Below are 55,047 nucleotides of genomic sequence, written 5' to 3' on the forward strand. Positions count from 1 at the left end.
GAGCAACTAGAAAATACCATCGTCTTCTGTGGCGATGCGGCAGATCAAGAACTGCTGACTGAAGAAAACATTGACCAAGTAGACGTGTTCATCGCGCTGACTAACGAAGATGAGACCAACATCATGTCAGCGATGTTGGCAAAACGCATGGGCGCAAAGAAAGTGATGGTGCTAATCCAACGCGGCGCTTATGTCGACCTTGTACAAGGCGGCGTGATTGATGTGGCAATCTCACCACAGCAAGCAACGATTTCTGCTCTACTAACGCACGTTCGCCGTGCTGACATCGTGAACGTTTCTTCACTGCGTCGTGGCGCAGCCGAAGCAATCGAAGCCGTTGCGCACGGTGACGAAACTACATCCAAAGTGGTGGGTCGCGCGATTGGCGATATCAAACTCCCACCAGGAACCACCATTGGTGCTATCGTTCGTGGCGAAGAAGTTCTTATCGCACATGATCGTACTGTCATCGAACAAGATGACCACGTCGTGATGTTCCTGGTCGACAAAAAGTACGTACCAGACGTCGAAGCGCTGTTCCAGCCGAGTCCATTCTTCCTCTAGGATTTTCCTATGGTCAACTTACGTCCCGTACTGTTTGTTATCGGGCTGGTTTTATCCAAACTAGCCCTTTTTATGTACGTGCCGACTTTGGTCGCGTTTTTCACCGGTACGGGCGGGTTCCTCGACTTCGCCCAGGCCGTAGTGATCACTCATCTCGCCGCTTTTATCTGTTTAACGATTGGTCGAACCGCCAAATTCAAACTCAGCGTGCGTGATATGTTTCTCATCACCAGTTTGGTATGGACTATCGCCAGTGCGTTTGCCGCCCTGCCATTTGTCTTTATCAACCATATCAGCTTTACCGACGCCTACTTCGAAACCATGTCAGGTATCACGACTACGGGTTCGACCGTACTTAGTGGCTTAGACAACATGGCGCCAAGCATCTTACTGTGGCGTTCTATCTTGCAATGGCTGGGTGGTATTGGCTTTATCGTGATGGCAGTAGCTATCCTACCGATGCTTAACGTTGGTGGTATGAAGCTATTCCAAACCGAATCCTCCGATTGGTCAGACAAAAGCAGCCCAAGAGCTAAGACTGTCGCGAAGAACATCGTATTGGTGTATTTGATGCTGACAGGCTTGTGTATCGTGGGATACTTGTTAACTGGCATGAACCTGTTTGAAGCAATCAACCACGCATTCACGACTCTATCCACCGGCGGTTACTCGACATCAGACGGTTCGATGAACCATTTCTCCAACGGTGCTCATTGGGTTGCGACCACCTTTATGTTCCTCGGTGGTTTGCCATTCCTACTGTTCGTAGCGGCATTACGTAAGCGCAGTATCGATGTCTTGATGAAAGACGCCCAAGTTCGCGGCTTTGCTTACCTATTTTTGTTCTCAAGCTTAGTGGTCGCCGCTTGGTTGGTACTTCGTGATGGCTACACCATTTTGGATGCACTGCGAGTTTCAATGTTCAATATTGTTTCAGTGGTCACCACGACGGGTTTTGGCCTGGAAGATTTCACAGCTTGGGGCGCATTGCCATCGACATTGTTTGCTTTCTTGATGATGGCAGGCGCATGTTCAGGCTCCACCTCAGGCGGGATTAAAATCTTCCGTTTTCAGATCGCGATGACACTACTCAACAAGCAAATCATGAAGCTTATTCACCCTTCAGGTGTTTTTGTTCAGCGCTACAATCAACGCCCTGTAAACGATGATATTGTTCGCTCTGTGGTGGCGTTTGGTTTGATGTTTTTCATCACCATCATCTTCATTGCTGGTTGTTTAAGTGCTCTCGGCCTTGATCCAGTCACCAGTATTTCGGGGTCGATTACCGCAGTTGCAAACGTGGGACCGGGGATGGGTGACATCATTGGACCAACGGGTAACTTTGCCCCACTGCCTGACACTGCAAAATGGTTATTAAGCTTTGGTATGTTAATGGGGCGTTTGGAAATTCTGACTATTCTTGTACTGTTCTTCCCTGCGTTTTGGCGCCGTTAAACAGACTCAAATAAAAGGTATAACAATGAAAACATGGATCACTCTGGCGACCCTACTCGCCTCTTCATCCGTTTACGCAGCTGAAGTCGTGAAGCTAGCAGATGGGCGCGAAGTAAAATTGAATGACGACTTCACATGGGAGTACGTCGTGAAGAAAGCAGCGTCTGAAAACACATTAGAAAAAGTTGAGGCGGTAGAGGCGGCTGCTGTTGTTGCATCAACAACAGCCGTAGAAGCAGTCACCACGCAAACCACTAAAGCACCTGAGATTGCAACAATTCCAGTCGTAAACAAAAAAGTGGGCACAACCATAGTCGTGAATGCGAAGAAGCCGACAATGCAGCTGTCCGACTCTGGTGTGGATGTGTTGATTGGTTCAGCGCGTTATGAAGACGGTGAACTGGTCCTACCGACCTCAGTAACCAATCAAAGCTCACAATCGGTGATTCAGGTTGAAGTGGAAGTACAGGTATTCGATATGTCTGGTAAACCGTTGGCGAAAGAAAGCGTCACAGTTTGGCAATCCATCAAACGTATGGCAGACACTTACCTACGTCCGCAACAAGCTGAGCAAGGTAAAGCAATCAAGCTGGCAGTACCGCAGTCGCAGCAATACCAGTTCTCGGCAGAAGTATTAGAAGTGAAGACCCGCTAATACAATAAAATATGCTTAGTCGAGTCTATTTCTATCAACTAGATAGGCTCGACAAAGTAGTAAATAGCGAAGAAATGGCATACACACCCCGCCAAAACAAAGCCGTGCCAAATTGCGTGATTAAATGGGATTCGTTTCGCTACGTAGAAAATCACCCCAATTGAATACACCAATCCACCCGCCGCTAATAGTGTCAAGCCACCAATATCTAAATTAATCGCCAACTGATAAATCACAATCAGCGACAACCACCCCATCACCAGATACGTCATCAAAGACAGCTTCTTGAATCGATATACAAATGCAACCTTCATGATGATACCAATCAGCGCAATGGTCCAAATCACAATCATCAGCCCAATCGCTAATGGAGTACGCAGACTCACCAATAAAAACGGCGTGTAGCTGCCTGCAATCAAAAGATAGATGGCGCAGTGATCGAAGGTTTTCAGCCAACGTTTAGCTTTGGGGTACGGAATGGCGTGGTAGAGCGTGGATGCCAGAAACAGGACAATCATACTAGAGCCGTATATTGCCATGCTGGTAATGGTCAACGTATCCGCTTGGTGGTCGATCGCCTTGATTAAAAGCAACACCAAACCAACGATGCCAAAAATCATCCCAATACCATGAGTGATCGAGTTGGCTAGCTCTTCGCCCTGACTGTATTGTGCTTTCTGTGGTGAGGACATGAACGCGCCTATACTAGAGTTTCGAATATTCACTCTAGTATGGCACATTAAGCTTACACGTGTAAGCTTAAATTATGACTCGTGGGCAGCAGTGGTTTGCTCAAGGTAACTCAGTACCAGCGGACCTACATCTTCTAATTGGGTGCTAACTGGAATGCTCAGTTCTCGTTTAAGTTTGCCGCTGCCTAGTAGGCTCGCCAACATGCCACTCGCCCCACTTCGTGTACGGTCAACTTCAAACCAAAGTTTAAGAGCCTGCTCGTCGCGATGAGCAACAAACTCTAATTCACGCCATACGCCATGATATGGTCCATCGGTTGGCACCATTTCAAACTCTTGCACGAATGGCAAATCAAAGCCTTTCACTTCTTCACACTCGACTTGGCGGATACGCAAACCTTGCGATTCAAAAGCAGACAAAATGGCATCCATAAGTGGGTCAGGTCTAACAGTAAGAATGTCTTTGTCGGTAGGGTCGAGCGCCATCGCAACGTCTAGGCCGGTCTCTAGCCAAACTTTGGCATCACCAATGGTCACAGGCGTATTCCAAGGCACATCGAGTTTAACCTCAAAAGTACGGTCTTCGCCGGGATGGATAGTAAATGCGTATGGGAGGTTCCACTTAGCAAGCACATGCGTTTGCGGTACCCGACGCATGCTGTGTCCTTCGCGAGCTCCGCGATCATCAGGCGCTTCTGCAATGTAACGGCAACAAAGCTTCAGATCGATGTTGTCGATCGCTTGTTCAGTCGCTCCGCCATACACGTGGATAGAAACATCAACGCTCTGACCGGGATACAGTACATCTTGGTTTAGGATCGAATCGACCTTAGCACTGCCGATCCCAAAACTCGCAAGTGTCTTCTTCAAAAATGACATATGCACCTCCTTCGTAGAGATCTCATACTACTACTGCTGATCATGGGATCAAAACAAATTTTCGTCTCGATTTCGCACAGAAAACCATAAAATCCATACAATTCAACTGCTCAACTATCGACCAATTATAGCAGGAGTGCTAACCTATACATGATATGCATGCATATCGTTATTCCTGATGCATTATTTGGATTGGCGAGAGCCAGAAGAGCCACCCTTCAAGCAGTTGAAGCTCAACTCATAATGAATCAGGCCATTACATCGGCAATGGATATGCCTGACAGTTAGGTATCTAAATGCGCCCAACAACAGTCAGGTTCGCACATACTAATCGTAGTGCAATGCGCCGTCGCAGTGGTTTCACTACTGCGCCAAAGGCAAAACAAGTTGCGCCAGCAATGACTCTGGTTGAGAAGACAGCGGTTATGCCAAGTGTTCCAAACAAAGTTATCAAAGCAGCTTAATTAAAAAGCGCGGCAATCACCGCGCTTTTTTCTTTGCTCCCCTACCTTTCCTATTTGGTGTTCGCCAAGCAATTTGATACCTTTAGTAGCAAATAACACCTATAAATTCTGTGGAGAAAGAAATGAAGTGTCATCGTATTGAAGAGTTGCTTGAGCTTCTAGAGCCTGAGTGGCATAAAGACCAAGAAATGAACCTGCTGCAGTTCATCCTAAAGCTAGCAAATGAAGCTGGCTATGAAGGCAAACTGGAAGATCTCACCGACGACGTGTTGATCTACCACCTAAAAATGCGCAACAGCGGCAAAGATGAAATGATCCCAGGTCTTAAGAAAGACCAAGAAGATGATTTCAAGACAGCAATCCTACGCGCACGCGGTATCATCAAGTAAACCGCTCACACCCAAGTATTGATAAGCGACTCATTTGAGTCGCTTTTTTTATAACTAAATCAAACAGTTTAAAAAGGTGGTTATAACTGTTCAGTCATTTATCAGGTTAACTGTACTGACTTTTGTTGTTAAACGTTGACTGCGTTAAAGAAACGGAATTGTTATTGATTGTATAATCGCCGTTCATCAGTATTTACTAAAATAATTATGTTCAGCCATGAATCATGGTATGGACGAAGCAGCAATGTCATCGAGCGACATCACTAGAAATGTCGCCGTACATTATAAAAAGCCTAAAGAAGGATGTGTGCATGAGTCAGGATAAGATTGATATCAAAGATGTGACTCCAAAAACCTTTAACCCGAAAACCCACAAAGGGAAAGGGGATCGTTTCAACCCAAGTAATCGAATCTATGTTCGAGAAAGTAAAGGCACCTTTCAGAAACTCCGTCGCTACGGCGGTTGGTTTTTATTGTTGCTGTTTGCATTGGTACCATGGATTCCTTACGGCGAGCGCCAAGCCATTTTGCTGGACATCGGTAACCAGCAGTTCAACTTTTTCGGCACAACGCTGTATCCACAAGACCTTACCCTACTCGCACTGCTGTTTGTAATAGCAGCGTTTGGGCTGTTCTTTATCACCACCTTCTTGGGGCGGGTTTGGTGTGGCTACTTGTGCCCGCAAACCGTGTGGACCTTCATCTATATTTGGTTTGAAGAGAAGCTCGAAGGCAGTGCAAATAAACGCCGAAAGCAGGACTCCAATAAGCTGACTGCAAATTTAGCCATGCGCAAAACCCTCAAACACATTGCGTGGTTTGCGATAGCTCTTGCGACAGGCTTTACCTTTGTTGGCTATTTCGTACCCATGAAGCAATTAGTCGTCGACTTTTTCACCTTTAATGCCAACTTTTGGCCCGTATTTTGGGTAATGTTTTTTGCTATTTGTACTTACGGTAACGCTGGCTGGATGCGCTCTATTATGTGTATTCACATGTGCCCTTATGCGCGTTTCCAATCGGCTATGTTCGATAAAGACACCTTCATCGTGGGTTACGACACCAAACGTGGTGAAAAACGTGGTCCTCGTTCACGCAAAGCCGATCCAAAGCAACTTGGTTTAGGTGACTGTATCGATTGTGATCTGTGTGTTCAGGTATGTCCGACTGGTATCGATATCCGGGATGGCTTGCAGTATGAGTGTATCAACTGTGGCGCGTGTATTGATGCATGTGACAACACCATGGAGCGCATGGGTTACGAGAAAGGTCTGATCAACTACACCACAGAGCATCGACTCTCAGGTAAGAGTACCAAGGTCATGCGTCCAAAGCTGCTTGGTTATGGAGCGGTACTGTTGGTTATGATTGGCTTATTCTTCTTACAAGTGGCATCGGTTGATCCAGCAGGCATGAGCGTGCTGCGTGACCGTAACCAATTGTTCCGCGTTAACAGCTCTGGCGAAGTAGAAAACACCTATACCTTAAAAGTGATCAACAAGACCCAACAAGTTCAAGAGTACGACTTGAACGTCGAAGGTTTGAGTGATGTCAGCTGGTATGGCAAACAAACCATTCAAGTTGAACCAGGAGAAGTATTAAACTTACCAATGAGCCTTGGCGCAGATCCTGACAAGCTAAACTCTGCGATCACAACAATTCAGTTTATACTCACCGATAAGAGCAACGAATTCACTATCGAAGTGGAAAGTCGATTTATCAAGAAGCTATAACTTCGATGATTAATGGAAAAAGGCTCAGCAATGAGCCTTTTTATTTATATGTCCCAAGGCACCTTCAACTTTGATGCCCTCACGCCAGACTTTATGTGGTACGCGTTAGAGAGCATCGGTATTCGAGCGGAATCTGGATTTCTCGCTCTCAACAGCTACGAAAACCGCGTTTACCAGTTCACCGATGAAGAACGCAAGCGCTATGTGGTGAAGTTCTACCGTCCAGAGCGCTGGAGCAATGAACAAATTCAAGAAGAACATGACTTCACCCTTGAATTGATCGACAACGAAATCCCAGTTGCTCCACCCGTGCGCATCAACGGACACACCCTACACCATTACCAAGGCTACGGCTTTGCTTTGTTTGAGAGTGTGGGAGGTCGTCAATATGAAGTCGACAACTTAGATCAGCTAGAAGGTGTGGGTCGTTTTTTAGGGCGCATCCACAAAGTAGGCAGCCGCCAAGCCTTCCAGCATCGCCCAACGATTGGCTTGCAAGAATATCTTTATCAGCCAAGAAAGGTTCTGCAAAACGCTAACATGATCCCAATGCATTTAGAGAACAGCTTCTTCAACGATTTAGACATGTTAATCAAATCGATTGAAAGCCACTGGCAGGATGGTTTCAATACCATTCGCCTACACGGAGATTGCCATCCGGGCAACATCTTATGGCGCGATGGTCCCATGTTTGTCGATTTGGATGACTCACGTAATGGTCCAGCAGTGCAAGACTTATGGATGCTACTCAATGGTGAGCGCCAAGATAAACTAATGCAGTTGGATATCGTCTTAGAAGCTTATCAGGAGTTTTGTGACTTTAACTCGGCAGAATTGAAACTAATCGAACCACTTCGCGGTCTACGAATGGTGCACTATATGGCATGGCTAGCAAAACGTTGGCATGACCCGGCATTTCCGCTCGCTTTTCCATGGTTCAATGAGCCAAAATACTGGGAAGGTCAGGTCCTTGCATTTAAAGAGCAGATTGCCAACTTAGAAGAAGCACCACTGTCTTTAATGCCTCAATGGTAAGTCAGGCCGAACAATTCAAAATGGAGATATTTAAATGAAAAAGCTGTTCGCACTGTTTTCTATGCTGATGCTAAGCCTGTCGGCACATGCAGCGCAATTCAAAGAAGGTGAACATTACAAAGTATTGGATCTAGAGGCATCGAAAAAGCCTGTAGTGACTGAGTTCTTCTCTTTCTACTGCCCACACTGTCATTCATTCGAGCCTATCATTCAGCAGCTGAAACAAAAGCTACCTGAAGGCGTAAAACTACAGAAGAACCACGTATCCTTCATGGGCGGAAACATGGGGCCTTCAATGAGCAAAGCATACGCGACCATGGTTGCTCTAAAAGTAGAAGATAAGATGGTGCCTGTGATGTTTAATCGTATCCACAACATGCGTAAGCCACCACGTGACGATGCTGAAATTCGTCAAATCTTCCTAGACGAAGGTGTGGACGCGAAAAAATTCGACGCAGCATTCAAAGGTTTCGCAGTCGATTCAATGGTTCGCCGTATGGACAAGCAATTTGAAAACAGCGGTCTAACAGGCGTTCCTGCAGTTATCGTTAACAATAAGTACCTAGTTCAAGCGCAAGGCATTAAGTCAATGGACGAGTACTTTGCACTAGTAAACTACTTGCTAACGCTTAAGTAATCTGTGCAAAAACAAGAAAGGGGAGCAATGTGCTCCCCTTCTTTATTTGTGTATTTTTATTTGTGTATTTCTTGCAGCAGTTGATCTTTCTCCTGCCAAACATCACCAAGCCATTGTTGGAATTGGCGTTTATACGGCTTGTCATTAAAATAATCGCCCAATACACGTTCGTCGACAGGAAGCACTTTCACACGCACGACAATCTTGGTCATACGCCCCATAAGAATATCTTTAAATGGCTTCTCCGTATTCTCTGGATATGCCAAGGTCACATCAATGATGTTCTCAAATTGCTCACCCATTGCCGCTAACGTATAAGCAATACCACCTGATTTTGGCTGCAACAAATATTGATAACCCGCTCGACTTTTACGCTGCTTCTCTTGTGTAAAACGCGTTCCTTCCACGTAATTCACTACTGTAGTTGGTGTATGTTTAAACTTGGCGCAAGAGCGGCGCGTCGTTTGCAAATCTTGTCCACGTTTATGTGGATTACGGAGCAGATATTCACGAGAATAGCGACGCATAAATGGCATATCTAATGCCCAACAAGCCATACCAATAAAAGGCACGTAAAGTAGCTGTTGTTTTAGGAAAAATTTAGGCATAGGGATGCGATCTTTAAATACGCAGCACAGTACAACAATATCAGTCCAACTAAGATGATTACTGATCAGTAGGTACCAACCATCTTTCTTTAAGTTTTCTCCGCCTTGAACATCCCATTCAACGCGATTAAACAAAGCAAGGATGCCTGCATTGACTGTAGCCCAAACCCACATCATTTTGTTTGCAGCTTCGGTACCCTTGGCTTTGAGCTTTGCTGTTGGAAGCAAAAGCTTAAAAATGGCAATGATACAAATAGCGATGGAACAAATCGCAGAATTTATAATCACAAAAGAAGCGTTAAAAATGAGTAACAAATATGCCAACATGGTAACCAATCAGTAACTAGTGTACGTGAACAATAAAACAGCGTGTAATTATACGAATCCGTTGCCACATTGGAATATTTGTAATAATGGTCAGATTTGTTTCACTGTAAAACCGGACCAACGCTCAACTAACATTCTTCATTCGACAAACAAGGAGAAAGCGAATGAATCCAAGGCTAACCTTACTGCCTTTGGCTCTTATCGTCAGTACAGCTCAGGCTCAACTTGCTGAAACAGCAGGTTTTAGCGGTGAAATTTCGCTCAATGCAGGCTTCGTTTCATCAGAATCTCATTTCAATACCGATAATAGCAGCACCATCAACTCTCTCGATCAAAGCGCTGAGAGTGATAGCTCCTTTATTGCTGCGCCATTAGGCAACATCGCTTATACATTTGGTAGCAAACTCAACCAGCAAGTATACGTTGGTACTACGCGTGCCGATATTGCAGTGGGTACTTTAGCGTTCCAGTTAGGATATCAGTACCAATTGCCATCAGGCACAATATTAGATGTCTCTTACCTTCCTACCGTTTTAAAAGGTGAAACGTGGCGCAACCCATATAAAACAGGCTCTGCAAGACAAACCACTGACGAAGGTGGCAACGCGTACCGCTTCCAAATCAAACGCTTCTTAGATGACAACTTTAACCTTGATTTGGCATACGCAGACAAAGATGTGGAAAAAGATGAAGTCACTGACCGCACTTTAGCCCGTGATGCGAAAGTATATTACGTAAAAGGCGATTATCGTATCCCGTTGAGTCGCACATCAATGCTACAACCTGCTTTAACCTACATTAATCAAGATGCCGTTGGTGATGCCGAGTCATTTGATTCATATGGTTTAGACTTAAGCTGGTTCCAATTTATGAACCGTCACCGCTTTGCCTTAACCGCTGGCTACACAATGAAAGACTACCAATCAGCAAGCAACACGTTTGGTAAAACACGTAGCGACGACACATTAAGTCTGTTTGCGGCATACGAATACGAAAATGTATTCGATTGGCAAAACTGGTCGTTCATTTCTCTGGCTGGCTACAGCAATACCGGTTCGAATATCACTTTCTACGATGAGAAAGAATATTTAGTTTCAGTTGGTATGAACTACAACTTCTAAGATCGATACTCGCAGTAAATGGGATCCATTTGCTGCGAGTATAAAATGGACTGATCGTCACAATAAAAACAATTCATTGCTCAAACAATAGCCAATCGAACGCTCTTGTGGATAATATGCGCCCTATTTATTATTTGCGAGAGCCATACATGCACATCGATCCTCAATACGCTTCCGAACAAAACTTAATGAGCGTTCTTTCCAAGAACTTTCCGGGTTTTATCGCTGTGCGAAAAGAGACAGGTGAACATGTCGCCCTCAACCAGCGCTACCGTGCTTTCTTCGAAGAAGACATTCTCGGCATCAGCTTAGACAACATGATCACAGATTGTGATAACGAAGACCTACGAGATCTGTTACTTCAATGCAAACGCAACGACCAAGCTTTGATCGACAGCAAAGCCCCGATGCGAGTGGATATTGAAACCTTTCAAAATCACCACTTTGAATCGATGCGCTACCTTACCGAAGTTAATGGTGAGCGTCATATCGTATTGATGGCATGGGATATAACAGCGCGTATCGAAGAACAAAACCAGCTAAAACAAAGCCTACATTACGATCACCTAACAGGTGCATTAAATAAAAAAGCGTTGATGTCAGCCATACAAAAGGGCTGTGACTGCTGCGTTGTGGCTTATCTTGATTTGGATAAATTCAAGCAAGTTAACGACACTTATGGTCATGCTATTGGAGATAAAGTACTGATCGACTTTGCCACCTTAATGATGCAAAAACTGGGAGAGAATGGCACGCTCTACCGAGTTGGTGGTGATGAGTTTGTCATCCTATTTGATTGCATGCCATTATCCAGTGCTCAAGACATCCTGTTGAATATTCGCCAATTTGTAGAAAATGATATCCATCTACATGGTATCTCATTCAGTTTTGGCTTGGTGGAGTGCCAAGAGAATCTTGAGCAATGTATCGAGCATGCAGACCAAGCACTCTACCAAGATAAACGCAACCGAAAGCAGGCTTAAATTTATACTGCCTGCGCCGTCAACTGTTTGAGTAATCTATCCATCGCTCGATACCCCAATGCTTCTGCAAGGTGAGTTCGTTCAATTTGTGGTGAACCTTCCAGATCAGCGATAGTACGCGCAACTTTGATGATGCGGTGATACGCGCGAATCGACAATCCCAAGCGGTGCAAAGCGTTCTCTAGAAACTCGGCATCGCTTTTTTGTAGCGGGCAAAACGCTTCAATTTCTCGACTGCCCAACAGTGCATTAACCTTACCGCTGCGATTGAGCATATCATTGCGTGCTTGATTTACTCGTTCCTTGACCGCCGCTGTTGGTTCCCCTCGATCGCCCCCTTCAGATAATGTGCCTTTCGGCAGAGCAGGAATTTCCAGCGACATGTCAAAACGATCTAGAAGCGGACCTGATAAACGTCCAAGGTAGCGCAAAATAGCTTGTGGATTCGTCCGTGCTTGATTTTCTTCATAATATCCTGTCGGACTGGGGTTTAATGCACCAACCAATTGGAATCGAGCAGGAAAGCGCGTTTTACCTTGTGCTCTAGAGATAATAATTTCTCCTGACTCTAAAGGCTCTCGCAAAGAATCGAGCACCTTACGGTCAAACTCCGGCATCTCATCTAAAAACAACAACCCATTATGGGCTAGAGATATCTCGCCCGGTCTTGGTACTGAGCCACCTCCAACTAAAGCAGCCATTGAGCTGGAATGGTGCGGAGCGCGGAACGGTCGCGTCTTCCAATTGTGTTCATTGATTTCACTTTGAGTCAGCGACGCCACAGAAGCGGTTTCCATGGCTTCTTCATCGCTCATCTCTGGCAATAAATCACATAGCCGTGATGCCAACATGGTTTTACCTGTACCTGGAGGACCAAGAAAAAGCTGACTGTAACTGGTATCACCCCAATTAAACAAACGCTCTTGAACAAATGTATATTGAGTGTCACCACACTCACTGAAAATCTTTGAGACTCTTATCTGAATAGCATTTTTGAGAGTTCGGTAGCGTATTGCTTTAAGACCGGTTCGTTTAAGAGTTTCTGGGGTCTCACCAATCCAAGCAAAGAATCCATCTGAAAAGCTCAACGCTGATGCATTTATCTCTAACACTTGCTGGTGAGCTTTTGTTAGTTCGTCTTCTCGCTTGAATTGAGCTTGATACTGCTCCCTTGTTTGAACAACGGGAGTTACCAACTTCTTTTGCTTCTGAGCAATAGCTTCTTGCCTGTGAGCTTCTCTGCGCTTCTGTATGTACAATTGTTCTTGCCTAATAGCTCTTAGAACTAAATCAAAAACTGAATTGCAACGCTGTGCGTTGTCTGTGTTTTTAGATCTGTTCTTCGTAGAAGAACTGTTAGTGCACAATTTTGAGGGTTTCTGCGTGCACAAAAATGACTTTAACGACTGGAAAGCAAGTTGCTTGATAAGCTCGAAATTGAACGAGTAGCGGTTGTTCTGGAACTTAGCACCCTTGATATCAATATCACCGTTTCTCAGCTCTCGCTTGGTCTGCTTGTTTGAGTCTGTTTTAGATAGCAAGCCTACTTGCACCAATAGCTTGGTCGCATTGGTAACAGTGTTTCGATGGATTCCCATTTCCGCAGCTATGCGTTGGGTAGACGGGTAAGCACATCCCTTTGATGGGTTGAAGAACTTAGCAATTCGAATTGCGACTTCAATAGCAGTGCGCTCTTGCTTTCCTACAGGAGCAATCTTAGATAGATGCTTAATTAGTTGATTGTGGTGGCGTACTTGAGGTTTTTCTTGAACTGCTTCGATCACTAATTAATCACTTAGTTCTTATGATAAGAACAATTTATTGCCATCCATAGCTCATCAGTGATTTAATCGACACGTTCAGTATCGATCACGCTGAGCAACTGGTGACAGGTGCTTTCTGTTACCAACCCACAAGAACGAGTTGCCGCTCTTTCTTGTGACAGGAAACCCGCCTCACTAGCGGGTTTTTTTGTATCTGCTGAAAATGAAATACATCAGCATCACGCGGGACTATCTACAGATTCAACTCAATGATCAATCAAGATCTACTCTTCTAATAACTGACTGATCAGTAATTGATCATTACAGTACAAACCGTGCTCAGTTCAGTCAGTAGTGACTTATTTTCTTTTTACTTCCTTACACTTACGTCATTAACAAAACAATCTAAACCGCAGACTTAAGAATTCCCGCTTTCAATATCTAAACTCTCATTTTGAGAAGTGCACTATTATCAGAATGTGCTTTAAATCGATCTGAGCGATCCCCTGAGACGCTTTTTAGAGAAATTTGAGTGTATATAGCTTTAGATACAAAAAAGCTCTCAGAGATCATTTGAGAGCTTTTCAGTAGCGCTATACATATCTGTAGTGCTGTGTGTTATTCAGCACATTGAGAATTGAGCAGTTAACTTCTCAGGTTCCGGCATTTAACGCCACCTAACACAACAACTTCATCAAGACTCTTACCAACTAGCTCTAGTGTGCTGTTATCCATGTAAGTAATGATAACCTTGGTTAAGGTCATACAGTCCGCTCCAAAGTTATAGAAAGAAGGTCCAAACCTACCGTTAAGAACCTGCTCTTTACTAAAAGGCCCTGTAAAGCGATAACCTTTAGAGTATTGCCCAGTGATAGTATCGCGCTGTCGCTCCCCCACACGGTCATAGTGATTCGTCCAGAAATCAAAATACTTAATCTGCTTATCAACCATATTGTATGCAGTTACCGATAGGTTCACGCCTCCCGCTGTATTCGGCGGAATTTGGAAATAGTTAGTTATGACGATAGGCTTTGATGAGTCATTGCGATGTTTTTCTACCTGAGGGTGAACGCAACCCGTTAGAGCGACCGCGCCAATCAAACCAATTAAGATACTTTTCATTTTATGTCCTTGTGAGCATTAAAAGGTCGAGCATCATAGGATTGAATCTCTTTGGTGTCGGGTTGTTTTGATTGTAGGTCTTTTCATTAGCCCTGTAGTCCACAGACCTAAGGTATTACAGGGCTGATTTTTTGCCTTTTAATAGGGTTTATAGATAGGATTATTAGTATAACTAGACAAATTCTTTCTAAAAACGCCCGAAACCAGTGATACCAAGGGCTCCGAGCGTTTTGCTAGTATAAGAGGTTACCGAATGTTTGTGAGAGAAAATTACGAAAATAATTAGTCATAAATACAGGAGTTCTGCCAATCACTTTTTCGGTCTTTTGGATGCTTTTCATAACATAAGAAACCCAGTCGGAAGAATACATAACCGTAGTATTAACCTTCCGTGCTGCACTCCTCTTGCTCACCTCACCAAGAGAGTTTTGTAATGCTAACGACAATGAGTGTTCCTGACCTTCTCTGATCCGGATTCCGCCATGTATATGTGGATTGAATGAGTTACTTGTTTTCTTCAACTCTAGAGAGAACCACAAATCCTCGGTGTCTATACCAGCTTTTCTCAAATGGCGCTTGAGATTCTTGGCTAGATAATCGATAGGATTACCTGAGTTGACTGCTGATTGATATGTATATGGCTCTATACGAACAGTGAAAGCCATCAGAGTCTCACCGTAATCTATCGTTTGAAGCCAGTAATCAACAGAAGCCTTTAGTTTCTGTTTAATGTCCATATAATGTTTTTGCTGATTACGCTCGTTTCCATCGAGCTAAAAATTACCGTCTCAATGAGGCGGTTTTTCTTTTTAAGAGCATAGAAAGTCACCTTTTACCGCAATGGGACTCAAAATATCGATATCGAAGCTATCGAGCTCTTTTCCAAAATCATTAAGCATCGATTCATCCACAGTCATGTTCAAAACACGCTTAACAACTTGGTGGTATACCTTTGCTTTTTGTTCTCTTCTTTCCTCCGCTACTAACTGACCGTAGCTAGAGCGCTCAATAAGTTGGTTGACAACCTGCCTTGTAGTAACTCTTTCAAAGCCCCATCGTCGTTCGGAAGCACCTACTTTATGTGCTCGTTGAACACCGATAGGTACTTGCTTAGACTTCAGTTTGTAGCCATGGAGTAAGAGAACTTTATTCAGGCGCCTCTGGATACCAAGAAGCTCGTTCTGGTAAATCATTTTGGATTGGAAAGAGTTGTGGTGGGTAAGATTTGTTAGAAACTCAAAGACATCTAGAGCGTCTACGTAATTGGCTCTTTTGAGGTCAAAGAGTGTAACGTTTACAACTTCCTTGGGAAGCCTTATAAACCGGTGGTATGCGTTGTTCAAAGTGCCCTCCTAGCTCTGAATGAACTAATCGCAATCTACCACTAAGCAAAACCTATAAAAAGCATCCTTAATATAAGATTTAGCCTAACTGTTTCATATACTTACATATATTCATGAAAGTTTTTTGTGTGCATATATCTACTAGTATAAGAGTTCATTTATCTTGGGGAACTCAAGAGCCAACAATATCATAATGTTAGTACTTCTTGAGGAACCCCCATAAAACCGTCTTCTGTGCAGTGCTCCTATAACCTAGCTTCAGCCTATACGCTTGTAGGAATGGTCTAAGCACCAAGCGTACCCTTTCAATTTTAATGCCCTCTGGTAGTTCTGTGCTCAGAACAGTCTGCCTTCCTAACTTTTCTATAAATTCAAGATATTCAATAGCTAGTGAGTCATACTCCTTGTCCAGAGTAGACTTCAGTTGTTCTAGGATAAGGTCAGGGATCTCAACGAACTTGGTCTTTTTCATTACAGGTTCAAAAAGTGATTTGAGTTAATAGTTTGGTGAAACTAGTGAATCTCAATTGTAGTATCAAGATGTAATAGCTCTAATAGCTCCGATAAATGGTTGCTATTAGTATAAGGTTTTCAAGGAAAGTTGAAGGTGAGACTGGCACTAATAGGGTCTATATAAACAGACTTATATAGGGGAAATGACAGATTGATCTTGTGAGCTGTATGATTCGAGTGCGGCAGGAGTTACTGCCGCCTTTAACATCACAATCAAAAGAGCTTAATGTTTGAATTTATATCGACTTGAGGGCAACTGAAGTCCACAGCTCTGACTATTTGGTCTACTTCTGAAAAGTAACTCTTGTCACGTAACAGTAGAACACTATCCGTGTTTAAGTCTTTTGCTTTTAGCAGCTTCTGCTTGTCCTCCAAAGACCCCATAATTAAGTGCATATTGGCTGAAATTTTACTTTCTCTTAAAGTAATATCTCTATTCGACTGCCCAACAACAACTAAGAATCGTCCGTACTCAATAATCGCTCGTGATGCGTGAAGGCTACCACCGACCAAATCAGACTGAACAAGAACGACGGCTTTAGCTAATGCAGCTTGAATTCTGTCACGCTCAACAAAGTTAGATCTACCAACAAAAGAGTTATAGTTGTATTCAGTAATTAATAAACCATTACTTTTTACGATCTCACTAGCAAGCTCTTTGTTTTGTGCTGGATACACCTTTTCTAGTCCATGTGCTAGAACAGCGATTGTTTCGCCCCCAGCTCTTAAACATGATTCATGAGCTATGGTATCAACGCCTTTCGCTAGCCCACTGGCTATAACCCACCCATTATCTGAGAACCATTGCGTTACTCTATCAGCGATTACAACTCCATGCTCGGTCGGCTCCCTAGTACCAATTACTGTGATGCATTCCTTTTTTAGAAGATGAATATTTCCAGAACAGAACAAGATCGGCGGTGCATCTGACACCGCCTTTAAAGATTGAGGATACTCAGGGTCCAATCTAGATATGATGAAATGCCCAAAAGAAGTTGAGATATCAATTTGCTCTCTAGCTTTGGAAAAAGCCTCTTCTATATCTTCTTTTGAAAAGACTCCACCAAAACGCCCTGACTCAAAACAGCTATCAATTGACTGTTTTGTAGTTTCCACTGAAATAGCTAGCTCATTTAAATACTTCTTGCCAACACCTTTTAGGTATCTATAGGCAAGCAATGATTCTGTATAAGCCGAGGTCATACTTCTTCCAAATTTTCAGTATAGTGACATTGAGGTGTCTTACTATATCCGAGACATGCCAGGAAGTAAGTCCCTTCTTTGCGATTCTTTTTTTTCACCACATCATTTCCACAGGAAGGACATTCTTTAACTTTAATGTTTTCAGAATAGGTGCATTTATTGGTTGTCTCAAAGAACCCTGTACACCCGTAAAAGTGAATCCCATCTTTTTTGTTCGGAGTAACTCTCATTAAACGTCCACATTTAGGACATACTTTTGCATCTTCCCTGATACTAACCGTTTTGGCTAAACATGCACCAAACGTTAATGAAGCTCCGGCAGTATCCAGAATGTCAAAAGCATGAGCAAAAGTTGCTCCCGTTGTAATTACATCATCTAACACCAAGACCGTAGCACCTTTTACCTTTTCTAGGTACTTTGGTTTAACCGTCATATGATCTTGCAATTCAGCAAGACGACGATCTTTACCACCAAGGGTTTTCAAGCTTTCAGCCCCAGCCGAGAATTCGAATAAATCAGGGATAAATTCAGACTTAGAGTTCGCTTCTCCTTTAATACGAGCAAGCATATTTTCAAGTCTAGGGTTTTTGCCTTTTTTCGCAGGAATAACTGTCACAAAGTCAAAATGACTCGCTTCATCTCCAAACACGAACGTAGGCAGTGTTTCGACAACTCTAGAAAGCAAATTTACATAGTACTGCGGGATTGTGTATGACTTTGACAGTTCTTTAGCGTAGATATCTTTAGATAGTTGATGATTTTCATGTAGCTGAGCTGTGAGCGTATTACTTTGACTAAAATAGCGCCCGAAAGAGATTAGCTTTATATCCTCTTTCTTAAGTGGAACAAGCTCTCCTTTTACGCTAAGCGGCAGAAAGTTAAGCTGTTTTTTCGGAAAATCAAAAGCTCTTTTCAATGCCGTTCTGTCAGCAATCAAAGAAATCTCATCATAATCATCGAGGAAGTCCACCAAATGCTCGGAGTTAAGTATCGCTGCCGGAATTTGAGCAATTGGATTTTTGTTCGCCCAAGAAGGTGCGATTGGCTTGATACCTGCGGTATACGCCGCTACAAAGTCAGTATCTTGATCACCCACATAGATAACTTTAGAGTGGCTAGTTAAGCCAAGCTTTTCTAAGGCAAGGTCAATACCTTTAGTTGATGGTTTAATACCACCAGCACCAACCTCATCGTAGCAAACAGTAACATCAAACATGTCTATATCATGATGTTTTAGCACTCTTTCTGTATACCAACGGGGAGAGTTAGTTACCAATGCTAGAGGAATGCCTTTTTCCTTAATTTTCTCCAACATCCATTTGACGGGCTTGTAGATCTTAGAATTGTGAATGTTCTCTTCTAAGCCTTGAATATCACGGGACGTTCTGTAATCAGCCAAGCTAGATGTTGCTACTAATGTGTCGTCCAAATCGAAAAAGATAGCGTCTAAACGCATAGTATTAAGCCTCTGAAATAATAATTTGTTTCAGAGGCTATATGAGCATCCTTTCTTAATCAATCATGATCATATTGATACTATTATTTAGGTCACAATATCGGAACGACTTTATTCCAGTGACGCTTAACCGTTGCTATACCCAACCCCAGCTTTTGAGCTACTTCACTCTGAGATAATCCTTCAGATTTACACTTCAATACGTTTGTCGTTGTTTCTTTTGCCGCTGGTCTACCAAGCTTCTTACCTTGAGCTTTGGCTCTGTTTAACCCCTCTTGCGTTCGTTCTCTAATGCGATTTCTTTCAAACTCAGCAAAAGCAGAAAACATCTGAAGCATCAACTTGCCTTCAGAGCTTCCCAGATCCGAAACAGGTAAGTCTAGTGAAACAACATTGACCCCTTTGCTTTTCAATAACTCTATAGTCTGCTGAACATCAATATTGTCTCGACCTAAACGATCAAGCTTTAGAACTACAAGCATATCCTTTGCCTCCAGCTTATGATCCACCAATGCTCGAAACTCTTTTCTTTCCATAGCGAGCACACTGCCAGATACCGTCTCAGAGATGACTCTGTTATCTTGCACTTCATATCCAGCATTACGTATAGCTAGGATTTGGTTTTCTGTTGTCTGCTCTATTGTAGAAACTCGACAGTAAGCAAAGATGCGTCCAGTAGTCATTGTTTATCTCATTACTAGTATCAAAAATGTAGTATCACAATACAGACGGTATCATTTATTGTCAATGCTAGTTTTATGATACCAATAGGGGTGTAGGTTATCTAGTATCATTTAACGAGTGTTTTTTGATACTAATTAAGTTTGCGAGTTGGGGGGAGGAACAATGAAAAAGCCAGCATGAGGCTGGCTTTGTTTATCTTTAGTGCTTGTTCTTGAAATCTTCTGCTGCTTGCACAAACTTATCCATGTAAGCAGGACTATTACAAGACTTATGTGCCGTAGGATCTGCAATACCGACTACGCAGTAGTGCTCAGAATCCATTAAACCTCTGGTGTAAATTAGCCATCGGTCACTAGTTCGGTAATATTGGCGAAGAGGGCGTCCTCCTCGTTCAAATTTCCATTCACGTTCAGTTCTAGCTGAACCGTCTTTCTTGAATGGAGTAAACAAATGCATGTGCCATAACTCTGCTTTAATTGCTGAGTCAGGCCTGTCCATTCGAGCATCACGACCAAGATACCAAGGTGTTGCGATTCTATCGAAGTACTTCAATAGATCAGCCTCTAGCTCATCTTTAGAAAAGCCCATCTGCTGAAGTTCTTGAAGTACTCTTGAGTGAAAGGTAATTTTCGCTGGCACACTAACTCTCCGCCTTAATGAATTTCTAAAGCGGTGTTAGTAGCTTGATGCATAGCAACAAAAAATTCTTCAGTTGGTTCGAAGTTAGTTTCGTTCCAAATATCATCAGACATACACTGTCTGGCCAGACCATTTAAATCATAAATAGCAGTACGTAAGCGAACGATACCCACTAGAACATCTCTAGTAGCCTCGATGACCTCTTTACCGTTAGGGTCTAGGGCGAACTGAACCTGACGTTCAGCATAGTGTTTTTTACCCATTTCCTCTAGACCACGAACCATCATTTCAAGACCATCCATCATACCAAGAGGAACATCAAATGCCTCTTCAGGATTTTCCATGTCAAGAATTTCAAAATATGCTTTTTGCAGGTTCGCAACCTGTTCATTAAGAACAAGTGAAACGGCTGCACTCTGTTCAAGTAACTCATTAAGTTTTTTACTATCGATCAGAGAACAACGAACCTCGCTTTCACATACTGCACCAAAGTCCGCAAGAAGTGTGTGTGTTGCTTGCGGTACAGAAGCAAAAGCTCCTGAAGACAGAGCAGACATTAATACACTCATAGCTAGCCCCTTCATAGGAAGACTCCGTTTGATAATTGTAGTAGTTATTGATGGCGACGCGTATTGTAAAGCTGAGTTTTAGCCAAAAACTCATCAAGTTACGGTCGCGGAATTATCCATTTCCGGAGTCAGATTACAACCATTTTTCGGTTAAATACAAATCAGAATCAAGCCCTAAACATCAGTTTTTTCTGTTAAATCCTCAACCAATGCTTCGACAACAAGTTTCTTATTCATACCCCTAAGTTGACCTCAAAAAAATATTTTTAAGCGCTATAGAGCCTCACTGGGCTCCAATTTGGGGTGTTTACTAAACAGGTTTACTAATAAATCTAAAAAATTTTTTAGTTTTCCCAACAATTCTCACACTTTTAATAGTAAGGGCGCGGATTTTAATCTATATCCCCCCTCTGTTGTCTAATAACTAATCAGAATAAGCAAGGGGATTTATAAATTATAATCTCTACCACATATATCGACCGATATATTATTTTCTATAGATCAAGCCTTTACCTTTTACGCAGTGTTTCTTTAACAATATAAGTAGCAGGTAAAAACTCTCTCATATCCCATGACGGTTTAACGACATAAGAGTTTTGTCTTTTATCAAACTTGAGCAAAACTTCACGGCTTTCATCTACTGTTATAGTCACTAACTTATTGATTGCATCAAACTGAATACTATCGATGCACTGTGACAGTTGAGAGTTTATCTTTGCTCTCAGAGGGACATTAGACTTATCGGCTGCATCTTTCCGCAAAGTAGCAAGCGTTATCCTTAGCTCTTTCCAGATATTGCTTGATGCTGGTCCAAGCTCTAACTGATCTACTTGCTTCTCTAATATAGAAGACTGTTTTTCAAGCTCCTTTAGCTGAGCCTCTCTTTGATCTAGCTTTGTTAGTAGAGCCTTACTGCCGGAACTAGAGTCAAGGTAATCAACTAGTCTTGCTATGGACTCTTCTACTGCAACTTTCTCTCTATATATAGAATCAAAACGCTCACGAGCTCGAGATAACTCTTCTTGATTGGGAGAACTATGTAACTTTAGATCTAGTGTCGCTGCTACGTTAAGTATTGCTGCTTCTACTACAACATATCGCATTGAAGCATATTGGCATTTTATCCCGTCGTAATGGGTTTTCTTCTTCGCCCGACTACAAACTAAATACTGCCCACCTTTGGAGCCTCTTCCTTTGTCGACATAGTTCATTGATGCACCGCAGTTCTTACACTTAACAAAACCAGTAAATAGATTATTGATAAGGCTCTTTCTGATACCACTAGTCTTGTTAGTTCTACTCGCTATTGCTAACTGTGCCTTTTTGAAAGTAGATACATCTATTGCTTGGGGATAGAAACCAAGTATAGGGTCTCCATCCTCAACACGCTTTCCGCCCTCATTTCTATGGGGTTGATACTCACCTAAGACCGTCCTAGCCCGTAATATCTTCTTTATATAGGTAGAGTGCCATCCTGTTTTAGATCTTCCCCAAGGCTCTAACCCCTCTTCGTTAAATCGCCTATGTATAGATGTGGCTCCCATACCATTGATAGTCATTTGGAAAATACGTTTGATAATGGCAACCCTCTCCGGAATCAATTCATAGCCATTACTCGTAAGCTTTATCCAGTGAGGGTTGTTGTACCGTGTAGGTTTGAGGTTTTCTCGGGCTAATCGGCGCTTTTCTTTGTGTGCCTCTCTAAGACGCTTAGATTTAGTCTCACTTTCTTCATGTGCCCTCATCATCAAAACCAGGGACATCATCAGGTCACCAATGTTATCTAATGACTCTACTGTAAATACCCTATTATCTTGTAGAGTCACAATATTAATTCCGAGTTCAAGAAGGTGCATGAATCTTTGTAACGCTATAGAAATTCTCTCTCGACTAAGCCTGTCCATTGATTCAACTAATAGATAAGAACCTTTAGGTATCTGACCTTGTTGAACCGCATTGATAAACTCACCTAACGCTCCTTCTTTTACATGGTTTCCGTGGTAAGCCGATAGTCCTAAGTCTCTGAGAGTAAAGTCTGCTAGTTCTAAGTTCTGCTCGTAGCAATATTTTTGAGCTGCTTCTGTTTGCCTTCTAAAGGAATCTCCTTTTGCCTGCTCTAAGGAGCTGAAACGAACGTAACTGTATGCTAATGGAGTAGTCACAAACTTTCCTCGTACTAAATTTTTTCAGCACTTTAGGAGCTCCATTCTGCGTATTCAAGGGTGGGGTTATTCCAGACACTCTAATAGTAGGTTGTGATTGCCAGCCGCAGCAATTTCTAAAGCGCGTTTACCTTGTTGTTGACCAATGATGTCTTGTAAATCACGACCGTGCGTTTTGGTCTCTTTTTTCTTCGGGGTTTGATATAAATTCAATTGATGCTGACCACAAAGCTCAGCACACACTTCCAGTAACGATTGGGCTGATTTATGCTGCTCTTTCCCCACTAATGCCGCTTGATCACCATTCGCATGAGGCACCACTAAACGACGCTGTTTTTTGTTCGCAGCCAACGCAGCAGGTAGCACGCCTTTTACAGGTCTCAGCCCTCCAGAAAGGGCTAATTCACCAACAAATTCGTAGTTTTTGAGCTTATCTGTCGCGATTTGTTCTGAAGCAGCCAAAATCCCTAATGCAATCGGCAGATCAAAGCGCCCACCTTCTTTGGGCAAGTCAGCAGGAGCCAAATTGACCGTAATTCGTTTTGCTGGGAACTGAAAGTTGGAATTAACGATCGCACTTCGGACACGATCTTTCGATTCTTTTACTGTGGTTTCCGGTAGACCCACCAGCGTAAACCCCGGCATCCCATTACTGATGTGGACTTCCACGCTTACCGACGGCGCTTGCACACCCACACTTGCTCGACTATGAATGATTGCCAGCCCCATAATTTCCTCAAATTTTTGTTCGTTATATAACCAGATGTTTTCTATATGGATATGTTATATAGCCTGTCCAGAATGGTACTTAATGTGAAAAAAGAATGACTTTTTGCTTGTCATGCAGCAGATTTGTGTGTTACCACTAGTGACGCAAACATTTTCGTAGAACATTACACACTACTTTTTAACGAAAAAAAGAACGACAGACAGATGAACTTATTCGCTCACAACAACTCACTGCTAGCCCTGATTATCGTGGTCATTATTGGCACCGCGCGGGGTATTGTGGGCGAAAGATAACCACAAATTACGAAAAACCCCCGCACTGAAAAGTCCGGGGGTTTTTTTACAACTACAAGTTGTCATCTGTCTAACCCTCAGACAGCTTAACGGGAAGAATGGGAGTGCACATGAAGTGCAAAACACATGGCGATAGCTACGAGCCACAACGTAGCAAAGGAGGTTTACGATGACCGGTGCAGAACTAGTCGTAGCCGCTTTAAGGCAACAAGGCATCGAAACGGTGTTTGGGTATCCGGGTGGAGCCATCATGCCGATCTACGATGCCTTGTATGACGGAGGTGTGGAACACATCTTATGTCGTCATGAACAAGGGGCAGCCATGGCCGCCATAGGGATGGCCCGCGCAACACAAGACGTTGCGGTTTGTATGGCAACTTCCGGACCAGGAGCCACCAACCTTGTTACTGGTCTTGCCGATGCCTTTCTCGATTCCGTTCCTCTAGTAGCCATCACAGGTCAGGTTGCTAGCTCTCATATCGGTACCGATGCATTCCAAGAAATGGATGTGATTGGTATGTCCCTAGCTTGTACCAAACACAGCTACCTAGTGACCGACATTGAAGACCTTGCTCCAACACTTTCCGAAGCGTTCGAAGTTGCAAAAACAGGTCGCCCAGGTCCAGTGATTGTCGATATCGCCAAAGACGTTCAGCTTGCCCAAGCACCCATAGAACTTCTGCCTCCTTTTGTTCCACCAGCCCCTCCATTAGCAAGTGACGCCGATATCCAGCGCGCACAAGAAGTACTTGCCGCTTCAACTCGCCCAGTTTTATACGTCGGCGGCGGTGTACAGATTGCCAAAGCGACAGATGCAGTACGCGAGTTTCTACGGTTAAACCCAATGCCAGCGGTCAGCACGCTGAAAGGTTTGGGCACCATTGAACGTCATGACCCACACTATTTAGGTATGCTGGGTATGCACGGCACTAAAGCTGCGAACCTAGTAGTTCAAGAATCTGACCTTTTGATTGTGGTTGGGGCCCGTTTTGATGATCGTGTGACGGGCAAACTCGATACCTTTGCGCCGCATGCCAAAGTGATTCATATCGATATCGATGCAGCCGAAATTCACAAGCTTCGCCATGCTAATGCACCACTTCGCGGTGAAATCAGCAAGATTCTTCCTCAACTAGAACTGGCTCAAGATATCTCCCCTTGGGTGCATCACAGCGAAAGTCTGCGTAGCGGATTCAAATGGCGTTACGACCACCCAGGCGAGTTGATCTACGCACCGCTACTACTCAAACAACTGTCTGACATGATGCCGGATAGCTCAATTGTGTCGACCGACGTCGGTCAGCACCAGATGTGGGCAGCACAACATATCCAACCACGCGATCCACAAAACTTCATCACTTCGGCCGGTCTTGGCACCATGGGTTTTGGTCTGCCAGCCGCAATGGGTGCCGCGGTCGCACGTCCTGATGATCAGTCTATCCTTATTACAGGTGACGGTTCATTTATGATGAACGTGCAGGAGTTGGGCACGCTAAAGCGTCGTCAGATTCCAGTGAAGATAGTCCTTCTTAACAACCAACGTCTTGGCATGGTTCGCCAATGGCAGTCGCTATTCTTCGACGGTCGTCATAGCGAAACCATTCTTGATGACAACCCAGATTTCGTGATGCTTGCAAAAGCCTTCGATATCCCGGGCAAGACCATCACCAAGAAAGAAGAAGTCGAACCGGCTCTCAAAGAGATGCTAGAAAGTAAGACTTCTTACATGCTTCACGTTTTAATCGATGAGGAAGAAAACGTGTGGCCACTTGTACCGCCAGGTGCATCAAATAGTGACATGTTGGAAAACACTTAAGAGGCAATCACATGGACAGATATTTACTCGACATCAAAGCCGACGACAAACCGGTACTGTTAGAGCGCGTTCTTCGTGTGATTCGTCACCGAGGCTTTGTGATCAAACAAGTCGCAGCTACCCAAAACCATGAAAGCAAAGTAGCCAGCGTAGAGATCATCGTCGACAGCGATCGACCTATCTCGTTCTTGGTCAATCAAATTGAGAAGTTGTGGGATATTCGTACCGTAGAAGTACTTAAGATCCGCAACGATGAACTCCCAAATCACAACTTACAACAACACGTAAGTGCATAAGGAAGGCAATAAATGGCAACGAAAACTGCAGATTACATTTGGTTTAATGGTGAGATGCTCCCGTGGGCTGAAGCGAACGTTCACGTTCTTACTCACGCAATGCATTACGGCACCTCTGTTTTTGAAGGCGTACGCTGTTACAACACGCCAAAAGGACCAATTGTCTTCCGTCACCGTGAACATGCGCAACGTCTAAAAGATTCAGCCAAGATTTACCGCTTCCCAATTCCATACTCTGTGGAAGAAATTATGGAAGCAACACGTGAAACCCTTCGCCAGAACAAACTCGACAGTGCTTACATTCGTCCATTGGGCTTTGTGGGCAATGTTGGCTTGGGTGTTTGCCCGCCTGTTGGCACTGAAATGGATCTGATCATTGCGGCTTTCCCTTGGGGGTCTTACCTAGGTGAAGAAGCGTTAGAGAAAGGTGTTGATGCGATGATTTCAAGCTGGAACCGTGCAGCACCAAATACTATCCCTACCGCAGCGAAAGCAGGTGGTAACTACCTATCTTCACTGCTCGTTGGCGGTGAAGCTCGTCGTCACGGTTATGATGAAGGCATCGCTCTCAGCGTAGATGGTTACTTATCGGAAGGCGCAGGTGAAAACATCTTTGTTATCAAAGATGGCGTCATCACAACACCACCAGCAACCAGCGCTATTCTGCCAGGCATCACTCGCGATTCAATCATGACCATTGCGCGTGATAAAGGCTATGAAGTTCGTGAAGCAAACATTGCTCGTGAAGCCCTTTACCTTGCTGACGAAGTCTTCATGACAGGCACAGCCGCTGAAGTCGTGCCTGTTGCAACCATCGACAAAATTGAAGTAGGCAGCGGTAAGCGCGGTCCTATCACCAAAGAACTACAAGCGGCCTATTTCGGCCTATTTAACGGCACCACGGAAGATAAGTGGGGCTGGTTAGACTATGTGTACCCAGAACAGAAGTAAGAAGGATTAGGAAATGCCAAAATATAGATCAGCAACCACCACACATGGTCGTAACATGGCGGGAGCACGTGCATTGTGGCGTGCCACTGGCGTCAAAGAAGAAGACTTCGGTAAACCAATCATCGCAGTAGTAAACTCATTTACTCAGTTTGTTCCGGGTCACGTACACCTGAAAGATATGGGTCAGCTTGTAGCACGCGAAATCGAAAAAGCTGGCGGTATCGCAAAAGAATTCAACACCATCGCCGTTGATGATGGTATCGCAATGGGTCACGGTGGCATGCTGTACTCATTGCCTTCACGCGAACTGATCGCAGACTCCGTTGAGTACATGGTAAACGCACACTGTGCCGATGCTATGGTGTGTATCTCTAACTGTGACAAAATCACTCCGGGAATGTTGATGGCATCAATGCGTCTCAACATTCCTGTTATCTTTGTTTCTGGTGGTCCAATGGAAGCGGGTAAAACCAAGCTTTCCGATCAGATCATCAAGCTAGACCTTGTTGATGCAATGATCCAGGGCGCAGATCCAAAAGTTTCTGATGAGCAAAGCGAACAGATCGAGCGCAGTGCATGCCCAACGTGTGGATCGTGTTCAGGCATGTTTACCGCAAACTCGATGAACTGTTTAACTGAAGCACTCGGTCTTTCTCAGCCGGGCAACGGTTCTATGTTGGCGACTCACGCAGACCGTGAACAGCTATTCCTTAACGCGGGTCGACGCATTGTTGAACTGACTCGTCGTTACTACGAGCAAGATGACGAATCCGCATTGCCACGCAACATCGCAACCTTTGATGCCTTTGAAAATGCTATGGCACTGGACATCGCTATGGGTGGCTCAACTAATACGATTTTGCACTTATTGGCAGCAGCGCAAGAAGGCGAAGTCGATTTTGATATGGAAGATATCGATCGCCTGTCTCGCCAAGTACCGCACCTGTGTAAAGTCGCACCGTCCACTCAGAAATATCACATGGAAGACGTGCACCGCGCTGGTGGTGTAATGGCTATCCTTGGTGAGCTTGACCGTGCCGGTCTACTGCACAATGATGTGCGCACCGTACTTGGTCTTTCCATGAAAGAGCAGCTCGCAAAATACGACATCATCCAAACTGAAGACGAAGAAGTACTCAAGTTCTACCGCGCAGGTCCTGCAGGTATTCGCACTACACAAGCATTCTCACAAGATTGTCGCTGGGATCGACTTGATGATGACCGCGCTGAAGGTTGTATTCGTGCCCAAGACAATGCTTTCAGCCAAGAAGGTGGTCTAGCTGTTCTATCTGGCAATATCGCACTTGATGGCTGTATCGTTAAGACCGCTGGCGTTGATGAAAGCATTCTTAAGTTCACTGGTCCTGCCGTGGTTTTCGAGAGCCAAGAAGACGCCGTTGAAGGCATCTTAGGCGGAAAAGTTAAAGCGGGCGACGTGGTTATTATCCGCTACGAAGGTCCTAAAGGTGGTCCGGGCATGCAAGAAATGCTGTACCCAACCACTTACTTGAAATCGATGGGACTCGGTAAAGAGTGTGCACTTCTGACTGACGGTCGCTTCTCTGGAGGCACATCAGGTCTGTCTATTGGTCACGCCTCTCCTGAAGCGGCAAATGGCGGTGCGATTGGTCTGGTAAAAGAAGGCGATATGATCGCAATTGATATTCCAAATCGTTCAATTTCACTCCAAGTATCTGAACAAGAGCTTGCTGAGCGACGTGCAAAACAAGACGAACTAGGCTGGAAACCTGTTGACCGCCAACGTGAAGTTTCATTTGCACTTAAAGCTTACGCAAGTATGGCGACCAGTGCTGACAAAGGTGCAGTACGAGACAAATCTAAGCTCGAGGGCTAGCTTTATGAGTCAACCCTTTCCCTTAAAACAGGAAAAACAATCTGGTGCAGATTATCTGCGCCAGATCTTGCGAGCTCCTGTGTATGAAGTTGCAACAGTCACCCCATTGCAAGAAATGCCTCGCCTTGCTGCACGCATTGGTAACAATGTGCAAATCAAGCGCGAAGATCGCCAGCCCGTGCACTCGTTCAAACTGCGCGGTGCTTACAACATGGTGGCAAGCCTGTCTGAAGCACAGAAAGCCGCTGGTGTCATTGCTGCATCCGCAGGTAATCACGCCCAAGGCATGGCGCTTTCGGGTACAAAGCTAGGCATAAAAACCACCATCGTGATGCCAAAAACCACACCAGATATCAAAGTCGATGCGGTACGCGGGTTTGGTGGCAACGTGGTGCTGCATGGCAGTAATTTTGATGAAGCAAAAGCGGAAGCTGAGCGCCTATCCGAGTTAAACGGTTATACCTTTGTCCCACCATTCGATCATCCACTGGTGATTGCAGGTCAAGGTACTATCGGCATGGAAATGCTGCAGCAAAATGGTCACCTGGATTACATTTTCGTACCTGTTGGTGGTGGCGGTTTAGCCGCAGGCGTAGCGGTGCTTGTGAAGCAGTTGATGCCAGAAATCAAAGTAATTGCGGTCGAGCCAGAAGACTCTTCATGCTTAAAAGCAGCTTTGGATGCTGGTGAGCCAGTCGTACTAGACCAAGTCAGTATGTTTGCCGATGGCGTCGCAGTAAAGCGCATTGGTGAAGAGACGTTTCGTCTGTGCCAAAAGTACATTGATGGGCATATCGCAGTCTCCAGTGATGAAATCTGCGCTGCTGTGAAAGACATCTTTGAAGATACTCGTGCTATCGCAGAACCTTCCGGCGCACTTGCTCTAGCGGGCTTAAAGAAGTTTGCTGAGCAAAACAAACTCGAAGGCAAAAATCTAGGCACCGTACTGTCAGGCGCCAACACCAACTTCCATGGTTTGCGTTATGTTTCTGAACGCTGCGAGCTTGGTGAGAAACGAGAAGGTCTGCTTGCGGTCACCATTCCTGAGCGTCAAGGTGCCTTCTTTGAGTTCTGTAACCTCATTGGCGGTCGTGCCGTAACGGAGTTTAACTATCGTTACAACGATGACGCACTGGCGAATATCTTTGTCGGTGTGCGTTTGCAAGGCGGTCAGGAAGAACTAGAAAACATCATCCATGACTTGCGTGATGGTGGTTACCCTGTGGTTGACCTCTCTGATGATGAAATGGCGAAACTGCACGTACGCTATATGATTGGTGGTAAACCATCTAAGCCACTCAAAGAACGCCTCTACAGCTTTGAGTTTCCAGAATATCCGGGAGCGCTACTGAAATTCTTGAGTACACTCGGTACCCATTGGAATATCAGCTTGTTCAACTACCGTAACCACGGCGCTGACTACGGACGCGTTTTATGTGGTTTCGAGTTAGATGAAAGCGATTTAGCTCAGTTTTCTGCGCATTTGCGCGAACTTGGCTATCAATGCAAAGACGAAACAGATAACCCGTCTTACAAGTTTTTCTTGTCTTAGACCCGCCAAAGCCACTTTCCTTGAAAGTGGCTTTTTGTTAATACTGCAGCCAATCCTGATGCAGTTTATTTGGTGTACCTAAGTAATCCACCATCCATTGAATCAACTTGTGATTGTCATCTTTACGCCACACCAAACAACATTGGCTCAACGGTTTATCATCCTCCAGGACTTTTTCCACCAGCACACCATCGTGGATCAGTGGCATGGCAATATGGCGCGGCATGTAACCGACTCCTACTCCATTCTTTAGACATTCGATCGCGCTATACCAATTAGGTAACAGCAGACGACGCTGTTTCGGATAATGACCAGTATGACGTTTTGGCAGCACGTTCGAGGTGTCATCGAGACAGATCGCCGGAAATTGACTCACAAACTCTTCTGTCAGGACTTGCTGGCGAACACAAGGGTGCGCAGGTGACATAACAAATGCCCAATCCAATACCCCCATGTCTTTTACTTCAAAATCACCCCCAACTGGAATCGCTGACGTTGCACCGACGACAATATCAGCACGCCCTTGGGCAATCGCTTCCCATGAGCCGTTAAACACTTCCATGTTGATTTGCAGCTCAGCAAATTCAAACTCACGATAAAAATCTTCAACCAAAGGCTTAAGCTTATCGAGTTTAACCACGTTATCCAGTGTGAGCTTCAATGTTGACTGCCAACCATGTGCCGCGCGGCGAGTTTGCGCTTTCACTTCAGCCATTTGTCGTAGCATTAAACGCGCTTCTTCAATGAACAACTCTCCAGCTGGTGTCAGTTCCACTTTTCTCGGTAATCGACGGAACAACACTACATCGAGATCTTGCTCTACTTGACGAACACCGTAGCTGATCGCAGAAGGGACTTTATGCAGCACTTCAGCAGCCGCAGTAAAACTGCCCAATCGAGCAACGGTATCGAGCATTTCCAGTGAAGACTTGGAGAACATGATTTCGACCTTTCAAAATTTTTGATTGATAACCAATAATTTTAGCGTTTTATTTTCTTAAAATCGAAAAATAGAATGGCGAGGTAAATAAATCAGGGTTGGCGCCAACTGATATTGACTAAAAAATGATTAAATAATTTGATTGGTTGAATCATGAAAATATCAAAACTACAACTCGTTTACCTTGCAGCCTTGTCTATGCTTGGCTTTATTGCGACCGATATGTACCTACCTGCGTTCAAAGCGATGGAAATCGACTTTGCAACAGGTCCAGAACAAATCGCACTTTCACTGACCGTATTTCTTGTTGGTATGGCTTTTGGTCAATTGATGTGGGGCTTGGCTTCAGACAAATTTGGACACCGTAATACACTGGCAGCTGGTTTAGTGCTGTTTACTGTTGCGTCCTTCGGTCTCGCATTCAGTGAGCAAGTGTGGCAACTATTAGCATTGCGCTTTGTTCAAGCAATTGGTGTCTGTGCCCCAGCTGTTATTTGGCAAGCGATGGTGATCAAACGTCACTCTAGCAGTAGCCAACAGATTTTTGCGACCATCATGCCGCTGGTGGCTCTGTCTCCAGCATTAGCACCTCAGTTAGGTGTACTGCTCGCAGATAGTTTTGGCTGGCATAGCATTTTTGTAGCGTTGACACTGATGGGCGTACTGCTTGTCGTTGCGACAATGGCGCAAAAAAATGAAAAGGCAGAAACAAAACAAACCAGCATGTCGTCTGACATCAAAGCACTTCTAGGATCTAAAACTTACCTAGGCAACGTGTTTATGTTTGCGACGGCATCTGCAGCTTTCTTCGCTTACCTAACAGGTATGCCAGAAATCATGTCTCAACTCGGCTACGAAGCAAAAGACATCGGTTTGAGCTTTATCCCACAAACCATTGCTTTCATGGTGGGTGGTTACCTAGGTAAAGTTGGTGTTCGCAAATTTGGTGATGAAAAAATTCTGCGTCAGTTGATCGGTTTATTCAGTGTTGCCGCGTTGCTTATCTTCGTAGCTTCGCAGTGGGAATTGACCTCCATCTGGCCAATCCTAGCGCCTTTCTGCCTGATTGCGGTAGCGAATGGTGCGCTGTACCCAATCGTAGTAAACCGTGCATTGGCAAGTGCGAAGCAAAGCCCTGCAACCGCAGCTGGTTTGCAAAACAGCCTGCAAATTACCGTGAGCAGCCTATCAAGCGCGCTAGTAGCAGCGATGGCAAGCCAAGCTCAGATGGTAACGGGTGTTGCAATCATCATCTGTATGGGTGGTCTGTGGATGGGTTACATCTTGTCTAACCGTGAATTGTCTAAACACTTCACAACTCCAGACAATGCTCGCGTAGTGAGTGAAGACGAGCTTTAGATTCAATTCAAAGTTATCTTAAAACAAAGAGCCGCTGCTGAGCGGCTCTTTTATTCTGTATTAGTAACAATAAGCAACGAACTTACATGCTCTTCAGTCCCCACTTTTCAGCGGTTTGCTCAAAGAAGCCTTGGGTTTTCTTCAACTCAACCCAATGATTGATGTAATTAATCCATACTTGATCATCTTGAGGTAGCAGCATCGCAATAGGGGTAGGCTTACGAGGCTCCTTCACCGGCACTATCGCCAGTTGCTTAAACTTGGTCACCAACGTTGCCGCTTCTACATTGGATGTTACCGATACATCAGCGCGGCGAGCTAATAATTCTTGGAAATCACGCGCAGGCGCTTCAATCACAATATGTTGTGCAGATGGAAAGAAATCTTTGACCATCTTTTCTTGCACTGTCCCCAGCGTAGCCGCCACTTTTACATCAGGTTTGTCAAAGTCAGCCCAATCAGAGAACTTCGCTAAGTCTTTCTTTTGTACAACAGGAACAAACGCAAGGTAGAAATACGGTTGGCTATAACCCGCAACTTTCGCTCGTGACATATTCAATGATGCACTACCCGTAATATCGTATTTGTTGGCAGTAATGCCATTGACTAGCGTTTTCCAATCGGTCGCGACGTATTCCACCTTAACACCAAGATCTTTAGCAAGCTCAGAGGTGACGTCGATATCAAAACCACGATAGCTATTGGTCGCTGGATCTTTCATCGTCATCGGATTCCAATCCCCTGTCGTCCCGACACGCAACACACCTTTATCTAAGATCTCTTGTAGACGACTTTCTGCATGAGCGACTTGAGTTATCGCAAGCAAACACATTCCTAGCGCAAGCAAAGTTTTTTTCATTTTCTATTCCCTTAAAAGAATGACGGTAGGAGATATTCCCTTTAATTATTAACCATTAGTACGGCTTCATTGATAACATAGCAGCAACAAAGGAAGTTTTTTAGTCAGTTCAGGGAGTAAATGTGAACTATCGACATCTATGCTTAGTTTCGCTGCTGTTTCTCACCGGTTGTTCCGATTACCAATGGGGCTGGTATGTGCTTGACCCATCAACCGAGCAAGGGCTAACAAACATCAAGTTTTTGGTCGCCGGTTTTAATGACACGATCCAAGTGTCACTACTCAGCATGCTGTTTGCAATGACCATCGGATTGATTATTGCTCTTCCCGCCCTTTCTGACTCTCCGGTGCTCAAGTGGATCAACCGCGTTTATGTGGAAGTGATCCGCTCTATTCCCGTTTTGGTATTGTTGCTGTGGGTGTATTACGGAATGCCAACGTTACTCGATGTATCCTTAAACCACTTTTGGGCAGGTGTCATTGCGCTAACTATCGCAGAAAGTGCCTTTATGGCGGAAGTATTTAGAGGGGGAATCCAAGCCATCAGTCGCGGACAACACGAGGCAGCGGAGTCATTAGGGTTAAACTACTGGCAAAAAATGCGCTTAGTGATCCTTCCACAAGCATTTCGCCAAATCTTACCGCCGCTGGGGAATCAATTTGTTTATATCCTTAAGATGAGTTCGTTAGTCAGCGTAATCGGTCTAAGCGACCTAACAAGGCGTGCTAATGAATTGGTCGTGAATGAGTACTTACCATTAGAGATCTATACATTTCTCGTCTTAGAGTACTTGGTACTGATTCTTTTGGTCTCTCAAGCGGTTCGCTGGCTAGAAAAACGCATAGCGATTCCGAGTCACTAAACTCTCCCTTTCACAACACTAGATACAACAAAGCCGCTCAGATGAGCGGCTTTGGTTTATTTCGGTTAAAGAAAGCAGCTGAGGCTTACTTTTGTTTTACCGGGCGTTGCCAACCGGTAATTTTGCGCTCTTTCGCGCGAGTAATCACAAGCTCACCTTCTGCAACGTCTTTGGTTAATGTCGTACCAGCACCAATCGTTGCACCATCAGCAATCGTCACTGGCGCAACAAGCTGGCTATCTGAGCCAACGAAGACGTCGTTACCAATGATGGTCTTAAACTTGTTCGCACCATCGTAGTTACAAGTGATGGTACCTGCACCGATGTTAGTACGTTGACCGATCTCAGCATCACCTAGGTAAGTCAGATGGTTCGCTTTAGAGCCTTCGCCGATACGTGCGTTTTTCACTTCTACGAAGTTACCTACGTGAGAATCGTTACGCATTTCTGCGCCAGGGCGTAGGCGTGTGAATGGACCAACTGTACATTCTTCACCAACTGTTGCACCTTCAATCACACTGTAAGGACGAACCACCGTGTTATCATCGATTTCACAGTCTTTCAGTACGCAACCAGCACCGATTACGACGTTATCACCCAGTGATACTTTACCTTCGATGATCACGTTTGCATCGATTTCACAATCCATACCGCATTGCAGTTCACCGCGTAGGTCGAAACGTGCTGGATCACGCAGCATTACGCCTTGCTCTAATAGCTTCTGTGCTTGCATTGATTGGAATGCACGCTCAAGACGAGCCAGTTGAGCACGGTCGTTAACGCCTTCTACTTCAATCGCGTTTACTGGGTGCACCGCCTCAACCGCGCGACCTTCATCGTGCGCTGCCGCGATAACGTCTGTTAAGTAGTATTCGCCTTGTGCGTTTTCATTATTTAGACCAGCAAGCCAGCGTTTCAGGTCACCACCTGTCGCCACCAGCACACCAGTATTACATTCTTTGATGAGCTTCTGCTCTTCTGTTGCGTCTTTTTGCTCGACGATCGCCACTACTGGACCATTTTTACGAATGATACGACCGTAACCCATTGGGTTATCTAGCATCACTGTTAGTAGTGCAATACCGCCTGTTGGTTGTGCATCTAATAGGTTTTCAATCGTTTCTGCTGAAATCAGTGGAACATCACCGTAAAGCACCAGTACTTTTTCATCGTCTTCAAACTTCGGAGACGCTTGATCAACCGCGTGACCTGTACCTAGTTGCTCCGCTTGCAGTACCCAATTAACCGGCTCTTTTGCTAGCGTTTGTTGCATTTGATCACCACCGTGACCATATACTAGGTGGATGTTTTGTGCACCAAGACCTGTACATGTATCGATAACATGTTTTGCCATCGGCTTCCCTGCCAAAGTGTGTAGCACTTTAGGCATGTTCGAATACATACGGGTACCTTTACCCGCAGCAAGAATCACAGCACTGAATTTCATTAATAACCTATTGACGTTCTATTTTAATTGGGCGTTATTTTAAACAGCTTGAAAGGAATAGTTAATGGTGGGATGTAAATTTCCAACTAAAATTAATCAAAAAGGCGACCAATTGGCCGCCTTTTTTCATGCAACGTTGCTAATTGAGCTTAGCGACGCTTTTTGGTCAGCTCGATAACTCGTAGCTGAGCAATGGCTTTAGCCAGTTCACTGGCCGCTTGTGCGAAGTCCATGTCACCATGCTGATTCTGGATTTGCTCCTCAGCGCGGCGCTTGGCTTCTTCTGCCTTCGCTGCGTCTAGATCTTCACCACGAATCGCAGTATCAGCCAGTACTGTAGCAGTACCAGGCTGAACTTCGACCATACCACCAGAGACATAAATGAACTCTTCGTGGCCGTGCTGTTTCACAATACGCACCATACCAGGCTTAATAGCGGACAGCAGCGGAGTGTGACCGTGGAAAATACCCAGTTCACCTTCGCTACCGGTCACCTGAAACGTTTCTACACGACCAGAGAAAATACGTTTCTCAGCGCTTACTACGTCTAGGTGAAAGGTTATTGGTGCCATATCGCCTCCTAGTTAGCCTTATAGCTTCTTCGCATTCTCGATAGCATCGTCAATCGTACCGCAGTACATGAACGCTTGCTCTGGAATGTCATCGTATTCACCAGCTAGTAGACCTTTGAAGCCACGTAGTGTCTCTTTAAGAGGTACGTAAACGCCTGGGTCACCTGTAAATACTTCCGCTACGTGGTAAGGCTGAGTTAGGAAACGCTCAATCTTACGTGCACGAGATACAACTTGCTTATCTTCTTCAGATAGCTCGTCCATACCTAGAATCGCGATGATATCTTTCAGCTCTTTGTAGCGCTGAAGTGTCTGCTGAACGCCACGAGCTGTGTCGTAGTGCTCTTGACCAACTACTAGTGGGTCTAGCTGACGAGAAGTCGAATCTAGTGGGTCGATCGCAGGGTATAGACCCATAGCTGCGATGTTACGGTTAAGTACAACCGTTGCATCCAAGTGCGCGAACGTTGTTGCTGGAGACGGGTCAGTCAAGTCATCCGCAGGTACGTATACCGCCTGTACAGACGTGATAGAACCTTGCTTAGTTGACGTGATACGCTCCTGAAGCACACCCATCTCTTCTGCAAGAGTTGGCTGGTAACCTACCGCAGAAGGCATACGACCTAGAAGTGCTGATACCTCAGTACCTGCAAGCGTGTAACGGTAGATGTTATCAACGAACAGAAGTACGTCACGACCTTCGTCACGGAAACGTTCTGCCATTGTTAGACCAGTCAGTGCAACACGTAGACGGTTGCCTGGTGGCTCGTTCATCTGACCGTAAACCATCGCTACTTTAGATTCTTCAGGATTCTCAACGTTTACAACGCCCGCTTCCTGCATCTCGAAGTAGAAATCGTTACCTTCACGAGTACGTTCACCAACACCAGCAAATACTGATAGACCTGAGTGTTGAAGTGCGATGTTGTTGATAAGCTCCATCATGTTAACGGTCTTACCTACACCTGCACCACCGAATAGACCGATTTTACCACCCTTAGCGAATGGACAAACCAAGTCGATTACTTTAACACCAGTTTCTAGAAGTGCTGTTTCGTTTGATTGCTCTTCGTAGCTTGGTGCTTCACGGTGAATAGAGTAAACCTCTTCTGCACCGATCTCACCACGCTCATCAATCGCGTCACCTAGGACGTTCATGATACGACCTAGAGTTTTAGTACCTACTGGTACTGAAATTGGAGCGCCAGTGTTAACCACTTCAACGCCACGACGTAAACCATCAGAGCTACCCATTACGATACAACGAACTACGCCACCGCCTAGCTGTTGTTGAACCTCAAGAACTAGACGCTCTTTAGATTCTGTAACGTTTAGAGCGTCATATACACTTGGTACTTCGCTCTGTGGGAACTCTACGTCGACTACCGCACCGATGATCTGTACGATCTTACCTGTAGCCATCGTTAATCCTCTAAACTATTTCGTTTTACCTAAGCTTAAACCGCAGATGCACCACCAACGATTTCCGATAGTTCTTGTGTGATCGCAGCCTGACGGGCTTTGTTGTACACAAGTTCTAAATCTTCAATCAAGTTGGTTGCGTTATCCGTTGCAGCCTTCATCGCAATCATTCGAGCCGCTTGCTCACAAGCAAGGTTCTCAACCACACCTTGGTATACCTGAGACTCTACGTAACGCACTAGAAGTGTGTCTAATAGAGGTTTTGGCTCAGGCTCATAGATGTAGTCCCATGAGTGCTCACGCTGCATCTCTTCGCTGTCCGATTTAGGCAAAGGTAGCAATTGATCGATCGTTGGTTGCTGAATCATAGTGTTCACAAACTTGTTAAACACCACATATAGACGATCCAGTTCACCTTCATCGTATTTCTTAAGCATTACGCCAACAGAACCGATTAGGTCTTCTAGGCTTGGGCTATCCCCCAGACCAGAAACCTGTGCCGCAACTTTTGCGCCACCATGTTTAAAGAAAGCTGTTGCTTTTGAACCAATTACAGCCAGTTCAACTTCAGCCCCTTTCTCTTTCCATGATTGCATGTCTGTAACGGCTTTCTTGAACACGTTAATGTTCAAACCACCACACAGACCACGGTCTGTCGAAACGATGATGTAACCAACACGTTTAGCTTCACGCTCTTCTAGGTACGGATGACGGTACTCTAGGTTTGCGTTAGCCACATGACCGATCACTTTACGCATTGTTTCAGCGTATGGACGAGAAGCTTCCATTGCGTCTTGAGAACGACGCATTTTTGAAGCTGCTACCATTTCCATCGCTTTCGTAATTTTCTGAGTGCTTTTAACACTACCGATTTTATTACGTATCTCTTTTGCGCCGGCCATCGTTACTCTCCGTTAGTTGGTGGCAGAAACTGCCACCGACCTAATTACCAAGTTTGGGTTGCTACGAAGTCGTCAGTCAGTTTCTTCAACTGAGCTTCAACTTCATCGTTGTATGCACCCGTCTTGTCGATCTCAGCTGCGAATTCAGCGTATTGACCGCGAGCGTACGATAGTAGAGCCGCTTCGAAATCTAGCAGTTTGCTTAGTTCAACATCTGCTAAATAGCCGCGCTCTGCCGCGAAGATTACTAGTGCTTGGTCAAATACAGACATTGGAGCGTACTGCTTTTGCTTCATTAGTTCTGTAACTTTTTGACCGTGGTCTAGCTGTTTCTTCGTCGCTTCATCAAGGTCAGACGAGAACTGCGCGAATGCCGCTAGTTCACGGTACTGAGCTAGTGCAGTACGGATACCGCCTGATAGCTTCTTGATGATTTTCGTCTGAGCTGAACCACCTACACGAGATACTGAGATACCTGGGTCAACCGCTGGACGTACACCTGCGTTGAATAGCTCAGTTTGTAGGAAGATCTGACCATCGGTAATCGAGATTACGTTAGTCGGTACGAATGCTGAAACGTCACCTGCTTGAGTTTCAATGATAGGAAGAGCAGTTAGAGAACCAGTCTTACCTTTCACTTCACCGTTAGTGAAACGCTCTACGTACTCTTCGTTTACACGAGCTGCACGCTCTAGTAGACGCGAGTGTAGGTAGAATACATCACCTGGGAATGCCTCACGGCCTGGTGGACGTTTTAGTAGTAGAGAGATCTGACGGTAAGCTACCGCTTGCTTAGATAGATCATCGTAAACAATCAGTGCGTCTTCACCGCGATCGCGGAAGTATTCACCCATCGCACAACCTGCGTATGGCGCTAGATATTGTAGCGCTGCAGATTCAGAAGCAGATGCAACAACAACGATAGTGTTAGCTAGCGCGCCGTGCTCTTCTAGTTTGCGAACTACGTTAGCGATAGTCGATGCTTTCTGACCGATTGCTACGTAGATTGAGAAAATACCAGAGTCTTTCTGGTTGATAATCGCGTCGATCGCCATTGCTGTTTTACCAGTCTGACGGTCACCGATTACAAGCTCACGCTGACCACGACCGATTGGGATCATTGAGTCAACTGATTTGTAACCAGTTTGCACAGGTTGGTCTACCGATTTACGGTCGATTACACCTGGTGCGATTACTTCTACAGGCGAAGTCAATTTAGCTTCGATTGGACCTTTACCATCGATAGGCTCACCTAGTGTGTTCACTACGCGACCTAGAAGTTCTGGACCAACTGGCACTTCAAGAATGCGACCAGTACCTGTAACTTTCATGCCTTCCTTAAGGTCAGCATATGGGCCCATTACTACCGCACCAACCGAGTCACGCTCAAGGTTAAGTGCTAGTGCATAACGGCCACCCGGTAATTCAATCATTTCACCTTGCATCACGTCCGCTAGGCCGTGGATGCGGATGATACCATCGCTTACCGATACGATAGTACCCTCGTTGCGAGCTTCACTAACAACTTCGAAAGATTCGATACGTTGTTTGATCAGATCGCTAATTTCCGTGGAATTAAGTTGCATGCTCCAATCCCCATTAAGACTGCAATGCATCGCTCAGGCGGTTCAAACGACCACGCGCTGAGTCATCGATGACTAGGTCTCCGGCTCGAATAATAACCCCACCAAGTAGGGTCTCATCTACACTGCAATTCAGCTTCACTTTGCGTTCAAGACGCACTTCAAGTTTGCTGCCAATGTTTGCAAGTTGTTCATCAGAAAGTTCGCTTGCTGAAATTACTTCAACATCGATTTCTTTCTCATGCTCTTTCTTCAATAGGAAGAATTGCTCACAAACATCAGGAAGGGCCGTCAGACGACCATTCTCAGCCATTACCTTAATCAGGTTTTGACCGTGCGCATCAACTTGTTCGCCACAAACTGCAACAAAGATTTCTGCCATTTTGTCAGCAGAAACTGAACCCGTTAGAAGTTCATTCATTTGTTCGTTTTTGGCAACTTCAGCAGCAAAAGATAGCATTTGACCCCATTGGTCTAGCTGATCTTTGTCTACAGCAAAGTCGAAGGCTGCTTTAGCATAGGGGCGTGCGATTGTAGTCAAATCAGACATATGCGCCCCCAGACTTAAAGTTTTGCAGTAATGTTGTCGAGAATATCTTTCTGAGCGTCTTTATCGATAGTACGCTCAAGGATTTTCTCAGCACCAGCTACAGCCAGAGTAGCAACTTGTTTGCGCAGCTCATCGCGTGCACGATTACGTTCAGCTTCAAGTTCTGCTTCCGCTTGCGCTAGGATTTTCTGGCGTTCTGCCTGAGCTTCCTCGCGAGCTTCATCAATAATTTGAGACTTACGCTTGTTCGCTTGGTCGATGATCTCAGTTGCTGTGCGCTTCGCTTCTTTCATCTGATCAGAAGCGTTGGCTTGTGCTAGATCCAAGTCTTTTGCAGCACGTTCCGCTGCTTGAAGACCATCAGCAATTTTCTTCTGACGCTCTTCGATCGCTTGCATCAATGGTGGCCATACATACTTCATGCAGAACCACACAAATAGTGCGAACGAGATTGCTTGACCTAGCAGAGTTGCGTTTATGTTCACAACAGCTACCCCTCTATTTGGACTTAGTGTTAATCAGTGACAAGCCTGAGCTCGTCCCGAGTTAAAGGTGATTAACCTAGTTGACCAACGAATGGGTTTGCGAATGTGAATAGTAGCGCGATTACGATACCGATCATTGGAACCGCATCAAGTAGACCTGCGATGATGAACATCTTAACTTGTAGCATAGGAGCCATTTCTGGTTGACGTGCTGCACCTTCTAGGAATTTACCACCTAGTAGTGCGAAACCAATCGCTGTACCAAGAGAAGCAAGACCGACGATAATACCTACGGCGATTGCAGAAAAGCTCAGTAAAGTTTCCATTACTATCTCCAATTTATAGTTGTTGGCTTAGTGCCCAAATAAAAAGCTTAAAAAATTAATGATCAGAGTCTTCGTGTGCCATTGACAGGTAAACAATTGTCAACATCATGAATACGAAGGCTTGAATCGTAATAACCAAGATATGGAAGATTGCCCACGGTAGTGAACCCATCCATTGCAAGTACCATGGTAGCATTGCCGCACAAAGAATGAATACAACCTCACCCGCGAACATGTTACCGAATAGACGCATACCAAGTGATAGAGGCTTCGCTAGTAGCGATACCACTTCAATCAGTAGGTTAAACGGAATCATCAGTGGGTGATTGAATGGATGTAGTGCAAGTTCTTTTGCGAATCCACCTAGACCTTTCACTTTGATGCTGTAGTAGATCATCAATGCGAAAACGCCTAGAGCCATAGCCATGGTGATATTCACATCAGCAGACGGTACAACCTTAAGATAAGGGATACCTAGCCAATGCTCTGCTGGGTACGGTAAGAAGTCGATAGGAACTAAGTCCATCACGTTCATCAAAAATACCCAACAAAAGATAGTCAGTGCTAAAGGCGCGATCAGTGGGTTGCGTCCATGGAACGTGTCTTTGACGTTTTCCGCGACAAATTCAACGATCATTTCTACAGCACACTGAAGCTTACCTGGTACACCCGCTGTTGTTCTCTTCGCTACTTTGTAAAAAATTCCGAGGAAGATTAAACCAGTAAACCAAGAAAAAAACAGGCTATCGATATGTACGTTCCAGAAACTTGTCTCCTCCGCTACTAGACCTAACTTGTAAAGAGATAGGTTAGTAAGGTGGTGGGCAATGTAACCGGACGATGTTAGCGCTTCACCTGGCGCAGCCATAACTCATCCTATTTTTTGTTGTTAATGAATAGCACTGGTGCACAGATATTAATACCTAGTACCAGCAAATAGGTTAGTTTGAGGGGAACAAGTTCCACCTGCATATACATGTAGGCTACGTAGAACAACACAACCGTGATGAGGATTTTCAGAACTTCGCCTGTATAGAAAGAAGCCGCGATACGCTTGGCAGCGCGAGCCCCACTAAACATAAAAGCACATAACGCAAAGACAGCATTGGCAACAACAAAAATGCCCCCACCAACCAGCGCTGAAATTCCCCATTCAGGATTCACGGCTATCGCCATTCCTGCAGCCACAAAAATAACCGCGCCAGACTGGATCATTAACAATTGCTTTGCGAGCTCTCGTCCTGGTCTAGCTAACGCAGCTACCATGTATTCGTACCTCTAGTAATATCCACTTTGCACTAAACTCTCTGTGCAGGGAAATTGGCGAAAATTATACGGTGAGAACAATTGAATGCAATTATATTGCATCAAAAACTTACAGTTTTGTTTACAATCCGACAACTTTCACACAAAATTCGATTATTTTGATTAATTGACCTAAATCAATTATCTCATCTAGGCCTCTAGCTTGGCAATCAGTTGATCCAATTTGTGAGGCTCATCAAGACTTATCGTCACTTTCGCTTTGCCGTTTGCAGAACGGACCAAAGAAACCTTAGCATCAAGCAGTTGACTCAATTTATGCGACATTTGCTCTGCTTCGATATCTTCTTGTTGAGCTTTTTGCTCATTCTGTGGGGCTAAGCACTTTTTTACTAACTGTTCGGTTTGGCGAACAGTCATTTGCTTCTTAGCTACTTGTTGCGCCACTTCGACCTGCTGTTCGCCTTCTAACGCTAACAGAGCTCGAGCATGACCCATTTCCAATTTTTTATCTGCAACCAGACCTTTTACATCAATTTCCAACTGATTTAGACGTAATAGGTTACTCACGGTCGTTCTTGATTTTCCGATCACATCGGCCACTTGCTGATGTGTCAGCGTGAATTCATCTTGTAGACGTTCAAGCGCTTGCGCTTCTTCAATCACGTTCAAATCTTCGCGCTGAATGTTTTCAATCAACGCCATCGCTATCGCAGCACGGTCTTCGACCTTTTTCACCAAACAAGGTACACGTTTTAGACCGGCTTGCTTTGCCGCACGCCAACGACGCTCACCAGCGATGATTTCAAACTGACCGCTTGCCACTTGGCGAACCACGATTGGCTGAATAATGCCTTGCGATTGAATCGAAGCGGCTAGTTCTTCTAGCGCTTCTGGAGCCATATCTTTACGCGGTTGGTAAACACCCGGCTGCAATTGACCAATAGCCAAATCAGTCAACTCGCCATCAGCCGACAACGCTTGGCTTTGCGATGCAATGTGCTGTTTTTCACGAGCTAACGAACTGGTCGACAACAACGCATCCAGTCCTTTTCCTAGACCACGCTTAGACATAGGAGGAATTCCTTAGGTTAGAGTTAAACTGGGATTTCTTCGCGGCGGAGCATTTCGCCCGCTAAAGCAAGATACGCTTTGGCGCCAGCTGAGTACTTGTCATAGTACATAGCTGGTTTACCGTGGCTCGGCGCTTCGGCCAAACGCACATTACGTGGGATCACAGTACGGTAAACTTTACTACCAAAGTGTTTTTTAAGTTGATCGGATACTTCATTAGATAGGCGGTTACGTGGGTCGTACATGGTACGCAGTAAACCTTCAATTTTGAGGTTCTCATTAACCACGGCCGCTAACTTGCTGATTGTATCCATAAGAGCAGTTAAACCTTCTAACGCAAAGTATTCACATTGCATCGGCACCAGCACAGAGTCGGCTGCGGCCATTGCGTTGATTGTAAGAAGGTTTAGAGAAGGAGGACAATCAATAAAGATGAAATCATAGTTATCGCGAACTGGCGCAAGGGCGTTTTTGAGACGAACCTCACGCGCGAACACTTCCATCAATTTGATTTCTGCAGCAGTCACGTCACCGTTCGCTGCAATCAGATCGTATTTCCCAGTGGTTTGTGTGCAAACCACTTGATCAAACGGGGTATCTTCAACCAGAAGATCATACGCCGTCGCGTCAACCATGTACTTGTCGACACCACTAGCCATAGTAGCATTGCCTTGAGGGTCGAGATCGATCACCAAAACTTTGCGCTTTGTTGCCGCCATCGAAGCTGCTAAGTTAATGCACGTTGTTGTTTTGCCGACCCCACCTTTCTGGTTGGCGATTGCTACAATTTTACCCACGATTACCTCGCTAATTTTCCTTGCGCGATAAGATTACTAGATGACGATCACCTTCCAACTCAGGAACAGCTAAAGATATGATCTCCGTCACACTACACCATTCAGGAAGCTGATCTATTTCATCTTTAGGGTGTTGTCCTTTCAATGCAAGAAACACCCCTGAATCTTGTTTAGGCAAATGATGACACCATTCCACCATGTCCGTCATTGAAGCAAAAGCTCGACTCAAAACGCCATCAAATTTTTCTTCTGGCTGGAATTCTTCAACGCGACTTTGAATTGGTGTCACATTTTTCAACCCAAGTGCGTGCACAACTTGCTTGAGAAAACGAATGCGCTTACCAAGGCTATCGAGCAAGAAGAACGTCTTTTCAGGGTTCATGATTGCGAGTGGAATGCCAGGTAAACCAGGTCCTGTGCCAACATCGATAAAGCGCTCACCCGGTAAGTGAGTGCTAACGATGATGCTATCAAGGATATGTTTCACTAACATCTCAAGCGGATCACGGACCGACGTCAAGTTGTAAGCTTTGTTCCACTTGTCGAGCAATTCGACGTAACCGACTAACTGCTCGCGTTGCTTTTCAGACACTTCTAAATAGGTTTGTGCGATCAGCTCGTCTAATCTGGTACGTAAAGCGCTCATTATTCTTCCTCACCTTTCTTCAGCAAACCGTGCTTCTTCAGGTGAACAAGCAAAATAGAAATCGCCGCAGGGGTAATGCCCGAGATGCGAGATGCAATACCAATGCTTTCTGGTTTCGCTTCTGTCAGCTTTGCAACGACTTCATTGGAAAGACCTTTCACGTCTTTGTAGTCCAAATCAGCTGGCAACTTAGTGTGCTCATGGCGCAGTGATTTTTCGATCTCTTCTTGTTGACGCTTGATGTAACCATCGTACTTAACCTGAATTTCAACTTGCTCAGCAGCTTGTTGATCTTCCAGTGCCGGAGCAAAAGCTTCGAGCTCGGTCAATTGTGAGTATGAGATCTCTGGGCGACGAAGAAGATCCTCACCACTTGCTTCACGCGCCATTGGCGTTTTCAGCAGCTTGTTTAATTCATCGATACCAATTGAATTTGGATTCATCCAGGTCGACTTTAGGCGTTGGCGCTCAGTTTCCATGTTGTCGATTTTTTCGTTGAAACGCGCCCAACGAACATCATCAATCAAACCAAGTTCACGTGCTTTTTCTGTCAAACGCAAATCGGCGTTATCTTCACGTAGCAACAAACGGTATTCCGCTCGAGACGTGAACATTCGGTACGGTTCTTTGGTACCCATGGTCGACAGATCGTCAATTAGAACACCCATGTAAGCTTGGTCACGACGAGGGCTCCAGCCTTCTTTGCCTTGACTGTGCAAACTTGCATTAAGACCAGCCATTAAACCCTGTGCAGCGGCTTCTTCATAACCTGTTGTACCGTTGATTTGCCCCGCGAAGAACAAACCATTGATGAATTTGGTTTCGTACGTTTGCTTCAAATCACGAGGGTCGAAGAAATCGTATTCAATCGCATAACCAGGACGAACAATGTGTGCGTTTTCAAACCCTTTCATTGAGCGAACGATTTGAACTTGAACGTCAAACGGCAAACTGGTGGAAATACCATTAGGGTATAACTCGTGCGTCGTTAATCCTTCTGGCTCAATAAAGATTTGGTGACTGTTTTTATCCGCAAAGCGCATCACTTTGTCTTCGATAGACGGACAGTAGCGCGGACCGATACCTTCGATCACACCAGCGTACATTGGGCTACGATCAAGGTTATTACGGATCACTTCATGAGTTTGCTCATTGGTGTGAGTGATAAAACATGGGATCTGACGTGGATGGTGCTCTCGTTTCCCCATAAATGAAAATACAGGCGTCGGGTTGTCACCATGCTGCGCTTCTAGCACTGAGAAATCAACGCTTCGAGCATCAATACGCGGTGGCGTACCTGTTTTTAATCGATCAACTCGGAATGGTAGTTCACGCAATCGATCCGCCAATGCTATCGATGGTGGATCACCAGCACGACCACCGGATGAACTTTCCATACCAATGTGGATCTTACCACCAAGGAAAGTACCAACCGTTAATACCACAGCTTTCGCGTGGAATTTCAGCCCCATTTGTGTCACAACGCCAACCACACGATCTTGCTCCACAATCAGATCGTCGACCGATTGCTGGAACAGAGTTAGATTTGGCGCATTTTCTAATGCGTTGCGTACGTATGCTTTGTATAGAGCACGGTCTGCTTGAGCTCGTGTAGCTCGAACCGCTGGACCTTTGGAAGCATTTAGCGTTCGGAATTGAATACCTGCATGGTCAATGGCTTCAGCCATCAGACCGCCCATAGCATCCACTTCTTTTACTAAGTGACCTTTACCGATACCACCAATCGCCGGATTACAAGACATCTGGCCTAATGTATCGATGTTATGGGTAAGGAGAAGGGTTTTTTGTCCTGTGCGTGCAGATGCGAGCGCGGCTTCCGTTCCTGCGTGTCCGCCACCAACAACAATGACGTCAAAGTTTTCGTGATAAAGCATGAACTGACCTCAGGTATTCAAAGGATTTAATGGACAGATAAAAAAGAGCGGTATTTTACCTTTTTTATCTATGAGAGAGAATCGTTTTCTCGCTTTTCACATTTTAGACCTTAAGACTATATATATAAGATCTATATATATGATCTTTTATTGGATCTATTATTAGGATCGCAGGTTTCTGTGGATAACTGGAAAATGATCAACAAGATCATGGATCTTCTTTGGATCAAATCTTGTGATCATGATTTGATCTGATCGAGGATTTCCTGAGATCAAAATCGATGGTTATGCACAGGGCTAAAAAAAGATCTAAGTTGTTATTTGGATAACTAAAGGAAAGTCACTGGATCTTACCTTACTTATCCACAGATGTTTTGGGTATTTTTTGAGCGGTTGAACGGTGTTGGCTGATAGGAGTTATTCACAAAGAGGAAAAACAGAGCCGTAATTCGGCTCTGTGAAAGGGGGATTAAGCAGAAAAACGTGCGAGGTTCTCGTTTAACCAAGCTTCTGCTGCGTCTTCAGGTACATCATGGTTAAGCACGTCTATTTTCAAGCAATCTGCTAAAGGTGTTGCACCAATATCTTCTAGTAGGTCATATGCATGCTGACCTGCTGCACAGAATGTATCGTAGCTTGAATCACCAATTGCGATGACGGCGAACTTCACATCCGCCATTTTTGGTGGCGTATTTTGCAGTGCGTTGATGAAAGGTTGGATATTGTCTGGATATTCACCTGCACCGTGAGTTGAAGTGATAACTAACCAAGTGCCTCGATTCTCGATCGACGACAACTCTGGTTGATTGTGGATCGTTGTTTCCAATCCGTTCTCATTGAGTAGATCACTTAGGTGATCACCAACGTATTCCGCACCACCGAGAGTACTGCCTGTAATAATGTGGATCATGTGTCTTCCTTTATAAGTCATACCAACGACAAGTTGCAGTTGTTCGTCAGTACAAAAAGAAACGCGGTGTTAAGCTTATGCCTGACACCGCGCGTTTTACTATTTACCGATACAGAATGAGGAGAAGATTCGTCCAAGGAGGTCATCGGAACTGAACTCTCCGGTAATCTCGTTCAAGTGTTGCTGAGTGATACGCAATTCTTCTGCCAAAATCTCGCCAGCCATGAAGCCTTCAAGCTGTTCTTGACCTATTTGTAGGTGCTGAGCTGCACGTTCTAATGCATCGAGATGGCGACGACGAGCCATAAAGCCGCCTTCCGTATTGCCTGAGAAGCCCATACATTCTTTTAAATGGGTGCGTAAAGCATCCACACCTGCGCCTGTTTTTGCCGAAAGACGAATTAACGTTGGATCATTCACATGGCAGATCCCCATTTCTTCACCGGTTTGATCCGCTTTGTTACGGATCACCGTCATTCCAATATTGTTTGGTAGGCGATCAACGAAATCCGGCCATATGTCTTTTGGATCCGTGGCGTCAGTCGTGGTGCCATCTACCATGAAGAGCACACGGTCCGCTTGGGCTATTTCGTCCCATGCTCGCTCGATACCGATTTTCTCAACCTCATCTGAAGCATCACGCAGACCGGCAGTATCAATAATGTGTAGAGGCATACCATCAATGTGAATGTGTTCACGCAGTACATCACGTGTTGTACCGGCAATATCAGTCACAATTGCAGACTCTTTGCCTGACAGAGCATTCAGAAGGCTAGATTTACCCGCATTAGGACGACCTGCAATCACGACTTTCATACCTTCACGCATGATGGCGCCTTGGTTTGCTTCTTTACGCACTGCATCTAGGTTATCGATGATGGCTTGAAGATCGGCTGATACTTTTCCATCGGCAAGAAAGTCTATTTCTTCTTCAGGGAAATCGATCGCTGCTTCAACGTAAATTCGTAGGTGAATCAACGACTCCACCAGCGTTTGAATACGTTGTGAGAACTGACCCTGCAGCGATTGCAATGCTGATTTTGCCGCTTCTTCTGAGCTTGCATCGATCAAGTCTGCGATCGCTTCAGCTTGCGTTAAGTCCATCTTATCATTCAAGAATGCACGTTCTGAGAATTCGCCAGGACGGGCTGCACGAACACCATCAATGCCCAGAATACGTTTAATTAGCATGTCCATTACAACAGGACCGCCGTGACCTTGAAGTTCTAGAACGTCTTCGCCAGTGAACGAATGTGGGTTAGGGAAGTACAGTGCAATGCCTTGGTCTAGCACGGTGCCATCTTCCGCTTGGAATGGCAGATACTCTGCGTAGCGAGGCTTTAGCGTTTTACCTGTGACTTCTAGTGCCACTTGATTGGCCTTAGGGCCTGAAACACGAATAATGCCGACACCACCACGACCGGGTGCGGTAGCCTGAGCGACAATCGTATCTGTAGTCATAATCTTGCCTTTTGAGCTGGGCTATAGGGTTTTACAGACCTAGGGAGCCAGAACCAATTAGTTAGCTGAATTGTAATCAGCCAAAAACAAAAAGGCGACCTTTTGGCCGCCTTTCTTATGCTTTTCTATAAAGGTTTACTTAGTGTGTAAGCCTTTTTTCTCCAGCGCTTTGTAAATCAAAGTCTGCTGGATCAGCGTAACGATGTTCGACACCAACCAGTATAGAACTAGACCTGATGGGAAGAACAAGAAGAAGAAGGTAAACATAACCGGCATAAAGGTCATGATCTTCTGCTGCATTGGATCCGTTACTGTTGTTGGGCTCATCTTCTGGATTAGGAACATTGACGCACCCATCAGTAGCGGCAGGATGTAGTAAGGGTCCTGTGCTGAAAGGTCGTGAATCCAACCAAAGAATGGTGAGTGACGTAGCTCAACCGATTCCATTAGTGCCCAGTATAGAGCGATGAAGATAGGCATCTGTAGGATAAGAGGTAGACAGCCGCCCAGAGGGTTCACTTTCTCTTTCTTATACAGTTCCATCATCTCTTGGCTCATGCGCTGACGGTCATCACCGATGCGCTCACGCATAGCTTGCAGCTTAGGCTGTAGCATACGCATTTTCGCCATAGACGTGTATTGCGCTTTCGTTAGTGGGTACATTGCACCACGAACGATGAAGGTCAAACAGATGATTGCTACACCCCAGTTACCCACGAAGCTTTGGATGAAAGCAAGCAGTGAGTGAAGTGGTTTAGCGATGAACCATAGCCAGCCGTAGTCCACTACTAGGTCTAGGTTTGGTGCTACTGCAGCCATTTCTTTTTGCAGTTTAGGACCAACCCAAAGCGTTGCTTCAAACTTCGCTTGATCACCCGTCGCGATAGTTTTGTTTGGCATACGTACGCCGATATCACCTAGATTACCAATCACGCGAGTGTACAGGTTAGTACCTGGTTCGTTACGTGGGATCCAAGCTGCAGCGAAGTAGTGTTGGATCATTGCTGCCCAACCTTGACCATCTGCTAGGTTGAGAGACAAGTTGCGATCCTGCATGTCTTCAAAGCTGTATTTTTTGTAACGAACGTCTTCTGTTGAGTAAGCACCGCCACGGTAAGTTGGCATTGTGATGCTACCACCAGCGTCCATTAGGTTTTGACGCAAGTGAGCGTACATACCAAATGTTGCGTTGTTACCAGAGTTGTTCACTACATCGTATTCCACGTTCAGCGCGTAGCTGCCACGTTTCAGTACGTACGTTTTAATGTATTCGATACCGTTTGCAGTGAACGTCATTGGAACGCGTAGTTCGTCTTGACCGTCAGCCAGTTTGAAGCTGTCTGCACTTACGTTGTAGTGAGGACGGTTAGTGCTGCTTAGGTCGATACCTTGAGGACCCACTAGACCGCTTTGCGCGATGAACTGGTGACCTTTAGTGTCTTTTAGCAGAACGAATGGATCTGATGAATCAAGTTCAGCAGAGTATTTGTTAAGGTCGGCATGTACCACATCGCCACCAACGGTGTCGATCGACAGAGTTAAAACATCAGTCGTTACTGTGATAGTTTTTGCAGAAGCTTGCTGTTGACCTGGAACTGGGTCTAGCTCATCAGCAAAAGATGGTGCAGGTAGAGTACTGCTTGATTGAGCCTGTTCAACTGCTTGAGGTGCTGGGTTCTTTGCTACTTGCCACTGTTGAAACAGCAAGAAAGAAACCAGTGCCAGAGCAATGAGCAGGATATTACGTTGAGAATCCATCGTTAGTTATCTCTGTCTTGTTTTTGGACTGGTGGAACGGGGTCATACCCCCCTTCATTCAAAGGGTGGCATTTTAATAGACGTTTGCCTGATAACCAACATCCTTTTACAAAACCGTGAGCTCTCAAAGCTTCTAGCGCGTAAGTGGAACAAGTTGGTGTGAACCGGCAGCGAGGACCAATCAGAGGGCTGATAAACCAGCGATAAAGATTAACGAGCCCAATGGCTATCCACGTGAAGGGCGAGACAGGCGATGCCATAGCTTATCAAACAACTTAAATAATTCCTCATTGCTTAAATCTTGCGCGCTTTTCTTCGCGATCACAACAAAATCTTTATTTGGAAGCTGATGTTGATTGTTACGAAAGCTTTCACGAGCCAAACGTTTAAAACGGTTACGACCGACAGCAGTTTTGATTTGCTTTTTCGGAACAGCTAAACCTAATCGTGGGTGAGAAAGTTTGTTATTGCGAGCAATGATGGTGAAATGAGGCGAGCCAGCTCGATGAGCTTGCTGGAAGACGTTTTGATAATGCTCGGGAGTTAACAAGCGTAACTCCCGATTAAACGCGTACGTGTTCAAAATAAACTAGCGATTATTTTGATAGGCGCGCACGGCCTTTTGCACGACGTGCGTTGATAACTTTACGACCGTTCTTAGTTGCCATGCGTGCACGGAAGCCGTGAGTACGCTTGCGCTTTAGAACTGTAGGTTGAAAAGTGCGTTTCATGATAATTACCTTTACTGATCAGTAGTTTTAGGTTCTTGTTAAACCCGGCGTGGGCATTTTGCTTTCTTTATATAAAGAAGCTCTTTATTAAAGAAGAACAACCGACGCCTCTCAACAAAGAGGCGGAATTGTAATCACACTCACATAATGTGTCAATGACTCATGAGTACGAAATTCCGACCGGGCGATTATACGTAGTGTGAGTCAAATCTCAAGGATCGATTGATCTTGATGCTTGATCTTTACTCTATTCCCACTTGGTTAAGGAATTTTTTCAAACGAGGATCTTGTGGATTATCGAAGATATCTTGTGGAGAACCTTGTTCAACAATGTTGCCTTCAGCCATAAAGATCACTCTGTCAGCGACTTCTTTGGCAAATTGCATCTCGTGCGTTACCACCAGCATGGTTTGGTGTTGATTCGCTAACTTCTTCATTAATGAGAGAACTTCTCCGACCCACTCAGGATCCAGAGCTGATGTTGGTTCATCAAAAAGCAGCAATTCGGGTTGCAGTGCCATCGCTCTACCGATACCCACACGTTGTTGTTGTCCACCTGAGAGCGCCGCTGGATAACTTTCACCTTTGTCCCCAAGACCAATGTCATCCAGAATCTGTTGAGCACGTTTTAACGCGTCATCTTTCTTCCATCCTCGAACAGTAATCAAACCCTCTGCGATGTTCTGACGCGCATTCATATGAGCAAATAGGGCATAGTTTTGAAAGACAAACCCAGTACGGCGACGTAGAGCAAGCACTTCTGCTTTGGTGTGTTTTTGTGTGTCGACCGAAATGTCATCGATGGTAATGCGACCTTCGTCTGCTTGCTCTAAGAAGTTTACGGTACGTAGAAGTGTCGACTTGCCAGTACCGCTTGAGCCGATAATAACGATGATCTCACCTTGTTTGATGTCGAGATCAATGCCTTTTAGAACTTCAGTATCGCCAAAACGTTTGTGAATGTTTTCTAGTTTGATCATCGTACGTACGCCTTATTCAATTTCGCTTCTGCCCAAATCTGTACTCGAGTCAGGATAACCACCACGCCCCAGTAAATCAGAGCGACAGCAAGGAACGCTTCAAAGAAACGGAAGCTAGACGAAGCTTCCATCTGCGCTTTGGCCATGATTTCTGCAACACCAAGTGTGAAGGCGAGGGATGTCGACTTAATCATATCGATGAAGTAGTTCATCAATGAAGGCAGTGCGACACGTGTTGCCTGCGGTAAAATCACACGGCGCATCGCTTGTGTGGTTGTCATACCGACCGACAAGCTTGCTTCCATTTGGCTGCGATCAATGCCAATGATGGCTGCACGAATGCTCTCTGCCATATAAGCGGCAAAGTGCAGCGTTAAACCAATTACCGCAGCAGAAAAGGCATCGATTCCCACCATAAATGGGAAGATTTGCGGTAAGCCGTAGTAGAGCAGAAACAGTTGTACTAAAAGCGGAGTACCACGGAAGAAGCTGATATAAAGTTGGCTCAATTGGTCGAGAACTGGCAGCTTAAATACGCGAATGTTCGCTAAAATGACGGATAGAATTAAAGAAAAGACCAATCCCCATGTGGCCATTTCCATGGTCGTGCCAAGATACTTGAGCAGTATCGGTAGCAGCTCCAGCATGTAATTAAAATCAAATCCCATACGACTTACCTTGAGAAAAGAAAAGGTGGAATACGAAGTTCCACCTTGTCATTGAGTTAAAAAAGGACGCGAGATAAAGCCCTGCGTCCTAAAAGAAGAGAAGTTTTACTTCGTGATGTCGGCACCAAACCATTTCACTGAAATCTTCTCTACTGTTCCGTCTGCGCGCATTTCTGCAAGTGCTTTATTCACTTCCGCTTGTAGCTTACGACCCTTTTCGTTATCCACGAATGGCCAAGCGTTTTGAATCGTTTCAAATGGTTCACCTGCCAGTTGAAGCGGTAGACCCGTTTTCTTAATCAGCTCTAGGGCAGACAAACGATCCATGATGAAAGCATCCGCACGACCTAGTGCCACATCGTGTTCAATACCTGTATCGTAAGTCTTAATGTTGATCTTGCCATCTTTGTCGTAATCACGTAGCAACTGTTCAAAGTTAGAGCCTAGGTTAACAGCAACGGTTTTGCCTGCGAGATCTTCGACACCTTGGATGCTATCGTTGCCTTTACGTACGGTAATTTGCGCACCGTCTACTACGTATGGGTCAGCAAATAGGTATTTTGCTTTACGCGCATCTGTCATCGTGATTTGGTTCGAGATGGTATCAATACGACCTGTTTCGAGTAGGCCAAACAAACCAGAAAAGTTCGCTGTTACGTATTCGATCTTGTAATCATTACGCTTACCGATCTCATCCCACATATCCACTTCAAAACCTTGTAGCTTATCTTGCTTCACGAAAGTGAATGGGAAGTAGCGACCAGACATACCAACTTTGACTTCAGTTGCTGCTTGAACGGTGGCGGCAGATAAAGCGATGGCTGCAACGGCAACCTTAATCCAGTTTTTCATAATACATCTCCATAATTTTATGGTTGGAAATACTACTGTCAGTTAGCTCAATTAAAGAAATAACCAAGTGCAATAACCTAGACCTCAGAGTAATAAGATCTTATTTGGTATAGATAGTAGCCAAGATATAGGGATAAATGATGAAAAAACGATCGAAAGAAGCATGAGTGACGATCGAAATAAGCCGATGAATGAAAATTCATACACAGAGTTA

The 55,047-nt window shown here is 44.9% G+C and carries 55 protein-coding genes and 3 pseudogenes (1 of these 58 cut by a window edge); 17 read left to right on the forward strand and 41 right to left on the reverse strand.

What is annotated here, in order from left to right; all coding sequences use genetic code 11:
- The 3 genes in view from trkA to J4N44_RS16725 are tightly spaced (at most 25 nt apart) and all read left to right on the forward strand, a layout consistent with a single transcriptional unit that may run on beyond the window.
- On the forward strand, positions 1-564 hold the final stretch of the coding sequence (trkA, locus tag J4N44_RS16715) for a Trk system potassium transporter TrkA (RefSeq protein ID WP_005429806.1). It extends 813 nt beyond the left edge of the window; 564 of the gene's 1,377 nt are visible here — the last part of the coding sequence; the start codon falls outside the window, past its left edge; its stop codon occupies positions 562-564.
- Between the two features lie 9 nt (positions 565-573).
- The gene (locus J4N44_RS16720; RefSeq protein WP_005450983.1) at positions 574-2,019 is read left to right on the forward strand and encodes a TrkH family potassium uptake protein; all 1,446 of its coding nucleotides are present in this window, start codon (positions 574-576) and stop codon (positions 2,017-2,019) included.
- A 25-nt stretch (positions 2,020-2,044) separates the two neighbouring features.
- Positions 2,045-2,674, forward strand: coding sequence for a DUF3157 family protein (locus J4N44_RS16725; protein ID WP_252044688.1), 630 nt, complete (start codon positions 2,045-2,047; stop codon positions 2,672-2,674).
- Positions 2,675-2,712: 38 nt separating this feature from the next.
- Here J4N44_RS16725 and trhA read toward each other — a convergent pair whose 3' ends face one another.
- Together trhA and J4N44_RS16735 are read right to left on the reverse strand one after the other, a co-directional pair.
- Positions 2,713-3,366, reverse strand: coding sequence for a PAQR family membrane homeostasis protein TrhA (gene trhA, locus J4N44_RS16730; protein ID WP_005450987.1), 654 nt, complete (start codon positions 3,364-3,366; stop codon positions 2,713-2,715).
- A 72-nt stretch (positions 3,367-3,438) separates the two neighbouring features.
- Complete coding sequence (locus J4N44_RS16735; protein WP_005450989.1) at positions 3,439-4,245, reverse strand: sporulation protein; 807 nt, start codon at positions 4,243-4,245, stop codon at positions 3,439-3,441.
- 296 nt (positions 4,246-4,541) lie between these two features.
- On the opposite strand from J4N44_RS16735, the gene J4N44_RS16740 reads away from it, so the two are divergent.
- From J4N44_RS16740 to J4N44_RS16760, 5 genes are all read left to right on the forward strand, one after another.
- Positions 4,542-4,709 carry a hypothetical protein gene (locus J4N44_RS16740; RefSeq protein ID WP_005450993.1) on the forward strand — a complete coding sequence of 56 codons (168 nt, stop codon included), beginning with the start codon at positions 4,542-4,544 and terminating at the stop codon, positions 4,707-4,709.
- Between the two features lie 122 nt (positions 4,710-4,831).
- Positions 4,832-5,098, forward strand: a complete 267-nt coding sequence (locus J4N44_RS16745; RefSeq protein WP_005450994.1) for a YihD family protein — start codon at positions 4,832-4,834, stop codon at positions 5,096-5,098.
- 311 nt (positions 5,099-5,409) lie between these two features.
- Positions 5,410-6,831 (forward strand): cytochrome c oxidase accessory protein CcoG, encoded by a 1,422-nt coding sequence (gene ccoG, locus J4N44_RS16750; protein ID WP_005450996.1) that lies wholly within the window; start codon positions 5,410-5,412, stop codon positions 6,829-6,831.
- Between the two features lie 48 nt (positions 6,832-6,879).
- Positions 6,880-7,866 carry a serine/threonine protein kinase gene (locus J4N44_RS16755; protein ID WP_026000386.1) on the forward strand — a complete coding sequence of 329 codons (987 nt, stop codon included), beginning with the start codon at positions 6,880-6,882 and terminating at the stop codon, positions 7,864-7,866.
- A gap of 34 nt (positions 7,867-7,900) precedes the next feature.
- The gene (locus J4N44_RS16760; protein ID WP_005451000.1) at positions 7,901-8,503 is read left to right on the forward strand and encodes a thiol:disulfide interchange protein DsbA/DsbL; all 603 of its coding nucleotides are present in this window, start codon (positions 7,901-7,903) and stop codon (positions 8,501-8,503) included.
- A 56-nt stretch (positions 8,504-8,559) separates the two neighbouring features.
- Here J4N44_RS16760 and yihG read toward each other — a convergent pair whose 3' ends face one another.
- Positions 8,560-9,438 carry a 1-acylglycerol-3-phosphate O-acyltransferase, YihG family gene (gene yihG, locus J4N44_RS16765; protein ID WP_017818137.1) on the reverse strand — a complete coding sequence of 293 codons (879 nt, stop codon included), beginning with the start codon at positions 9,436-9,438 and terminating at the stop codon, positions 8,560-8,562.
- 164 nt (positions 9,439-9,602) lie between these two features.
- Here yihG and J4N44_RS16770 point away from each other — a divergent pair, with 164 nt between their 5' ends.
- Together J4N44_RS16770 and J4N44_RS16775 are read left to right on the forward strand one after the other, a co-directional pair.
- The gene (locus J4N44_RS16770) at positions 9,603-10,559 is read left to right on the forward strand and encodes a DUF2860 domain-containing protein (RefSeq protein ID WP_252044690.1); all 957 of its coding nucleotides are present in this window, start codon (positions 9,603-9,605) and stop codon (positions 10,557-10,559) included.
- Positions 10,560-10,708: 149 nt separating this feature from the next.
- Positions 10,709-11,542, forward strand: coding sequence for a sensor domain-containing diguanylate cyclase (locus tag J4N44_RS16775; RefSeq protein WP_252044692.1), 834 nt, complete (start codon positions 10,709-10,711; stop codon positions 11,540-11,542).
- A 2-nt stretch (positions 11,543-11,544) separates the two neighbouring features.
- Here the strand turns inward: J4N44_RS16775 and J4N44_RS16780 are convergent.
- The 13 genes and pseudogenes from J4N44_RS16780 to J4N44_RS16840 form a co-directional block, all read right to left on the reverse strand.
- Positions 11,545-12,438: pseudogene (locus J4N44_RS16780) on the reverse strand (YifB family Mg chelatase-like AAA ATPase); the annotation flags it as partial.
- A 651-nt stretch (positions 12,439-13,089) separates the two neighbouring features.
- Positions 13,090-13,326, reverse strand: a pseudogene (locus J4N44_RS16785) (helix-turn-helix domain-containing protein); the annotation flags it as partial.
- Between the two features lie 624 nt (positions 13,327-13,950).
- Complete coding sequence (locus J4N44_RS16790) at positions 13,951-14,427, reverse strand: putative periplasmic lipoprotein (protein WP_005378976.1); 477 nt, start codon at positions 14,425-14,427, stop codon at positions 13,951-13,953.
- 233 nt (positions 14,428-14,660) lie between these two features.
- Entirely contained in the window at positions 14,661-15,164 is a 504-nt protein-coding gene (locus tag J4N44_RS16795; RefSeq protein ID WP_005378973.1) for a hypothetical protein, read from the reverse strand.
- A 72-nt stretch (positions 15,165-15,236) separates the two neighbouring features.
- Positions 15,237-15,770, reverse strand: coding sequence for a hypothetical protein (locus J4N44_RS16800; RefSeq protein ID WP_005378972.1), 534 nt, complete (start codon positions 15,768-15,770; stop codon positions 15,237-15,239).
- A gap of 196 nt (positions 15,771-15,966) precedes the next feature.
- Positions 15,967-16,242 carry a hypothetical protein gene (locus tag J4N44_RS16805; RefSeq protein WP_252044694.1) on the reverse strand — a complete coding sequence of 92 codons (276 nt, stop codon included), beginning with the start codon at positions 16,240-16,242 and terminating at the stop codon, positions 15,967-15,969.
- A 254-nt stretch (positions 16,243-16,496) separates the two neighbouring features.
- A complete protein-coding gene (locus J4N44_RS16810; RefSeq protein ID WP_005378970.1) occupies positions 16,497-17,486 on the reverse strand; it encodes a DNA-processing protein DprA in 990 nt (329 codons plus the stop codon).
- A complete protein-coding gene (locus tag J4N44_RS16815; protein WP_005378969.1) occupies positions 17,483-18,943 on the reverse strand; it encodes an HAD-IA family hydrolase in 1,461 nt (486 codons plus the stop codon). Before J4N44_RS16815 ends, J4N44_RS16810 begins: the two co-directional genes overlap by 4 nt.
- Positions 18,944-19,035: 92 nt before the next feature.
- The gene (locus tag J4N44_RS16820) at positions 19,036-19,626 is read right to left on the reverse strand and encodes a recombinase family protein (RefSeq protein ID WP_005378968.1); all 591 of its coding nucleotides are present in this window, start codon (positions 19,624-19,626) and stop codon (positions 19,036-19,038) included.
- Positions 19,627-19,825: 199 nt separating this feature from the next.
- Positions 19,826-20,266: a type II toxin-antitoxin system YafO family toxin gene (locus J4N44_RS16825; protein WP_005378967.1), complete on the reverse strand. Its 441-nt coding sequence runs from the start codon at positions 20,264-20,266 to the stop codon at positions 19,826-19,828.
- 14 nt (positions 20,267-20,280) lie between these two features.
- Positions 20,281-20,835: a hypothetical protein gene (locus tag J4N44_RS16830; protein WP_005378966.1), complete on the reverse strand. Its 555-nt coding sequence runs from the start codon at positions 20,833-20,835 to the stop codon at positions 20,281-20,283.
- Between the two features lie 509 nt (positions 20,836-21,344).
- Entirely contained in the window at positions 21,345-22,997 is a 1,653-nt protein-coding gene (locus J4N44_RS16835; protein WP_005378964.1) for a recombinase family protein, read from the reverse strand.
- A gap of 84 nt (positions 22,998-23,081) precedes the next feature.
- A pseudogene (locus tag J4N44_RS16840) lies at positions 23,082-23,726 on the reverse strand (magnesium chelatase domain-containing protein); the annotation flags it as partial.
- Positions 23,727-24,189: 463 nt separating this feature from the next.
- On the opposite strand from J4N44_RS16840, the gene ilvG reads away from it, so the two are divergent.
- From ilvG to ilvA, 5 genes are read left to right on the forward strand one after another with little or no spacing between them, the layout of a single operon-like run.
- Positions 24,190-25,836, forward strand: a complete 1,647-nt coding sequence (ilvG, locus tag J4N44_RS16845) for an acetolactate synthase 2 catalytic subunit (protein WP_252044696.1) — start codon at positions 24,190-24,192, stop codon at positions 25,834-25,836.
- A gap of 11 nt (positions 25,837-25,847) precedes the next feature.
- The gene (ilvM, locus tag J4N44_RS16850) at positions 25,848-26,132 is read left to right on the forward strand and encodes an acetolactate synthase 2 small subunit (protein WP_005440786.1); all 285 of its coding nucleotides are present in this window, start codon (positions 25,848-25,850) and stop codon (positions 26,130-26,132) included.
- Between the two features lie 12 nt (positions 26,133-26,144).
- Entirely contained in the window at positions 26,145-27,083 is a 939-nt protein-coding gene (gene ilvE, locus J4N44_RS16855; RefSeq protein ID WP_005451015.1) for a branched-chain-amino-acid transaminase, read from the forward strand.
- Between the two features lie 13 nt (positions 27,084-27,096).
- Complete coding sequence (gene ilvD, locus J4N44_RS16860; protein WP_252044698.1) at positions 27,097-28,938, forward strand: dihydroxy-acid dehydratase; 1,842 nt, start codon at positions 27,097-27,099, stop codon at positions 28,936-28,938.
- A gap of 4 nt (positions 28,939-28,942) precedes the next feature.
- Positions 28,943-30,490, forward strand: coding sequence for a threonine ammonia-lyase, biosynthetic (gene ilvA, locus J4N44_RS16865; protein ID WP_252044699.1), 1,548 nt, complete (start codon positions 28,943-28,945; stop codon positions 30,488-30,490).
- Positions 30,491-30,527: 37 nt separating this feature from the next.
- On the opposite strand, the gene punR is transcribed toward ilvA, so the two are convergent.
- On the reverse strand, positions 30,528-31,430 hold the full coding sequence (gene punR / locus J4N44_RS16870) for a DNA-binding transcriptional activator PunR (protein WP_005451018.1): 903 nt from the start codon (positions 31,428-31,430) through the stop codon (positions 30,528-30,530).
- Between the two features lie 153 nt (positions 31,431-31,583).
- Between punR and punC the strand changes: the two genes are divergently transcribed.
- On the forward strand, positions 31,584-32,789 hold the full coding sequence (gene punC / locus J4N44_RS16875; protein ID WP_005451019.1) for a purine nucleoside transporter PunC: 1,206 nt from the start codon (positions 31,584-31,586) through the stop codon (positions 32,787-32,789).
- A gap of 82 nt (positions 32,790-32,871) precedes the next feature.
- On the opposite strand, the gene J4N44_RS16880 is transcribed toward punC, so the two are convergent.
- Positions 32,872-33,648 carry a transporter substrate-binding domain-containing protein gene (locus tag J4N44_RS16880; protein WP_009699091.1) on the reverse strand — a complete coding sequence of 259 codons (777 nt, stop codon included), beginning with the start codon at positions 33,646-33,648 and terminating at the stop codon, positions 32,872-32,874.
- 122 nt (positions 33,649-33,770) lie between these two features.
- Here J4N44_RS16880 and J4N44_RS16885 point away from each other — a divergent pair, with 122 nt between their 5' ends.
- The gene (locus J4N44_RS16885) at positions 33,771-34,511 is read left to right on the forward strand and encodes an amino acid ABC transporter permease (protein ID WP_009699092.1); all 741 of its coding nucleotides are present in this window, start codon (positions 33,771-33,773) and stop codon (positions 34,509-34,511) included.
- Positions 34,512-34,596: 85 nt separating this feature from the next.
- Here J4N44_RS16885 and glmU read toward each other — a convergent pair whose 3' ends face one another.
- The 23 genes from glmU to J4N44_RS17000 form a co-directional block, all read right to left on the reverse strand.
- Positions 34,597-35,958 (reverse strand): bifunctional UDP-N-acetylglucosamine diphosphorylase/glucosamine-1-phosphate N-acetyltransferase GlmU, encoded by a 1,362-nt coding sequence (gene glmU / locus J4N44_RS16890; protein ID WP_009699093.1) that lies wholly within the window; start codon positions 35,956-35,958, stop codon positions 34,597-34,599.
- 149 nt (positions 35,959-36,107) lie between these two features.
- Positions 36,108-36,530, reverse strand: coding sequence for a F0F1 ATP synthase subunit epsilon (locus J4N44_RS16895; protein WP_005429758.1), 423 nt, complete (start codon positions 36,528-36,530; stop codon positions 36,108-36,110).
- An 18-nt stretch (positions 36,531-36,548) separates the two neighbouring features.
- Entirely contained in the window at positions 36,549-37,952 is a 1,404-nt protein-coding gene (atpD, locus tag J4N44_RS16900) for a F0F1 ATP synthase subunit beta (RefSeq protein WP_005451025.1), read from the reverse strand.
- 35 nt (positions 37,953-37,987) lie between these two features.
- On the reverse strand, positions 37,988-38,854 hold the full coding sequence (gene atpG / locus J4N44_RS16905) for a F0F1 ATP synthase subunit gamma (protein ID WP_005440806.1): 867 nt from the start codon (positions 38,852-38,854) through the stop codon (positions 37,988-37,990).
- A 44-nt stretch (positions 38,855-38,898) separates the two neighbouring features.
- Entirely contained in the window at positions 38,899-40,440 is a 1,542-nt protein-coding gene (gene atpA, locus J4N44_RS16910; RefSeq protein WP_005451027.1) for a F0F1 ATP synthase subunit alpha, read from the reverse strand.
- Positions 40,441-40,453: 13 nt separating this feature from the next.
- Entirely contained in the window at positions 40,454-40,987 is a 534-nt protein-coding gene (gene atpH / locus J4N44_RS16915; RefSeq protein WP_017191014.1) for a F0F1 ATP synthase subunit delta, read from the reverse strand.
- A 14-nt stretch (positions 40,988-41,001) separates the two neighbouring features.
- A complete protein-coding gene (gene atpF, locus J4N44_RS16920; protein WP_005451032.1) occupies positions 41,002-41,472 on the reverse strand; it encodes a F0F1 ATP synthase subunit B in 471 nt (156 codons plus the stop codon).
- 71 nt (positions 41,473-41,543) lie between these two features.
- Positions 41,544-41,798 (reverse strand): F0F1 ATP synthase subunit C, encoded by a 255-nt coding sequence (gene atpE / locus J4N44_RS16925; RefSeq protein WP_002540812.1) that lies wholly within the window; start codon positions 41,796-41,798, stop codon positions 41,544-41,546.
- 55 nt (positions 41,799-41,853) lie between these two features.
- Positions 41,854-42,666: a F0F1 ATP synthase subunit A gene (gene atpB / locus J4N44_RS16930; RefSeq protein ID WP_005451034.1), complete on the reverse strand. Its 813-nt coding sequence runs from the start codon at positions 42,664-42,666 to the stop codon at positions 41,854-41,856.
- An 8-nt stretch (positions 42,667-42,674) separates the two neighbouring features.
- Positions 42,675-43,064: a F0F1 ATP synthase subunit I gene (locus J4N44_RS16935; protein ID WP_005440813.1), complete on the reverse strand. Its 390-nt coding sequence runs from the start codon at positions 43,062-43,064 to the stop codon at positions 42,675-42,677.
- Positions 43,065-43,253: 189 nt separating this feature from the next.
- The gene (locus J4N44_RS16940; protein WP_009699096.1) at positions 43,254-44,135 is read right to left on the reverse strand and encodes a ParB/RepB/Spo0J family partition protein; all 882 of its coding nucleotides are present in this window, start codon (positions 44,133-44,135) and stop codon (positions 43,254-43,256) included.
- A 23-nt stretch (positions 44,136-44,158) separates the two neighbouring features.
- On the reverse strand, positions 44,159-44,932 hold the full coding sequence (locus J4N44_RS16945; protein ID WP_005451036.1) for a ParA family protein: 774 nt from the start codon (positions 44,930-44,932) through the stop codon (positions 44,159-44,161).
- 10 nt (positions 44,933-44,942) lie between these two features.
- On the reverse strand, positions 44,943-45,578 hold the full coding sequence (gene rsmG / locus J4N44_RS16950; protein WP_069219018.1) for a 16S rRNA (guanine(527)-N(7))-methyltransferase RsmG: 636 nt from the start codon (positions 45,576-45,578) through the stop codon (positions 44,943-44,945).
- Positions 45,578-47,473 (reverse strand): tRNA uridine-5-carboxymethylaminomethyl(34) synthesis enzyme MnmG, encoded by a 1,896-nt coding sequence (mnmG, locus tag J4N44_RS16955; protein WP_005451040.1) that lies wholly within the window; start codon positions 47,471-47,473, stop codon positions 45,578-45,580. The genes rsmG and mnmG overlap by 1 nt, the downstream gene beginning before the upstream one ends.
- 469 nt (positions 47,474-47,942) lie before the next feature.
- The gene (gene mioC / locus J4N44_RS16960; protein ID WP_005451042.1) at positions 47,943-48,383 is read right to left on the reverse strand and encodes an FMN-binding protein MioC; all 441 of its coding nucleotides are present in this window, start codon (positions 48,381-48,383) and stop codon (positions 47,943-47,945) included.
- A 99-nt stretch (positions 48,384-48,482) separates the two neighbouring features.
- Complete coding sequence (gene mnmE, locus J4N44_RS16965) at positions 48,483-49,844, reverse strand: tRNA uridine-5-carboxymethylaminomethyl(34) synthesis GTPase MnmE (RefSeq protein WP_005451044.1); 1,362 nt, start codon at positions 49,842-49,844, stop codon at positions 48,483-48,485.
- Between the two features lie 135 nt (positions 49,845-49,979).
- A complete protein-coding gene (gene yidC / locus J4N44_RS16970) occupies positions 49,980-51,602 on the reverse strand; it encodes a membrane protein insertase YidC (protein WP_005451045.1) in 1,623 nt (540 codons plus the stop codon).
- Between the two features lie 2 nt (positions 51,603-51,604).
- Positions 51,605-51,862: a membrane protein insertion efficiency factor YidD gene (yidD, locus tag J4N44_RS16975; protein WP_005451046.1), complete on the reverse strand. Its 258-nt coding sequence runs from the start codon at positions 51,860-51,862 to the stop codon at positions 51,605-51,607.
- Positions 51,829-52,152, reverse strand: coding sequence for a ribonuclease P protein component (rnpA, locus tag J4N44_RS16980; protein WP_009699098.1), 324 nt, complete (start codon positions 52,150-52,152; stop codon positions 51,829-51,831). The genes yidD and rnpA overlap by 34 nt, the downstream gene beginning before the upstream one ends.
- Positions 52,153-52,198: 46 nt before the next feature.
- Positions 52,199-52,333: a 50S ribosomal protein L34 gene (rpmH, locus tag J4N44_RS16985; RefSeq protein ID WP_005378825.1), complete on the reverse strand. Its 135-nt coding sequence runs from the start codon at positions 52,331-52,333 to the stop codon at positions 52,199-52,201.
- 242 nt (positions 52,334-52,575) lie between these two features.
- On the reverse strand, positions 52,576-53,313 hold the full coding sequence (locus J4N44_RS16990; protein WP_005451048.1) for an amino acid ABC transporter ATP-binding protein: 738 nt from the start codon (positions 53,311-53,313) through the stop codon (positions 52,576-52,578).
- Positions 53,310-53,981 carry an amino acid ABC transporter permease gene (locus J4N44_RS16995; protein WP_005451049.1) on the reverse strand — a complete coding sequence of 224 codons (672 nt, stop codon included), beginning with the start codon at positions 53,979-53,981 and terminating at the stop codon, positions 53,310-53,312. The genes J4N44_RS16990 and J4N44_RS16995 overlap by 4 nt, the downstream gene beginning before the upstream one ends.
- Positions 53,982-54,086: 105 nt before the next feature.
- Positions 54,087-54,833, reverse strand: coding sequence for an amino acid ABC transporter substrate-binding protein (locus tag J4N44_RS17000; RefSeq protein ID WP_005451059.1), 747 nt, complete (start codon positions 54,831-54,833; stop codon positions 54,087-54,089).
- Positions 54,834-55,047: the final 214 nt, after the last annotated feature.

This window comes from Vibrio sp. SCSIO 43155, from assembly GCF_023716605.1.
Lineage (GTDB): Bacteria > Pseudomonadota > Gammaproteobacteria > Enterobacterales > Vibrionaceae > Vibrio > Vibrio harveyi.

Bases quoted from the DNA above. Each gene is read 5' to 3' on its own strand.
- J4N44_RS16720 (WP_005450983.1), top strand. From the start codon at position 574: ATGGTCAACTTACGTCCCGTACTGTTTGTTATCGGGCTGGTTTTATCC.
- J4N44_RS16725 (WP_252044688.1), top strand. From the start codon at position 2,045: ATGAAAACATGGATCACTCTGGCGACCCTACTCGCCTCTTCATCCGTT.
- trhA (WP_005450987.1), bottom strand. From the start codon at position 3,366: ATGTCCTCACCACAGAAAGCACAATACAGTCAGGGCGAAGAGCTAGCC.
- J4N44_RS16735 (WP_005450989.1), bottom strand. From the start codon at position 4,245: ATGTCATTTTTGAAGAAGACACTTGCGAGTTTTGGGATCGGCAGTGCT.
- J4N44_RS16740 (WP_005450993.1), top strand. From the start codon at position 4,542: ATGCGCCCAACAACAGTCAGGTTCGCACATACTAATCGTAGTGCAATG.
- J4N44_RS16745 (WP_005450994.1), top strand. From the start codon at position 4,832: ATGAAGTGTCATCGTATTGAAGAGTTGCTTGAGCTTCTAGAGCCTGAG.
- ccoG (WP_005450996.1), top strand. From the start codon at position 5,410: ATGAGTCAGGATAAGATTGATATCAAAGATGTGACTCCAAAAACCTTT.
- J4N44_RS16755 (WP_026000386.1), top strand. From the start codon at position 6,880: ATGTCCCAAGGCACCTTCAACTTTGATGCCCTCACGCCAGACTTTATG.
- J4N44_RS16760 (WP_005451000.1), top strand. From the start codon at position 7,901: ATGAAAAAGCTGTTCGCACTGTTTTCTATGCTGATGCTAAGCCTGTCG.
- yihG (WP_017818137.1), bottom strand. From the start codon at position 9,438: ATGTTGGCATATTTGTTACTCATTTTTAACGCTTCTTTTGTGATTATA.
- J4N44_RS16770 (WP_252044690.1), top strand. From the start codon at position 9,603: ATGAATCCAAGGCTAACCTTACTGCCTTTGGCTCTTATCGTCAGTACA.
- J4N44_RS16775 (WP_252044692.1), top strand. From the start codon at position 10,709: ATGCACATCGATCCTCAATACGCTTCCGAACAAAACTTAATGAGCGTT.
- J4N44_RS16790 (WP_005378976.1), bottom strand. From the start codon at position 14,427: ATGAAAAGTATCTTAATTGGTTTGATTGGCGCGGTCGCTCTAACGGGT.
- J4N44_RS16795 (WP_005378973.1), bottom strand. From the start codon at position 15,164: ATGGACATTAAACAGAAACTAAAGGCTTCTGTTGATTACTGGCTTCAA.
- J4N44_RS16805 (WP_252044694.1), bottom strand. From the start codon at position 16,242: ATGAAAAAGACCAAGTTCGTTGAGATCCCTGACCTTATCCTAGAACAA.
- J4N44_RS16810 (WP_005378970.1), bottom strand. From the start codon at position 17,486: ATGACCTCGGCTTATACAGAATCATTGCTTGCCTATAGATACCTAAAA.
- J4N44_RS16815 (WP_005378969.1), bottom strand. From the start codon at position 18,943: ATGCGTTTAGACGCTATCTTTTTCGATTTGGACGACACATTAGTAGCA.
- J4N44_RS16820 (WP_005378968.1), bottom strand. From the start codon at position 19,626: ATGACTACTGGACGCATCTTTGCTTACTGTCGAGTTTCTACAATAGAG.
- J4N44_RS16830 (WP_005378966.1), bottom strand. From the start codon at position 20,835: ATGAGTGTATTAATGTCTGCTCTGTCTTCAGGAGCTTTTGCTTCTGTA.
- ilvG (WP_252044696.1), top strand. From the start codon at position 24,190: ATGACCGGTGCAGAACTAGTCGTAGCCGCTTTAAGGCAACAAGGCATC.
- ilvM (WP_005440786.1), top strand. From the start codon at position 25,848: ATGGACAGATATTTACTCGACATCAAAGCCGACGACAAACCGGTACTG.
- ilvE (WP_005451015.1), top strand. From the start codon at position 26,145: ATGGCAACGAAAACTGCAGATTACATTTGGTTTAATGGTGAGATGCTC.
- ilvD (WP_252044698.1), top strand. From the start codon at position 27,097: ATGCCAAAATATAGATCAGCAACCACCACACATGGTCGTAACATGGCG.
- ilvA (WP_252044699.1), top strand. From the start codon at position 28,943: ATGAGTCAACCCTTTCCCTTAAAACAGGAAAAACAATCTGGTGCAGAT.
- punR (WP_005451018.1), bottom strand. From the start codon at position 31,430: ATGTTCTCCAAGTCTTCACTGGAAATGCTCGATACCGTTGCTCGATTG.
- punC (WP_005451019.1), top strand. From the start codon at position 31,584: ATGAAAATATCAAAACTACAACTCGTTTACCTTGCAGCCTTGTCTATG.
- J4N44_RS16880 (WP_009699091.1), bottom strand. From the start codon at position 33,648: ATGAAAAAAACTTTGCTTGCGCTAGGAATGTGTTTGCTTGCGATAACT.
- glmU (WP_009699093.1), bottom strand. From the start codon at position 35,958: ATGAAATTCAGTGCTGTGATTCTTGCTGCGGGTAAAGGTACCCGTATG.
- J4N44_RS16895 (WP_005429758.1), bottom strand. From the start codon at position 36,530: ATGGCACCAATAACCTTTCACCTAGACGTAGTAAGCGCTGAGAAACGT.
- atpD (WP_005451025.1), bottom strand. From the start codon at position 37,952: ATGGCTACAGGTAAGATCGTACAGATCATCGGTGCGGTAGTCGACGTA.
- atpG (WP_005440806.1), bottom strand. From the start codon at position 38,854: ATGGCCGGCGCAAAAGAGATACGTAATAAAATCGGTAGTGTTAAAAGC.
- atpA (WP_005451027.1), bottom strand. From the start codon at position 40,440: ATGCAACTTAATTCCACGGAAATTAGCGATCTGATCAAACAACGTATC.
- atpH (WP_017191014.1), bottom strand. From the start codon at position 40,987: ATGTCTGATTTGACTACAATCGCACGCCCCTATGCTAAAGCAGCCTTC.
- atpE (WP_002540812.1), bottom strand. From the start codon at position 41,798: ATGGAAACTTTACTGAGCTTTTCTGCAATCGCCGTAGGTATTATCGTC.
- atpB (WP_005451034.1), bottom strand. From the start codon at position 42,666: ATGGCTGCGCCAGGTGAAGCGCTAACATCGTCCGGTTACATTGCCCAC.
- J4N44_RS16935 (WP_005440813.1), bottom strand. From the start codon at position 43,064: ATGGTAGCTGCGTTAGCTAGACCAGGACGAGAGCTCGCAAAGCAATTG.
- J4N44_RS16940 (WP_009699096.1), bottom strand. From the start codon at position 44,135: ATGTCTAAGCGTGGTCTAGGAAAAGGACTGGATGCGTTGTTGTCGACC.
- rsmG (WP_069219018.1), bottom strand. From the start codon at position 45,578: ATGAGCGCTTTACGTACCAGATTAGACGAGCTGATCGCACAAACCTAT.
- mnmG (WP_005451040.1), bottom strand. From the start codon at position 47,473: ATGCTTTATCACGAAAACTTTGACGTCATTGTTGTTGGTGGCGGACAC.
- mioC (WP_005451042.1), bottom strand. From the start codon at position 48,383: ATGATCCACATTATTACAGGCAGTACTCTCGGTGGTGCGGAATACGTT.
- mnmE (WP_005451044.1), bottom strand. From the start codon at position 49,844: ATGACTACAGATACGATTGTCGCTCAGGCTACCGCACCCGGTCGTGGT.
- yidC (WP_005451045.1), bottom strand. From the start codon at position 51,602: ATGGATTCTCAACGTAATATCCTGCTCATTGCTCTGGCACTGGTTTCT.
- yidD (WP_005451046.1), bottom strand. From the start codon at position 51,862: ATGGCATCGCCTGTCTCGCCCTTCACGTGGATAGCCATTGGGCTCGTT.
- rpmH (WP_005378825.1), bottom strand. From the start codon at position 52,333: ATGAAACGCACTTTTCAACCTACAGTTCTAAAGCGCAAGCGTACTCAC.
- J4N44_RS16990 (WP_005451048.1), bottom strand. From the start codon at position 53,313: ATGATCAAACTAGAAAACATTCACAAACGTTTTGGCGATACTGAAGTT.
- J4N44_RS16995 (WP_005451049.1), bottom strand. From the start codon at position 53,981: ATGGGATTTGATTTTAATTACATGCTGGAGCTGCTACCGATACTGCTC.
- J4N44_RS17000 (WP_005451059.1), bottom strand. From the start codon at position 54,833: ATGAAAAACTGGATTAAGGTTGCCGTTGCAGCCATCGCTTTATCTGCC.